Here is a 56665-nt window from a genome sequence, read left to right on the forward strand (position 1 = left end):
GGGGGGGACGGGTGGGGTCTCTGGCCATGGCGGTAAGGTTAACTTTAGTAATCGTGCCAACATAGAAACTAGTGGTGTAGAGGCGTATGGCGCCCTGTTGCAAAGTGTAGGCGGCGGCGGCGGTGCTGGAGGCAATGCCGTAGGGGTTGCCATGTCATTCATTCCTAAGTATTCAGCCAGTGCGGCTATTGCTGTGGGTGGCGCCGGCGGTACGGGGGACAGTGGCGGGGACATTGAAGCCAGCAACCTGTCGTCTATTAAAACCTTGGGTAACGGGGCCAAAGTGCTGCTGGCGCAGAGTGTTGGAGGCGGTGGTGGCACAGGCGGTTCAGCAGGTACCTTTAGCTTTTCAGCCAGTCTAGGTACATCGCTGTCGTTAGCCGTCAGTGTAGGGGGCAGTGGTGGTGCTGGTGGCGGTGGCGGTGCAGTACAGGTAAACAATGAAGGCGTACTAAGTAGTGTCGGACATCATGCAACAGGTATTCTGGCGCAGAGCGTGGGCGGCGGTGGAGGTGTGGGTGGTGGTGCTACAGCAAGGGCAGTAGCGTACGGTGCTAAGTCTTTTGCAGGGGCGTTATCCATTGGCGGTAAAGGTGGCTCGGGCGGTAATGGTGGCACGATTACTCTGACGCAAAAAGGCACAGTCATGACCACTGGCGATGCCGCCTTGGGTGTGGTGGCGCAAAGTGTAGGCGGAGGTGGTGGCAGTGGTGGTTTAACACACGGCGATACACGGGCCGATAGCGCGAACATTGCTATTGTGCTTGGCCGTCGTGGTGGCAGTGGTGGTGATGGCGGTCAAGTTACGTTTACGCAGAGCAAGCAGGCCACGATCACAACATCAGGGATTAACAGCGATGCTGTGGTGCTACAAAGTGTAGGTGGCGGCGGGGGCGTGGGTAGTGCGTTAGGCGATAGCAATATGCCGCCATGGCCAGAGCCTATTCCTATTCCGGGTGGCAACGGTCTCCCGCAACATCAAGGCTATAGCGGGAGCTTGACATTGGCCTTAGGAGGCCAAGGCGGCGCGGGCGGTAAAGCGGGCACAATCACGGCATCACAAAGCGGCATGATTACGACCATAGGTAGACAAAGTATAGGTTTATTGGCGCAAAGCGTGGGTGGCGGCGGTGGCCGTAGTGGCAGCAGTGCGTCTTCTGCGCCCGGCGGTGATTTATCGTTGGCACTGACTCTAGGTGGTAAAGGGGGGAGTGGTGGTGATGGCGGCAGCATTACGTTGACGCAGGATGGCACCATCAGCACACAGGGTTTGGATAGTGCGGCCGTAGTGGTGCAAAGCATAGGTGGTGGTGGCGGTAATGCGTCCAGCACCGAGGCGGGTCAATCTGCAGGGAAAATCGGTGTCAATGTGGCTTTAGGCGGTGGTGGAGCCAGTGCGGGGCACGGTGGCACAGTGTTGGTCACGCAGTCTGGCAAGCTATTAACCCAAACGGGTGATGGCTTGATTGCGCAAAGCATAGGCGGTGGTGGCGGTGTGGCCGGTACGGTGCATGCTGGCCTAGAGGTAGACGAACTGAATAACCTAATTGAAGGGAATGCACCCGGTAGAGGTGCTGCGTTTACCCTAGCGATTGGTGCCAACGGTGGCAAGGGTGGAAATGGCGCTAAGGTTACGGTAGAGCAACGAGGCACGATCGAAGTAGGGGGCGACACGCGTGCTGCAGCGACGCTGCAAAGCATAGGTGGTGGTGGCGGGATGGGGGCGATGGCATCTACCTATTTCAAAACCTCTACTATTGCGCCTGCTGGTGAAAAGATTCAGGTATCGATGGCGGTGGGGGGTAAAGGTGGTAGTGGTGGTGATGGTGGCGCTGTTATCTGGAAGCAAGATGGAACAGGGCTTGTGAAAGCTATTGGGAAACTGGGGGATGCTCTACGTTTGCAGAGCATCGGCGGTGGTGGCGGTGTGGCCGGTGGGGTAGCGGTAGGTGCGCAGACTTCGGACCACGGAACAAAGGTTCGTGTAGATAACGCACTGATTTCTATCAATGGTAAAGGCGGTGCTGGCGGTCATGGTGCTCTGGTCGACGTAGAAAATGCCAAAGGTTCTAGCTTGATCACGACTGGTGAGGGTGGTATTGCTATTGTTGCGCAAAGCATAGGTGGCGGCGGTGGATTGACACAAGCGGTCTATCAACAGGGTATCAATAAAACCAGTATTAACCTGGGTGGTGGAAAGGGCGATGGTGGGCAGGTGACACTGGCACAGCATGGCTTTATTAATAGCTTTGGTGATGCTGCACATGGCGTCTTAGCTCAAAGTATAGGTGGTGGCGGTGGCGCGGCTCGTGTCATCGGGGCAACCAGCATAACCACGGCCTTTAACGATACGGTAGCGGGTCAAGGTAATGGCGGTAAAGTCTCGGTGACGTTGGGTGAGCAAGCCGTTATTAGTACTCAGGGCAAAGGTGCTTATGGTGTGCTAGCGCAGAGCATCGGCGGTGGTGGTGGTTATGTCAACACAGGGACAGCCATGGGCCCTACAACGGGCACACTCGTGCAAACCCGGGCAGGTAATGGCAATGGTGGCGACGTATATGTAGCCATGAGCGGCAACGTACGTACTGTAGGCGAGAATGCGACGGCAGTCTTTGCGCAAAGCGTGGGCGGCGGTGGCGGTATGGTAGATGGCGTCGTGGGTAGGGCTGGTGAAGATGGCCAAGGAAGCGGTGGTAACGTCACTGTTCAGGTAGGCGGGGACGTCGGAGCATTGGGTAAAAATGCTTCGGCAATCGTAGCGCAAAGCGTGGGTAGTACCGCTGGTGTGTTGGCTGTTCAGGTACTGAAAGATGCCATGGTGTACGGCGGATCTGACGAGGCTGAAGCCATTAGATTGATGGATGGCGGAAGCAATAAGGTAGAGATTGCGAGCGGTGCAACGGTGAGCGCGTTATCCGGCGTAGCGATTCGCTCTGTGCGTGGTGACGGGACGCAGGTGACGAACCACGGCACCTTGCAAGGCTCTGCGATCTTCGCACAGAACACGACCAACAGCATCGACAACTATGGTTCGCTGTATGCAGGAGAACAACTGCAACTACATGGTGGTACGGTGAAGAACAGCGGTGTGCTGTACGTAGGGGCGACCGCAGGTACGATGAGAACCACCATGTTGGGGGGAAGCTATGTGCAACGTGAACAAGGTAGCTACGCCCCTACAGTGGACTTTTTGGGTAACACCGCGGGTCTGCTCCAGATAAGGAAAACGGCGGATTTAAGCGGTGCTATTGCTGTTCAAGGGGTGAATCATCTACCCGGCGAACACCAATTCACGGTGCTGCAAGCCACCGATGGTTTAACGGTAAACAAAGGCTTTTACTCTAAAGGAAATGCGGTATTTGATTATCCCGTGCAGCAAGTCGGGAATACGCTGACCGTAGGTTTGGTGGCGGACTTCAATAAACATAATGCGTTGATGTCCGAAGAGCAGGCCGAGTTGTCCCAATATTTGGGACGTAAATGGGAGGCGGCAGAAGCACAGATCGCGGCAAACAACGCGCAAAAATCGGCAGCACCACAACGTAGAATGGCGATGATGGCGGCTGCACCCGTAGCAACAGGGGCTGCGGAACAACCGGGGCAAGCGTATGTGCATGTGTTTGACACCCTGGCCTTGGCCGATAACACGCAAGCTTATGCGCAAGTGTTAGATCAAATTGCTAACGATGCGATACAGGCGCCTGTGGCCATTTTGCCGTTGGCAAATCGTATGTTCCTAAATAGAACCATGAGCTGCCCCTCTACCGATGTGGGTGAGCCGCAGTCGCAAGAGAAATCGTGCTTCTGGGGGGACATACAGGGTAATTGGCTAGACCGTAGTGCCCATCACGATGATTCGGGCTTTGACTACGACTCGGTACGCTACATTATTGGTGGGCAGCAACCGTTGGGCAATGGCTGGGTGGCAGGTGGTGGCGTGTCGTACGAGCGCGCGCATGGTAAAGCCAAAGATATCGCACTACGCACTCGCGGCGATAACTTTAGCAGTATGGCCTTTGTACGTAAAGTGAGTGGCCCTTGGTCTTATGCCGGGGCTTTAAGCGCTGGCTATGGTAATTACAATACCGATCGTACGGTTGTTACCGCGCAAGGTGTGATTACGCCATCGGCTGATTGGGATGCACACTTTGTGACCCTACGCTTACAAACGGCCTACACTCATCAGCTAGATGGTTTCTATATCAGACCTGCTGTGGATGTGGATGTCATTTACCAGCATGTACCGTCCTACTCTGAAAAAGGTGGTGGGGCCTTTAATTTGGCCTTTGATAGCACCAGTGATGTGCGCACGATGATTAGCCCCTCGGTAGAGCTGGGAGCACGCATAGATAAAGATAAATATGTGTTGCGCCCATATGTGGGGTTGGGTGTGAACTGGATGCCCAGCAACGATTGGGAAACCGATGCGCGTTTAAAACACGATAACAGTGGCGATAGATTCCATTTATCGCAAAGCCTACCTTCTGTTTTTGGTGAGTACAAAGTGGGTATGGATATTGATACAGGCAGTGATGTAGTGCTGCGTGCCGAATGGCGTCAACGCTTTGGGGATCGCTATAACGACAGGTCCGCTCAGTTGCAGTTAGGGGTGAAATTCTAACTGAAACACGCTACAAAAAAGCCCCGCAGTCAGTAGTTGCTGTGGGGCTTTTTTATTGTCGCAATATGTAGAGAGGGGCATGCACGTTATGCTTGTGGATCAACCTCTCTAAGCGCGGCCTCCATCCATTTTTGCATGGCGGGTAGGGCTAGAACCTGATCTATCCATGCTTGGCAGAGGTCGCTTACAGGCAGCTTGTAGTTGCGAACACGCAGAGCCACAGGCACAAAAAACGCATCCACCGTCGTGAATCGTCTGCCTGCTAAAAATGGCCCCGAGAAGCTTTGCAAACCGCTTTCCCATAGTTCCACAATGCGTGCCAAGTCTTTAGCCAGCGCCTCGTCTATATGCTGTATGGGGGTTTGTGGCCTACAGTTCATGGGGCATTGGCTGCGCAAGGCGTGAAAGCCCGGATGCATTTCGGCTGTTGCACTACGTGCCCACACCCGGGCGGATTTGTTTTGTGGCCATGCAGCAGGGTAGGCTTCGGCAATGTGCTCACAAATAGCTAGGGAATCCCACACCAATAGCTCGCCGTCTTGCAAACAAGGTACTAAGCCGGTGGGCGAGAATTTTTTGAACTTTTCATAACTATTGCCGCTCTTGCCGTAGGTAGTGAAAGTTTCTACCACTTCATGGAAAGGAGTGCCCAACATTTTTAGCAGAATCCAAGGGCGTAGCGACCAGGACGACAAGTTTTTATTAGCAATGTAGAGTGTGAGCATCGTTAACGTTGTTGAAAAAATGTAGGAAAAGTCAGGAAATAGTGAAGCACAAATAGATTACAGAATTCGCTCTAGTACCTCTCCGGGTAAGCCCATTTCTGTACTACGGTATTAGCGTGTGCCTTGGTGGGCTTTTAGCTGCTGTTCGCGTTCGTGAGCAGCTAGTTTCTGGTTGTCTGGGTTGCTGGCGTAGTCTAGCCATTCGATGATGATGGGGTGGTCATCTATGGCGCTAGCCTCACGTGCCAGTTGCAGAGCCTTGTCAACATTAATAGGCATGCAGATGCCACTGAAATAATGCTGAGATAGCATGACTTTTGGGTGGGCTAACTGCATATCGCTGCCGCGTCTTAACCAGTTTTGACCTGTCTGTACCACGCTGCAATTGGTGTAGTGATAGCCTATTTCGTAGTAGATCCTACCCAAGGCCATAATAGATTCTTCGTCGCCTTGTTCTGCTGCCTTAGCAACAGCCAACAACTTTTCTACGCTGATGGGCATATCAGGGTAAAAATTTTGCATTGCCGTTAAATAGCGTATGTCGGGATTACCACCGGTGATAGTAGTGCTTAATACCTGTTCGCCCGTAGGGCCGTTATAGTTCGCACCACATGAGCGTGGATAAGGCCCTTGGGGCTTTAAGCATTCGGCTTGCTCCGCAAAATGATCAGAGAGCGAGCAACCTGTTAAAACGCTTAGGCTCACAACGAGTAATAGCGTGATTTTTGAGAGTAAGGAGCTAAACACGTAGAAGAAAAATAAGAGCTATATAGGAGATAGTTACAAGTTTAAATATATAGCATTTTTATGCTTTGTTTATTTGGAAACTATACGCAACAAGTCTGCAGGATTTTCCAAATAGGCTAATTAAGCTATGTGTGCCGCTAATTTTATGTTTGATAGAGATATGGAAGCGGAATATAAAAAAGCCCCTGTGTAGGGGCTTTTTTAGTGTTGTCAGTCTAGCTTAAGCAACTGGTGTGCATTTGGCCTGCACTTCGCGTTGGCGTTGCTCAAACTCACGGCGTAGTTCGCGTCTGACTTGTGCGGCCAGAAAACGGCGTTTTTCATCATCAGTTTGTGGCTGTATCGTAGGCACAGCTATGGGCTTACCGTTTTCAACCGCCACCATGGTGAAGAAGCAGCTATTCACGTGGCGTACTACACCGCTGCGAATATCTTCGGCAATCACCTTAATACCGATTTCCATGGAAGAGGTGCCCGTGTGGTTAACGCTGGCTAAGAAAGTAACCAGTTCACCCACGTGAATGGGTTGCTTGAATGTTACCTGATCCACGCTTAACGTGACCACATAGCTCTTGGCGTAACGGCTGGCACAGGCGTAGGCCACTTGGTCCAGCAGTTTAAGAATGGTGCCACCATGCACGTTCCCGGAAAAGTTCGCTGTATCGGGAGTCATCAATACAGTCATGCTTAATTGGTGGGCGGGCAAATCCATTGTGTAAGGTCCTTGTTTGAATGCAAATAACGATGCCGAATCAGTGAAAGGGCATCGTTAACGAAGAAAATAACAGTAGGGCAAAGGCAGCTAACAGCTGCGCCATCGTTAGGCCCATTATAGGCCACAGCCCGCATAGGCAGGCTGGGCGCACGATGTTTTGCTAGGAAGTGATGTGAAAAATCCTCAAGCCTTAGTTCACCACGATCAGCACAGTGCTATCTACTGTATTGGCCTTAATGTCATCAACGGTGGTGCTAACGGCTTTGCAACCAAAGTTTTGGTATAAGGCTAATTGATCATCGTAATGTGGGCTTTTTGTGCCATTGCGATCAATGAAACCGCTTTGGCCGGGAGGCATGGCATCGCAAAACTCTACGGTGTCGCCTAGGAACACAATACGGTTGTTTTCAGTGCCACGGTTTTGATAGCCCGTGAAACTGAAGGTATTGCCCTCGGTTGTTTGTGGGGTGCCGGTAAAGTTTCTATCGCTAAACTTATGTACGGAGCTGCTTAGTTTCCAGTTAGATATATCCGCGCCATGTTCCGTGCTTAGGCGTTGGTAGGTATTTTCTAGGGCTTGTTGTATGACCTCGCTAGAGGGGTGTTGGGCAAAGAAGTTATAACGATTGGCGTCGGGGCTCTGTTCTAACGCCAACGCACGCAGCAACACTTTGGTGCCCATGCTGAGGTTAATAGAGCCTGGGTTGGGGCCGGTGGTAGTAGCGAAGCCAGTATTGGTGTAGCTGGCTTTATGGGCTTCGGGCAGAGCAGGTACTAAGACCAGTTTGTACATTTCCTCTAGCCAAGTTTTGAAAATCAAACGCTCTGGGCCGTTATTCATGCCTTGGCCATCATCGGTTTCTAAACCATCCCACGCCACTAATAAAGTTGTCATGTCGTGCGCAGGGCTAGTGGTTGGCTGCGCGGCAGCTGCGTTTTGTAGATGTGGCTGGAAATAGCGCCAGTTCACATCGTGATACGAGGCCTGGCGGTTGAAGTCCCAAATCTCTTGCACCGTAAAGGTGTCTTTTTCCGCAAACTGCACGTTCAATTCGTTAACCCTATCCCCATAGGTCCAGTAGTACGCATCGGTATTGGTTTTATCGGGGGCGGGGCGGTTATTCCAGTTGCTTAGGTAGCCTTGTTGCGGGTTGTAGGCTTTAGGGGTGGCGCTGGCTGCTGCATGGATACCGGTGTCTCAGCCGTAGTGTTGGGCACTGTTGTAGGGGAATGAGGATCATTCACCCATAACAATTCATTGAAAATACGCTGTGCTTGCTCTTTGCCGTGCTTGGCTTCTAGGTCGTTCAATAAGCTTAAGGACCCCATTTCCAAGTTCACATCGGAAAAACGGTTTGCCATGGAGCCCACCCAAATCATCGCTACATCGAAGGCCGATATAGGGGTAGGGCGGAAGTCAAAGTCTACGTATTCTTTGGGTAATAACGCAGGGTTTTTAAGCACCTTGGCTAAATAAGCGTTGTAGCCATCGGCGTAGCCTTGAAAGATGGCGGCATCGTCTGCTGATAACGCGGCTAGCTGTGTGTGGATGGATTCAGGGTTAAAGTTGCGACGCACGTTAATGTCGTAGTTTAGGTAGGCGTTGTTATCGCCCGCACCTAATACCTCAGCAGTAGTACCTACAAAGGAGCGGCGCGCCATATCCAGTTGGAATAGGCGGTCTTCTGCAACCGCATAGCCGTAGCCGTAAAACAGTCCATAGTTGTTGTCAGAAAAAACATGCGGCACGCCATAGGCATCCCTATTGATTTCTACGGTTACGGGCGCCGCATAAGCGGCACTTAACAGGGTACTAGCCAATAAACTCAAACCAAAAGCCGTTTTCTTCAAAGCAGAGGATCGCACTCGTTGTCTCCATGCGCTATAGGGGTATAGCGGTTAATACATTACTTATTTTTGATTAATTAGAGTAATTCTGTAATGTTTAAACGTGAAATAAGGGCTTGTACTAGTTGTTCTACTTTTGCATGCACTATGCGTTTCGTGTTTTCTATGGGCTTGTCAATAATTCAACAATAGTTGTATTATTGATTTATGAAAGAAGCTCAAGTACTCAAATCCTTATCCGCACTGGCTCATGAAGCGCGTTTGCGCGTGTTTAGGGCATTAGTGGTGGCCGGCCCCGATGGCCTTACGCCTAGCACACTCGCCGAGAAATTAGACATCGCACCAAATGCGTTGTCGTTTCATTTAAAAGAGCTGGCATACGCCGAATTAGTGACCCAAGAGCGTCAGGGGCGCAACGTACTGTATCGCGCAACGTTTTCTGCCATGAACGAATTGCTAGCGTATTTGCTGGAGAACTGCTGCCAAGGTGCTGCGTGTTTACCTGATGTGAGTATCTGTCAGGTGACACACGATCACAAAACCTCTGGCGATCAGGAGTAACTAACCTATGTTGATCGCCATTCTGATTTTTATTTTTACCTTGTCGTTGGTTATCCTACAGCCGCGTGGGTTGGGTATAGGGTGGGGAGCCTTGCTGGGCGCGGCGTTAGCACTGTCGTTTGGGGTGGTGCAGTGGGCCGATATTCCTGTCGTGTGGGGCATTGTGTGGAATGCGACCGCCACCTTTATTGCCGTCATTATCATCAGTCTGCTGTTAGATGATGCGGGCTTCTTTGAGTGGGCAGCGTTGCATGTGGCCCGTTGGGGGCGAGGCAGCGGTCTTAGGCTATTTGCGCTGATTGTTTTGCTGGGCGCGGCCGTGTCTGCCTTGTTTGCTAATGATGGGGCTGCGCTCATTTTGACACCCATTGTCATGGCGATGTTGGTGGCGATGGGGTTTTCAGCGGCGGCAACATTGGCGTTTGTGATGGCAGCAGGTTTTATTGCGGATACTGCCAGCTTGCCGTTGATTGTGTCTAACTTGGTCAACATCGTTTCGGCGGACTATTTCAACATAGGCTTCAATGACTATGCTTCGGTGATGGTGCCAGTCAATATGGCATCAGTAGTCGCAAGCCTTGGCGTGTTGCTTTTGTTTTTCAAGCGCGATATCCCTCAACACTACGATATGGCTCAGCTTAAATCTCCCTCGGCAGCCATCAAAGACCCCCTGACTTTTAAGGCCGGCTGGGCAGTGCTGCTCTTGTTGCTGGTGGGGTTTTTTGCATTAGAACCGGTAGGGGTTCCCGTGAGTGCGGTAGCGGCTGCTGGTGCAGCACTGCTACTGATTGTGGCGGCGCGTGGCAGCGTGATTAGCATCCAAAAAGTACTGCAGGGTGCGCCATGGCAAATTGTGGTGTTCTCGTTGGGTATGTATTTAGTGGTGTATGGCTTGCGCAATGCGGGCCTAACGGACCATATCGCCGTGTTGCTCAATAGGTTTGCAGAAGGTGGCGTATGGGGTGCCGCGATGGGTACCGGTGTCTTGTCAGCGCTCTTGTCTTCGGTCATGAATAATATGCCTACCGTGCTAACAGGGGCACTGTCTATAGAGGCGTCTACTGCAAGTGGCGTGATCAAAGAAGCCATGATTTACGCTAACGTCATTGGCAGCGATTTAGGCCCTAAATTTACCCCTATTGGCAGCTTGGCAACCTTGTTGTGGCTGCATGTATTAGCCAAAAAAGGTACCACCATTGGCTGGGGCTACTACTTCAAAGTAGGCGTGGTGCTTACGGTTCCAGTTCTGCTAATTACGTTGGCGGCACTCGCCGTGCGTTTAGGTGCTGGCTTGTAATGTTGCAAAGGAAATAACGTCATGACGAATATCACTATTTATCACAACCCAGCTTGTGGCACGTCCAGAAATACCTTAGCCATGATTAGGAATAGCGGTGTTGAACCCACAGTAATCGACTACTTGCAGACGCCTCCTACTAGGGAAACCTTGGTGGGCTTAATTGCGGCAATGGGTGTTCCTGTGCGTGACGTATTGCGCCAAAAAGGAACCCCATACGATGCCTTGCACTTGGATGATGCTGTATGGACCGATGAGCAACTTATAGATTTCATGGTGCAGCATCCTATTTTGATGAATAGGCCCATTGTGGTGACCCCTATAGGGACCAAGTTATGTCGACCTTCCGAGGTAGTGCTGGATATATTGCCGCAACCGCAACAGGGAGCATTTGTGAAAGAAGACGGTGAGGCCGTTATTGATGAAAAAGGACAGCGAATTGTTAAGCCCTGATGTACCCAACGTAGACGAACAGCTGTTTGCTGCACCTGATCTATCACGTTTGTTTCCTAGCGAACATGCGAAGCACGCCCCCCGCATACTGCTGTTGTATGGCTCTATACGCGAGCGTTCATACAGCCGATTGGTCACCGAAGAAGCTGCACGCTTATTGCAAAAAATGGGAGCCGAAACCCGTATTTTTGACCCACGCGGGTTGCCGCAGCCCGATGGGGCTACAGAGGATCACCCTAAAGTCAAAGAACTACGCGATCTTGCACAATGGGCAGAAGGAATGGTGTGGACGTCGCCCGAGCGGCATGGCGCCATGACCAGCATTTTGAAGGCACAGATTGATTGGATACCGCTGTCGGTAGGTGCAGTTAGGCCCACACAAGGTAAAACCTTGGCTGTGATGCAGGTGTCGGGCGGCTCGCAATCGTTTAATGCGGTGAATCAAATGCGTGTGCTTGGGCGTTGGATGCGCATGCTGACTATCCCTAACCAATCGTCGGTAGCAAAAGCGTACTTAGAATTTGATGAGGCAGGCAGAATGAAGCCATCGTCTTACTATGAGCGTATTGTGGATGTGATGGAAGAGCTGATGAAGTTCACCTTGCTGACTCGTGATTGCGCGGGCTATTTAGTAGATCGTTACAGTGAAAGACGGGAAAGCGCTGAACAGTTGTCGGCACGTGTTAACCAGCGCAGTATCTAACTTTTATGCTTTTACACCGTACGCATGTCACCATCATTTTAGGTATTGCGCAGACGCTGGCGTGGGCGTCTTCGTACTATTTGTTGGCGGTGTTGGCCACACCTATTAGTCAAAGCATAGACATCTCGTATTCGTTGGTGTTTGCGGCATTTTCTACTGCCTTGTTGGTGTCTGCCGCCATAGGACCTATTGCGGGACGGCTCATAGACCGTTTTGGTGGGCGGCCAGTATTAATGGCTAGTAATCTGGTGTTTGCTGCTGGGTTGTTACTGCTTAGCCAAGCCACGCAAACTATACATGTGTTTGTGGCATGGGCAATCATGGGTGTGGCCATGGGCAGCGGCTTGTATGAAGCCGCTTTTTCAGCGGTGGTACACCTGTATGGGCAAAAAGCGAGGGGGGTGATTACCGGTATCACCTTATTTGCGGGGTTTGCCAGTACGGTAGGCTGGCCGCTTTCTGGCTATTTAGAAGGTGTGTATGGGTGGCAAACGGTTTGCCTAGTCTGGGCGGCGTTGCATGTGCTGGTAGGGCTGCCGTTAAATGCGTGGTTATCGCAAGCCAGTCCAGAAAAAGTCGCTTCTACCCGCAGCGCAGACACTAGCTCTGAGGTTGAAGCCACCAGCAGCTTGGCGAATAAAAACCGCCGTAGAAATGCTTACTTGATGGCGTATGTATTTGCGGTGTCATGGTTTATTAGTACGGCGATGGCAGCGCACTTGCCGCAAGTATTACAAGCCAGTGGGGCCTTGTTGGTGGTAGCCATTGCCGCAGCGGCTTTAGTAGGGCCCGCACAAGTAGCAGGGCGTTTGCTGGAATACGGGTTTTTGAAGCATTCACATCCGTTGCTGTCGGCTCGTTTGGCCATTCTGGCCCACCCCGTGGCTGCATTATGTTTAGGGGTGTTTGGCGCGTCTGCCGTCTACGTGTTTACGATATTCCATGGTTTGGGTAATGGCATTTTGACCATTGCCATTGGCACCTTACCGCTAAAAGTGTTTGGCGAACACGGTTATGGGCAGCGACAAGGGTGGTTAATGGCACCCGCTCGCGTGGTGCAAGCAGGATCACCATTTTTGTTTGGGTTAGCGTTGGCAAGTTGGGGTAGCCAGGCCCTGTGGTTATCGGCGTTGTTAGCCTTAAGCGCGTTCATAGCATTATGGGCGATGCGCGTCGATACGCAGCCTAGTGAGTAGCGTTGTATGCCGCACAATGAGCAGTTTGAGGCTGTCAAAATGCAGTAAGCTCATAAGATCTCTTTTGCCTTGTAAAGCCCTAGCTATGAGCCATGTTTATTTTGCCAATATTCGCTGGCAGCGCCAGAGTGATGAAGTGTTTTCCGATAACCGGTACAGCCGTTTGCACCACTGGACTTTCGATGAAGGGGTAAGTATTCCCGCATCGTCCTCTGTGCATTCTGTGCCGTTGCCGTATTCCACATTAGCGGCAGTTGATCCAGAGGAAGCATTGGTGGCCGCGGTATCCAGTTGCCATATGCTGTGGTTCTTAGGGATCGCAGCAAAGAAGGGCTGGGTAGTAGATAGCTACGACGATACACCGCAAGGTAGCATGGGTAAAAATAGCCACGGCAAAATGGCGATTACTGCGATTGTGCTAAAACCCAAAATTGTGTTTTCTGGCAACTACGAGCCCACACCGGCAGAGATAGAAAAAACGCACCATCAAGCACACGAAAACTGCTATATCGCGCACTCTATTGTGGCTACCGTAACCGTGGAAAGTTGAAAGCGCGGTATAGTTTCACGCTATGTCTGAATCAGCGAAGTCCACTCGTCCCACCTGCGTGCGTTGCAAGCGCCCGTTGTCTCACTGTTTGTGCGCACACATCAGCGTTGTACCTAACCGTACGCGCGTGTTGGTGCTGCAGCATCCGGATGAACAAAAGCACCCATTAAACACAGCTCGTTTGGCTGTGTTGGGGTTGCAGCATGCCGAGCTATGGGTAGGGGAGCATTTCGCTCAGCTTGAAGAAACGCTGTCTACTGTGGATTCGGCGTGTTTGCTGTTTCCTGCACAAGAAGGTTGTGCTGTACAGCCCTTAGCGGCTATAGCGCCTGAGCAGTCATCGCTGTTGATTGTGCCGGATGGCACGTGGCGTAATGCACGCCAAATTATTAGGTCTAACCCCGTGTTACGTGGCTTACCGCACCTAAGCTTAGCCTTGGGGGAACCTTCTTTGTACCGTGTGCGTAAGGCAAGCGAGCCGGCTGCCGTAGCAACGATAGAAGCCATTGTGCGTACGCTAAGCGTGCTTGAGCCAGAGCAAGATTTCCAGCCCTTACTTGCGCCCTTTACCGTATTGGTTGAACAGCAGATTCAAGCGATGGGGCCAGAGGTTTATGCCCGTAATTATCAACGGGGTTAGTGGTAAATCATCATGACCCATTATGGGCCATGATGACGTAGTAGGGTTTAGGAAGTGTGCGGTTCTGTGTGCGATAGGCGTGTAATGTCTACGCGAGTAATACGGCGGTTAGCCATCGCCGTAATATCAAAACGCAGATCGTCCAGCGTCATACTGGCACCTACCTCAGGCAACGTACCAAACAAATCCAGCAGTAGCCCAGCAATAGAGGTAAAACCTTTGCTGTGCGCCAGTAGAGCATCGCTTTCTACAACTTGGGCCAGATAGTGCAAGTCAGTAGCGCCGTCTACTCGCCAGTGATTAGGCGCTATGGCTTCAATAGCAGGGTGTTCATCTTCATCGGGAAACTCGCCGGCAATGGCTTCCAAAATATCGATGGGGGTGAGCAAGCCCTGAATCATTCCATATTCATCTGTGACCAGCACTAGCTGCCCACGCGATGTCTTCAGTATCTCCATCGCATGCAGTACACCAGTGGCTTCATGCACAATGATGGGTTCGCGTAGGCAGGGTAGGTGATTAAAATCGCTACCATCCATCATATCGGCCATCAGGTCTTTGGCACGAGCAACGCCTAAGGTGTTGTCCAGTTGGCCGCGGCTTACAGGGAAGAAACTATGCGGAGTTTCACGTAGAAGCTGCTGTATGACGCTAGGGTCATCGTCTAGGTTTACCCACGATATTTCGGCGCGCGGAGTCATAATCGAGCGTATGGATCTCGCACCCAAGGTGAGTACGCCACTGACCATATTGCGTTCTTCAGGGCCAAAAGCCGCCTGACTATCATCTGCCGTATTGTGGTCGTCTGCATCGTGGTGTTCAGAGCGTTTTCTATCGCCCAGCAAACGTAATACCGCATCGGCGGTACGGTCGCGCAATGGCAAACGTGCTTCGTTTTTAAGCGAGCTGCGGCGGGCCAATTGATTGAAGAACTCAATCACAATAGAGAAACCAATGGCAGCGTATAAGTAGCCTTTAGGAATCTTAAAGCCCAAGCCTTCGGCGGTTAACGTTAAACCTATCATCAACAAGAAGCTTAAACACAGCACCACAACGGTTGGATGAGCGCTAACAAAGCGTGTTAGTGGCTTAGACGCCCACATCATCATGGCCATAGAAATCACTACCGCCGCCATCATGACCGGTAGCTCATCCACCATACCAATAGCGGTAATGACCGCGTCTAACGAGAATACCGCATCCAGCACAATAATCTGCGCTACCACTACCGCGAAACTGGCGTACGTTTTAGAGCTGCTTTGTTGATGGGGCGTACCTTCCAAACGTTCATGTAGTTCAGAGGTGGCTTTAAGCAAGAGGAACAGTCCGCCTAACAGCAAAATTAAATCGCGCCCTGAAAAGGAGAACGATGCGATAGAAAACAAAGGTGTGGTTAGCGTGACTAACCACGACACGATAGTAAGCAGACCTAAGCGCATCACTAAGGCGAGTGACAAGCCTATTAAGCGAGCTCTATCGCGTTGATGCGGTGGGAGCTTATCAGCCAAAATGGCGATAAAAATTAGATTATCTATACCTAAAACAATTTCCAGTACGACTAGAGTCAGCAGACCCACCCATATATTGGGGTCTAAAAGCCATTCCATATAATGCCTACAAAGTAAGTAAAACCAACAGGTGGTGCATCACTAGCAAAGGTGATGCCCAGAATCAATACGCACGTTGCGGTGCGTAAGCGGCGCTTAGGCGCGGGGTGGTCTTCGTAGTGGAGGGTAGGCTACAAGGTGGGCGCTACAACTATAGGCAACCCATTGCTCACACAAGAGTGGGTTAGCCACGTAGAACTCTGCACTTTTTACAGAATCACTAATGTCTGCGTGTACCGCTTGTTGTGAGTAGGGTTTATCCAGCGCAAACGTCGTGCTTTTGAGGATGTTTCTGTGGTCAGACGATGCGCTATCAGCAGCCCCGGTAGTAGAGGCTGAGTATGGCACTGTAGGTAAGTCGTTAAGCGACTCGGCCAAAACCTGAATAGGCAGAATGAATAGTAAGAAGATGACGATAAATCGTCGCATACTAGCAGAAGGAAGTTAGAACGCGTTCAGTATAACGTAAGCTTGGGTGATTTCACTAGGAAAACGCTAACCACAAGCCACCAAGTACAACGATGGCAACGGTTGCCCAGCCTAGGCGGTCTACGTAACGGTGCAATAAGCCTTCCATACGCGGGCCACCCCAAGCCAGTAAACCTGCCACCAAGAAAAAACGCATTCCTCGGCCTATCAGCGATGCTAGTATAAATGGCGCAAACGACATTGCCATGGCACCACCGGCGATGGTGAATACCTTAAAGGGTATAGGAGAAAAACCCGCTACAAAAATAGCCCAGAAACCATAGTCTTTAAACCAGGCGATGGCCGTTTGGTAGGCTTGCCAATAACTGCTGCTTTCTAGCCAGGTTTGTATGGAGCTAAAGGCGTAGTAGCCAATTAAATAACCCAGTATGCCGCCCACTACCGAGGCTAGTGTGGTCAGCAACGCAAACCACCAAGCACGCTTAGGTGTGGCCATGCACATAGGGGCGAGCATGACATCGGGTGGGACAGGGAAGAAAATAGACTCAAAGAAACTGAGGGTGCCAAGAAATAGGGGCGCTTTGGGGTCACGAGACCACGTCATGGCACGAGCATACAACGGTGAAAAAATCTTCATACAAGAAGGTAGGGACGCAGTCAGTAGGATAAAAAGTGAGTTAACTCACGCGGGCACATAGGTATGTCCGGATTCTGCTGTATAAGTTCCAATGACCACTCTACAAAACAACGTACGCGCTTCGATAAGTGCTTATTACTGGGGTACAGAATATGAATAGGCCTAGCGCTAAAGTGCCAGTTAGCGAGTACTGGTACTAACAGCCCAGCCTGTACAAAGCTTTTTACCGCAAAAGGTGATCCCGGGCAGATTCCGGCACCGGCTATGCACGAGGTCATGGCAATATCGGGATCATCAAACTGCATGCCGTCGTGATGCGGTACTTCAAACTCTTGTTTGCCCGAGTATAAATGCCAGGCCAAAGGTTGGCGTTGGCCTGCAAACCAAGAAAGACGGCTATGAATAGACAGTTCGCGTGGGTGCTGTGGTGTGCCAGCGCTGTGAAGGTAAGAGGGCGCTGCATACAGGCCAAATTGCACATCGGCCACGTGTCTGGCGATGTGGCTGGAATCCTCTAGCGGGCCGCCTCTAAACGCGCAATCTATACCGTCTTCTAGTAGATGGCTCACTCTATCGCTTGCACCCAGTTGTAGGGTGATGTCGGGGTAGCGTTGTTGAAACTCATGCAGATGCGGGGCCAAAATCCAGCGCGCTACCGAGATCAAGGCTTCTACACGCAATTTGCCTTTAGGCTCAGATGTAGCGCCTTTTAAAGTGCTTTCAAGCTCGTCTATATCATGCAGAATAGCTTGGCATTTAACGTAATACGCTTTGCCGTCTTCAGTCAGGGTGAGAGAGCGGGTGGTACGGTGCAGCAGCCTGACATCTAAATAGCGCTCTAAGTCAGAAACACGTTGCGATACGCGGGCTTTAGGCAGCGCGAGTAACTCGGCCGCTTTAGTAAAGCTGCCGGTTTCTACAACCTGAGCAAAAGCCTGCATGGCAGCTAGTTTATCCATAAAGCATTATTAACGAATAGTGAACAATAATGGTGTTTTCTGCATACTATACTTGTATTTTGCTCTTGGTGAATTAACCGGTAATAACTTGTAAGCGGTTGATTTCAATGCTCTACGCTAGATGGTTGATATTTAATTGTTCAGTATTCTTTAACAATGAAATCAATATTAGCCTCTTACTGCCTTAGGGCTGGATGTGTAGACTTCTACCTACTTACTGTGGAAGGAGGCTGCGCAAATGATGAATTGTGATCCAGTAACCGGTGCGTGCGTAGTGCCGGAACTAAACACCGCGACCAACACAACGCCAGAACGGTTGCGTCAGGATTTGGCCGTGCATTATGTGGGTGATCCCATGTGCTCGTGGTGTTGGGGCATCTCGCCTACGGTGAAACGTCTAGAGGCTTTTTGTGCCGATGAAGGCATCGCATTCTCGCTCACCATGGGGGGGCTACGTGCAGGCGGGAGCGACCCATGGAGCCCACAGTTTAAAGACTATCTGCGCAACGAATGGCAGCACATTGCTCACGTCACCGGTCAACCCTTTGGGTTTACATTGCTGGATGCGGCTGAGTTTAATTACGACACCGAGCCAGCATGTAGAGCAATCGCCACCGTCAAGTTGCTACAAGCCAAGCACGCCTTACCGAAGTCTGTGGTGCTTACGTTCTTCTCTGCCGTTCAGCAGAAGTTTTATGTAGCAGGGCAAGACACTACCGAGGTGGACTTCTATGCCGACATTTGTGCCGCAGTAGGTTTGAATGTGGCCGAGTTCACGGCTTTGTTTGATTCAGCAGAAGCGAAGCAGGCCGTGCATCAAGAGTTTGTGCGTTGCCGGCAGTGGGGGGTACGTTCTTTTCCTACTATTTTGTTGGAGCGTAACGGGGAAATCTCACCCTTGGCTGTAGGGATGGTCCACGCAGACCAGTTGCTTACCACACTCAAACATGAAATAGCCGCCTAAGGAGCAGCCAATGCATTACATCCTTCAAGTTGATTTTCCATATAGCGGTCCATGGGGTGCAGAGATGGTGCCTGCGATGCAAGGCTTGGCGCAGTCTATTGCTCAAGAGCAGGGTTTGATTTGGAAAATCTGGACAGAAAACGAAGCGACTAATGAAGCAGGAGGCATATACCTGTTTGCGGATCGTGCGAATGCAGAGCGCTATCTGGCGTTGCACTCAGAGCGTTTAAAACTGGCTGGTATCGCTCAGGTGAATGCCAAAATTTTTGCGGTGAATGAGGCACTGTCCAAAATTGATGGATGGAGCCTCTAAGCGCGTAGAGCAACGAATTATAAGGAGTACAGAATGCAGGACAATCATCAACGTTATGGTGTGGTTTCTAGGCTGTTGCACTGGGGGATGGCTGCCATCTTCTTATGGCAGTTCTTAGGCATGGTGCTACTGATTATTTTGGGTGAAACACCACTTACGTACTTTTTTCTAGGTACACACGGCCCATTGGGGGCGGTGTTGTTTGTCTTAATTGCTCTACGTTTAGGGTGGTATGGCCGTAACGCGAGTAATCGCCCAGAACAAGAAGCATCCTGTAGTGGCAAGTTAGCCGGGATGGGGCACAAACTGCTGTATGTGCTAATGATCATTGTGCCGCTGTTGGCGTTGCTGCGTAGTTATGGTTCTGGCCGTGCATTTGCACCGTTTGGGATTCCACTTTGGGGCGCGAGTGAACAGAAAATTGAGTGGATGATTGCAGTGGGCAATGCGGCGCATGGCATTTTAGCGTGGGCGTTGCTGGCAATGATTGCAGGCCACGTGGGCTTTGCGCTTTGGCACAAAATGGTGAAGCGTGATCAGGTTTGGAGCCGTATGGTGTAAGGGCTGAAAGGTTAAGGCAATAAAAAAGGGTGCGTTAGCACCCTTTTTGTTTGGTAGCAGGCCTTATTTCTGGTGCTTGCGTACCCAGTCGGCGTACTTGGTCATCCAGTTTTGCAGGAAGTCTTTACTGCCAGAACCTATATTGCCTTCAGCATCAAAGAAGCCTTCTTTGGCTTGCAGGAAAATCTCGGGCTGCTGCAGTGTAGGCACATCTAAAAAGGTCAGCACATTACGTAGGTGTTGTTGCGCCAGAGCAGTACCAATAGCACCAATAGAAATACCAATGACACCGGCCGGTAAACCTGTCCATGAGTTTTGACCATAAGGACGTGAGCCCTGGTCCAAAGCATTCTTTAATACACCAGGAATGGAGCGGTTGTACTCAGGCGTGACGAACAATAGGCCATTGGAGGATTTAATTTTTTCTTTAAATTCCAAGACAGGCTTAGAAGGGCCGGCATCATCATCTTGGTTATATAGAGGCAGGTTCCCAATTTCAACAAAGTCGAAAGCAAAATCACTGGGCGCTAAGCGAATAATGGCGTTCGCCAATTGACGGTTGAAAGACTCTTTACGCAGACTACCTACGATAACGGCAATACGGTACTGTTTCATAGTAAAAGCATCCTTATAAATGTTTACGAACATTGAGAAAGCTGATGGCTTTTCTGTACTAGCGGTGGTTCCTGCTGCATTCATCATACCAAGCTGCACGCTACTACTTACTAGAAAAATTATAGTCGTTGATCTAGCAACGTCTGATGACAGTGGTGTTAAAGAATGTAGCGCAAACGTTGTAGCAATAGTGCGTCGCGCAGTTGTACTGGTATAAAGTCAGCCGTGTTTGGTGATATTCTCAGACACATAAGACAGCACGTCTAACAATTCACTGGGTCTGATATGTCATGGCAATGGAACATCTACGCCAATTATTGATTGTTTACGCGGCCTATGTGATTGCTACCGCAAGCCCCGGACCTAGCAATATGGCCATTATGGGCATGGCAATGAGCAAAGGAAGAGCCTCTGCGCTGCTGCTGGCGTTAGGAGTGATTAGCGGCAGTTTATTCTGGGCGATTCTAGCAGCCACAGGCATTTCTGCTGTGTTGGCAACGTATGCCGAAGCTCTGTTTGTTATTAAGGTGCTGGGTGGCGTTTATTTGCTGTATCTGGCCTATAAAGCGGCAAAATCGGCATGGTCAGGGCGTAGGGCTATGTCGGATGCTGCTCGCGCTCCTACTAGTAAGTGGCAGCTTTATCGTGGAGGCCTTTTGCTGCACCTGACAAACCCTAAAGCGGTATTGGCTTGGATAGCGATTATGTCCCTAGGGCTTGGGCCGAACTCTTCCGTATCCACCTTAGTAGCGATAGTGCTGGGGTGTGCGGTGCTCAGTATCCTGGTTTTTGGTGGGTACGCCATTGTGTTTTCTACTCTGCCTATGATTCGTGCTTACCTGAAAGCGCGCCGGTGGATAGAAGGGATCTTAGCTGCGGCCTTTGGCTATGCCGGTATACGACTCTTGTTATTGCAGCTATAGGGCTATAGAAAAGCTCAAGTAGTAACAGAGGTTTTCTATATAATTGGCGGCATGTTTTCCCTTCCACGCTTCCCGCAAAACCTAAGTTGGCTCACACAACGCGTGTTGTTGTGGCTGCTGCTGTTGGCGATCGTGGCACGGGGATTAGTACCTGCCGGCTATATGCCCGATGCAGCGGCTGCACAAAATGGGCAGTTAGCGCTTACCTTTTGTACGTCTGATGGCACGGTAAGTACGCTGCGTTTCGCCCCTGAGTCTGGTCACGATGATTCGTCATCTTCGGCTGGCGGCGACATGGAATGTGTTTTTGGCGTGTTGTCGCTGCAGGCGACGATGATTCCGCCAGAGGGTCTAGTACAGCCACAGCCCGTACTGAAACAGTCGCCATTATTGGTGCGTGCCGAGCAGCATCAGGCTCCGCTGCTATTGGTTCAAGGGCCACCATTAGGGTCTAGAGCACCACCTGTTGTTAGTTAATTTCGCGCGTTTCTGCGCAGCCTACGTTTCACATTGAAAGCGTGGCTGTGTCTCTTACTTTTTATGGGATAGACACCACGGTGTGGTGTGCCCACGCGTTGGCGACAACATGCAAATACCTATACATCAGATTGGCGTGGCGGCGATGCTTGCCACTTGCCCATTCGCGGCTAGCCATGCCGCAGTGCCAGAAAACAGTCAAAGCAGTGATGAAAGCGTACAAACATCTACCTTGGCTCCTATACAAGTACGTGGCTTACAAACACGTATTGTGAATGGACCTATAGACTTCACGTCGACAACGACTACAGCGAGTCGCCTTGGCCTGCAAATTAATGAAACACCGGCATCGGTGACGGTGATTAACAGAGAAACCATCGAGCAACGGGCCGCAGAAAACACCCAAGAAATGCTGCGAGGTGTGCCTGGAATGAGTGCCTCATCACCGCCTGGTGCGGTGAATGTGAGCTATAGAGGTTTTACGTCTGGGCAAGTTGCTGTGTTGTACAACGGCATTAACCTCCAAGAAACCGGCCAAGCTACACGCCCGGTAGACAGCTGGATCTATGAACGCGTCGAGGCAATGGGTGGCCCTTCGGGCTTCTTGTCGGGGGCGGGTGCGGTGGGCGGTAGCATCAACTACATTAGCAAGTTAGCGCAACGTGATGAGTTTTATGATGTGCAACTGCGGGTGGGGTCTGATGATTTACGTAGTGCAGCAATAGGGTTGAACAGGCAGCTAATGGGGCAAGAGGGTGGCACTGCACATTATGTGCGCATAGATGCATCGCACCGTAGTGGAGATGGCTGGGTAGACCGCAATTCGTCGCGTGCTACTCAGGTAGCGGTGTCGGTATTGTCAGATCTAACGGCTCAGTTATCGCATACCTTGGCCTACGAGTACCAGCATGAAATAGAGCGCAGTCCTTACTTTGGTACGCCGGTATTGAACCCCAAAGAGGGCGAGCTAAAAATAGACTCTAAGACACGCACCAAAAACTACAACAGCCGCGATGCACGCTATGAGCAACGCGTGCAGTGGCTACGCTCTATGTTGGATTACAGCCTTTCTGATGCTTGGCAGTTTAGAAATACCGCCTATTGGTACGAGGCGAGGCGAGATTTTCGTAACGTAGAAAACTATAACTACACGGCGGACAACAGCGCTGTAATGCGTAGCGGGCCTTACCTGCAGCGCCATGAACACCAACTTTACGGCAATAGGCTAGAAACCATTTATAACGGCACTATCGTCTGTTTGAAAAGCGACTGGGCATTTGCCCTAGATGGCAGCATTAGCTATAGAACCAATTTCCCTAGCAGTGCAACATACCTAAGCGTGGTGGACCCTTATGATTTTGAGGTAGAGGATTTTTTCGACATACCTGGTATGTACGACAGCTTCCAAAAAGATAGGCGTACCCGATTACGTACGCTGGCTATATCTGCCGAGAATCGCACCGAGCTACTGAGCAACGTACAGTTAATTACGGCACTACGCTACGAGCGTTTAAAACTAGATCTGAATAATTATCGCAGCTCTAGCCCTACGAATCCGGCACATTTTGGGCGTAGTTATTCGGCCACCACAGGACGAGTAGGGCTGGTGTGGGACCCAGCGTCAGGCGTTAATCTGTATGCGCAGTATGCCACTTCAGCTGATGCACCGGCAGGCAGTTTAACTACTACCAGCTATGCCAATCTAAACGATAACGCTAAGCTAAGTACGGGCAATCAAGTGGAAGTGGGCGGGCGTTTTAGCTTTTGGGATGATCGCATTACCGTAGGGCTGGCGGCTTACGAGATTAAACGCAAAAACGTCGCTACCCCCGATCCACAGAACCCGCGCACAACGATTCAAGCGGGTAAGCAATCGTCACGCGGTGTGGAGTTCACGTTGGGCATGCAGCCTACTGCCGCACTTAGGTTGCAAGCTAACCTTGCCTTCGTGGATGCACAATACGATAACTTCAGGCAAAAAATAGGCAATGACGCTGTTTCTATGGCGGGTAACAGACCAGTCAATGTACCTAATAGGGTGGCAAACCTGTGGGTGGATTACGATTTCCACCCGCAATGGACAGCCAGTGCCGCAGTGCGCCATGTCTCTAAGGTATATGGCAACGTGGCGAATACGTACTACGTGCCAGCCTATACCTTATTGGATTTGGGCGTGTCGTATAAGTTGAGCTCTAACCTAAGCGTGGCAGCCCGCGTGCGTAATGTCACCAACGAGAAGTATGCCGTAGGGACCAACAGTATTTCGTACTACTACGCTGGTGCACCGCGTACCTACGAACTGACATTACGTGCTGCATTCTAGGCAGGGGGATAGTATGTGGCGACGTAATCCCAAGAGCTTTCTGTATTGGTTGCACCGTTGGAGTGGGGTGGCGGTAGCCATCGTGATGTTGCTTTGGTTTTTGAGTGGCATTGTGATGCTGTTTGTAGGCTACCCCAAGCTGTATCCGTGGGAGCATATGGCAAGGCTAGAACCGTTGCGGCAAGCGTCTTGCTGTGTGCCATTGCAAACCGCGTTAGCAGCGGTGCCGTCTGCTGATGGTGCAATCGGCAGTATCAACGTGGTGACAGTAGGGCAACAGCCACACTATCACATCACTAAGGGGGGGCAACGGTATGTCGTTGATGCGCAAACCGGCGTATTGCTCCCAGAAGCGACTGCCCAACAAGCCGTAGATACGGTAAAGCGTTATCTACCGGGCAGCTCACCCACGTACGAAGGCTTAGTGGAGTCTGACTTGTGGACGCGCTCCGGCGCTTTGCACTCACACCGTCCCCTACATAAAGTGCTAGCCCATGATGCGGCCGACACTCTTGTGTACGTGTCATCCAAAACGGGCGAGGTAGTGCAACTAGCAGATGCCCAGTCACGTGCTTGGAACTACGTAGGGGCGTGGTTGCATTGGCTGTATATGTTTAGGGGGCCTACCCCGGATCCTATTTGGCATTGGTTGGTGGTTGTGCTGTCGGCAATCGCAGTAGTGAGTACTATCGCCGGTACCGTAGTGGGAATATGGCGTTGGCGTTTTAGAAAACCCTATGCTTCAGGTGCGCGCACGCCTTATCCCTCCAGGGCAATGCGTTGGCATCATATTGCTGGGTTACTGTTTTGCGGGGTGACCTTAACGTGGATAGTCAGCGGCTTGCTGTCCATGAACCCTTTTAACGTGTTCTCGCCTGCTCAAACGCCAAATCGTGATGCTTACCAGGCTAAACCTTTGCAAGCGCAGTGGTTTGATCGGTCTGCGCAGGACTTACTTGCTGCTATGCCGCCAGATAGCCTACGAGAAATACAGTGGGTCATCGTTGGTGGAAGCAGCTATTTGTTAGGGCGTACGGCAGACAACCAAACGGTAGTCATGCCAGCAGAAGGTGAGGCTAGCACCATTGTTCAGCAGTTAGATCAAACACAGTTAGTCAATGCTGCTAAGCACTTGTTTAATGCTCCTATTGCCTCGGTACAGCGTTTAGAACAGTACGACAGTTATTACTACGCAAGAGCACCACAGGCCATGCGCGGAGCGCGCGAAAAGCCCTTACCCGTTTTGCGCATTGAGTTTGCTGATCCAGTGAGCAACTGGGTGCATATAGACCCACGTACTGGCGTCATTGAAAGTAGTATGGATAAGCACCAACGTGTAGGCCGATGGTGGTTTGAACTGCTACACAGTTGGGATTTACCCATGATGTTAAAGGCCGAGGTGCTGCGCAATAGTGTATTGGTGGTGCTTAGCGTAGGCGGTGTATTGATGAGTGCTACGGGGGTATTGATTGGGTACAGAAGGGTACGCAGCACAGTCATAACTCGTAGGCAGAAACGAGCTAGGCGTGCTTTGCTTTCTGCTAAAAACTAAGCGAATTCTTTCATTGATCCACGATCTTGGTTTATGATGATTTTTTGTAGGTATACCGATCTACCTACCTTTGGTTGTGGTAGTGGATTCAAAGAGAATGAAATCAGAAAATAAAGAGTATTTTCTTGGTATTACGGCTGTTTTAGTAGCGTGTTTTTTTGTGGGGAACAACGGGTGTCACAGCAACATTTGCTCCCGATGTAAGTGCTATAGCCATAGGGGCGATGGCCATGGGCATAGGAGGCATACTGCAAGCAGTCATTGCTGTAAGTTCAATCAAAAACCAGGCTTCTGCATTACGAAAGCAGTGGCGGTGGGTGTTATTGGGGGCATTGGCAGTAGCTGTGTACCCACTCGCCTTTTATGCTTCGATGCGCGTGGCAGGCGTCACTATAGGTACGGTGGTTTCTATAGGCTCTGCCCCCATTCTGTCGGTGATGATTGAACGTGTAATGGATAAAGCTCGTATCAGTGTGAAGTGGTTGATAGGAGCGGCATTAGGTTTGCTGGGGATGTTCTTGCTAAGTAACACCAGTAGTGGTGCAGACGATGGCGCATCAATGCTAGTAGGTGTGGCATTAGGCTTGGTAGCAGGGCTAATGTATGCGCTGTACTCATGGGTGGCGCGCCGTTTAATGCAAGGGGGCATTCCATCGCGGGCGGCGATGGGGGTTGTGTTTGGCTTAGGTGGGGTAGCTCTGCTTCCAGTGCTAGTGCTAATAGGTGGGCAATTTCTAGCGTCTTGGGGAAATGCGGCAGTAGGTGTGTATATGGCCTTGGGCCCCATGTTTCTGGGCTATGTGTGTTTTGGCTATGCCTTAGCACGCATCAAAGCCAGTGTAGCCATCACCATTACGTTGGTAGAACCTGTTATTGCGGCTGTTTTAGCTGCAATTATTGTAGGGGAAAGGCTTAGCAGTTTCGGCTGGGTGGGCGTAGGCCTTATTTTTGCCTGCTTGGTGTGCGTTACCTGGCCAACGGGAAAGCAAGGGGTGGGGCAGAGTTCGTAGCAGCAGATTAGCCTTCTTCAGGGTGATCGGGAGTGCTTAAGTTGAGTTGGTAAAACGCAGCGTCTAACCAGCGACCAAATTTGTACCCAACTTGGGGAAACGTACCAGAGTGCGTAAACCCTAAACTTTCATGCAACTTAATACTGCCTATATTAGCGGCATCAATACAGCCAACTAGAACATGCAACTGTGTTGCGTGTGCACGTTTAATTAGCTCTTGCAGCAACTGCTTTCCTAGCCCACGTCCACGTTGTTGGCTGTGTATGTAGATACTGTGTTCCACCGTATATTTGTATGCTGGGAAGGCTCGGAATGTGCCCCAGCTAGCGAAGCCCAGTAGTCGCCCAGATGTATCTATAGCACCTACAACGGGAAAGCCATTAGCGCGTTTGGTTGCAAACCAGCTTGTCATAGACTGCGCAGCGCGCGGCGTGTAGTCGTACAAGGCCGTAGAGTTGACGATGGCATCATTTAGAATCTCTAAAATAGCCGAAGCATGTTCAGCTTCATTGCAATCGATGAGGAAAACGGTGTTGTGCGCTGCAGAGTGGGTCATAGAAGGTCTTTGCGTTACGACGGTAAGAGACTAAGTGCTTATGCTTATAAACACTTGGTCACGCAGTAGTATGCACGAATTCTCTCAACAATAACGAACTTAGCGCTTACCGCAAGAGGTCAGCATAAGATGCAGCGGTTGGTCTGGTCTAAGGGTGACGTGCAGGGCGGGTTTTGGGGGCGTCATACCAGTAGGAACAGAGAGCGTCCAGCGCAGCAAAATCATTGCAGCAATGGTTTTTATTTCAGCACTGGCTAAGTGCTGTCCTAAACAAACACGAGGCCCTATTCCAAAAGGCGCATAGGCGCCACGTGGCGTGTTTTTGTGATCGCTACCAAAGCGTTCAGGGCAGAATTTCTGTGGGTTGCTATACCATTTAATACTCCCTTGAATCAGCTGCAAAGGCACCATAAAAAGCGTACGTTTAGGAAATTGCCAAGGCCCTAAGCTTATCGGGTTGATAGCCCTGCGTGTCATTAACACGGGCGCAGCTGGGTACAGGCGCATGGTTTCCTCTATGGTTTTAGTAAGGTAGGGAAGATCGGCCAGCTGGTCATACGTGGGTGTAGTGTCCTGCAATACACGGGCAATTTCTTCTTGTGCTTTCTGTTGGCATGTGGGGTTCGCGGCCATGCACCATGCCCACCACGTTAATGTAGCTGCGGTGGTTTCATGTCCGGCTAGAAACATAGTCATGCATTCATCACGAATAGCTTGGTGCGGCCATGCGTCTGGTTCGGCTTGCTGTAAATGTAGCAGGTGGGCCAGGAAATCGTCTGGCCAATTATCTGGGGTAGTCTGTAGCCGGTTTTCTATTTGATGATCAATCAACTGCGTTAATTGTTGTATGGCTTTTTTCTTCTTGCTGGGCAACCACCTAGGCCAACTGGCCATAGTAAAGAATTCTGCATTAGCAGCTTGGCTGGCGATTTGAACAGCGATTTCTGTTTTTTTGTTGTCATCACCTATACCTTGCGAAAACATGGTTTGCATGATGGCGTCCATGGTCAAAGAGGTAATGGCACTTTCAATGTTCCAGCCCGCAGTAGATTCAGGCCATGTGCTGAGTGCATGTTGGGCTACATCGGTAATGCGCTTGTTCGTGTTACGTATCGCTTTAGGGGTGAAGTAGGGCTGCAAGGCACGGCGTTTTTGTGCCCATTGCTCACCTTCTGAAATCAGCACACTGTTGCCATGAAGTTGCGCCAGAACACGAAGGCCGCGCTCCCAACGGGTGAGATGGCTGTGATGCGTGACCAGTAATTCACGGGCTAAAGTAGGGGCACTCACTATCACTATATGCTCAGGCCAAACACGCAGATGAACAAGGTCACCATACTGCTGTTGCCATTCAGAAAGTGTTGCTAACATATCTTTAGACATGTGCCTGAATAGACGCCAGCCCGTTAATCCAGTTTTGGGTCCAGGTGGCCAAGTTTTACAGGTAGAGTGATGTGGCAGCATAGAAGTATCCGTTTGAAGAAGAGGGGTCTACGCTGCTATTGCAACCCAGTAGTAAACACCTGTATTGAACCCAAACGACACACGGCTATGCATGACAACGAAAGCAGCGTCAAACGTCCGTCAGACTATATGGAGCGATCACCCAGAGCGTTTTCTAGTGAACAGCGTTCATTAGCCATGCTGTACTCAGAAAAAAGCCTAGGTTGTAACGCGATTGTGGCAGTGGTTTGCCGGAATACTCGTGGAGCTATGCTTAGCGATGCGCAGCGGCTTTCGCATTTTCCCGCTTCGCCTTTGGTATGCCTTTCTTGGCATGACAGTTCTGGCGTAGGGGCTATAGATAGACAGCAGAAACCTCCCTTGTGGAAGCCATTTGCCGAAAGTATTCTAATTTCAGGCAGTCAATCCATGCCAACGGTAAGTTGGTCACCGCAGGCTGGGCGTGTTGGGATGGTGTTCTTTACTGTTAGTGCAGCTCAGGAACTGTTCAATATTGATATAACCGCCATTCAAGATCGCAGTGTATGTGCAAGGCAGTTATTGGGTGCTACCTGATTTGTTATGTTTGAGCAGTTGCTTGCATCCACGGACGATGCAACTACTTTAGCCATCCTCAACCGCCATATTTCGTCTCGCTGGTTTAGTACACAATCTGCTTCTAATCCTGTTCAAGGCTTACGGTATGCTGGGCGTAGGTGGGTTGATGCGCTAGTGTCACAAGCCACCCTATGGCAACGTGGCCGCAGTCTTAGACAAGTAGAGCGTAAAGTAAAAGCCTTAAGCGGAAGATCGCTACGCGAGTGGCAAACATTAGTAAGCACAGAAACAGCCTTTTTTGAAACGGCTCAAGATGATCGTGATGTACTGAGCAGGGTAGATTGGGCGGCACTAGCATTAGATGCGGGTTTTTCTGACCAAGCTCATTTAAGTCGCGCTGTAAAACGTATCACTGGTTTTCCTCCTGCGGAGTTTGCTAGGCGATTCGTTGAAGACGAGTCGTTATGGATTTATAGGCTGTGGGTGTAAAGCAGGGTTAAAGCTTAGGGTTTGTACTATTTCGTTAAAAATGAATTCACGTAACTTATTGATTAATATAAAAATAAGTAATATCAATGTAGGTGATAACTAATATTAATTTTGGTTATGTTGAAAATTTAACTATATTTCCTCCCAATTACAGGAGGTATTTATGTCTGCTCAGCGACAAGTAGTCTATCAACCCAAACGTGCCTCTATGGCTGCGTTCGTGGGTACGATGATCGAATGGTATGACTTTTATATTTATGCAATGGCAGCTGCATTGATATTTGGTCAATTGTTTTTCCCGAACACCAGCGGCTTTTACGGCACACTGGCCTCGTTTGGTACATTTGCGGTGGGTTTCTTTGCTCGCCCATTAGGCGGCATTATTTTTGGCCACATTGGTGACAAAATTGGCCGTAAAAAATCCCTAGTGATTACCTTATTCATGATGGGCGGAGCCACTGTCTTTATTGGCTTATTGCCAACCTATACATCTATTGGTGTATGGGCCCCCGTTTTGTTAGTGGTGTTAAGGCTAATACAAGGTATTGCTGTAGGTGGTGAGTGGGGTGGTGCGGTATTGATGGCGGGTGAACACGCCGAAGATAAGAAGAACCGTACGTTTCTGGCGTCATTTGCCCAGCTTGGTAGCCCAGCAGGGTTAATCATGGCTACGTTGATGTTTAAGCTGGTAACCAGCTTAGATGATGCAGCATTCTTGGAATGGGGCTGGCGTGTACCTTTTCTATTCAGCTTTGTAATGTTGGTGATTGGCTTTTTCATTCGTATGAGTGTGAATGAGTCTCCCGAGTTTTTAAAAGCCCAAGAAGAGCGTCAGAAAACACAGAATGTACCAGCGCAGTTGCCATTGAAAGAAGTGTTGAGCAAGCACACCTTGCTGTTAACAGCAGCGATTGGTGCCAACGTGTTGGGTATTGCTGGTTTTTACTTCACTAATACGTTCATGCTGGCCTATACCACGCAATATCTGAAGATGGACAGAAGTCTGATCTTGAATGGCTTATTGATGGTATCGATTATGCAGTTCTTTATCACACCCATTTCAGCGCATATTGCGAAGAAGGTTGGTAATAGCCGGTTCTTAATTATTACTTCCTTGCTGTCCGTGTTTACGCCCTATGTCATGTTCTCTTTCGTGGATATGGGGACCTTAACGGCAGTAACGATTGGTGTGGGTATTGCTGTGCTGGGATTGGGGGCTTACTACGCTGTGATTGCAGGTTTTGTGAGTGAGTTCTTCCCAACTAACGTGCGTTATACCGGAATTTCTATGGGTTATCAGGTTTCAGGTGCAATTTTTGGTGGCCTGACACCTATTCTGGGCACGATCTTAGCTGAGCGTTTTCAAGGTGAGTGGTGGCCATTAGCCTTGCTATTCAGCGTGATCTCTTTGTTATCACTGGTGTCAGTGTTAACGCTTGCCTCCAGATATAAGCCAGTTGTTTAAGTAAGGAATTCGGTAATGAAAGCGTATTTTCATGACAATCAACTATTGCATTGTCCTCAGAGTTATTTTTCACGCGGCAAGATGCGTGTTCCGCAAGAGGTTCCCGCACGTTTAGTAGAACTGCGTAAAGCAGCTGAAAATGTAGGGTTAGAGGTATGTGCTCCGACGGATGCCGGAGCAGGTCCCATATCCGCTGTACATAATATGGATTACTTACGTTTCTTGCAGTCTGCACATGCAGAGTGGAAGCAGCTCCCAGAAGATTGGGGCGATGAGGTAATGTCCAATATTTTTGTACGTGAGCCCAACCCTTTGCGTGGTGTATTGGCGAAAGCCGCTAAGTATTTGGCGGATGGTAGTTGCCCAGTAGGAGAACATACCTGGCAGGCTGCGTACTGGTCCGCGCAGTGTGCGATTGCAGCAAGTCGTGATGTGTTAGCGGGTGAGCAGTTTGCGTATGCAGGTTGCCGTCCTCCGGGCCATCACGCCAGAGCAGACGCAGCGGGAGGCTTTTGTTATCTCAATAATGCGGCCATTGCAGCACAAGAGCTACGCCAACGTTTTAAACGTGTAGTTGTGCTTGATACCGACATGCACCATGGGCAAGGCATTCAAGAAATTTTCTATGACCGTGATGATGTGTACTACATCTCTATACATGGTTGTCCTGAGAACTTTTATCCTGTAGTCGCTGGCTTTGAAGAAGAGCGTGGGGAGGGTGCGGGCACGGGTTACAACCTTAATTTACCCATGCCACATGGCTCTGGTGAGGCGGTGTTTTTTGAGAAACTAACACAAGCTATGCAGGCTATTCATCTGTATCAAGCCGATGCGATTGTTTTGTCTTTGGGTTTTGATATTTACGAAAAAGACCCTCAAACTCAGGTAGCGGTTACTACAGAAGGCTTTAAGCGCTTGGGGGCGGCTATTCAATCCTTGAATTTACCTACAGTAGTGGTTCAAGAGGGGGGATACTTCATTGAAGACTTGGCAGAGAATGCTGTGAGTTTTTTCAACGGTGTGCTTAAACCATAAGTGATGGTTGTTCATGCGCGTAGAATAGGTCACAACATCATGGAATACACTACGGGCATGGACAGAGAGATCAAAGAAACTAAAGGGCGTAGGCATATTTCCGAGCGCATCGATTGGAACTTGTTACGCACTTTTGTCTTTATTGTGCAAATGCAGGGCATAGGGAAGGCGGCAGAGGCATTAAGCTTAAGTCAGCCTGCGGTGAGCCAAGCCCTAGGCCGATTAGAGCAGGCGCTGGATGGTGTGTTATTACATCGTCGTCAAGGCGACTTTCGCCTGACATCCTTGGGCGAAGAGGTATATGCAATCGGTAGAGATATGTTTTCTACCGCAGCACGCCTAGATAATGTCTCATCGTTAACGCAAAAGAGCTCTGTATTTGGCACCTTGCGCTTGCTGGTGATGAGCAAAGTAAAATCATCTTTGTACGATGAGTTTTTGGCTCAGTTTTACAGACGCTATCCCTCGGTTGAATTCCGAGTAGAGGTAATGCAAAGCTCTGCTATTTTGGAAGCATTAGAGCGCGGCGTACCGGCATTAGGGATTTGTATGGCTCGCAAATTTCCCGCTAAACTTCAACGTCTACTATTTTTGCGTCATCGCTACGCCATTGTCTGCGGTCGCCATCACCCCTTGTTCAAACAACAGCGTCCTGTAGAACTACAGGATTTGCTGCATCAAGGCTTTGTGGGGTTCGAGAGCGATCAAATTGGCGATACCTTATCCCCGCTGACAATCTTCCGTGACGAACAAGGCTTCGATGGCCGTATTATTGCCACCTCGCAGAACATTGAAGAAATTCACCGCATGATTGTTGCGGGGTTAGGGCTGGGTTTTTTACCAGAACATTTAATCGTTCAAGATGTACTTAATGGCGATTTGAAGCGTTTGCTACCGAGCAAGATAGTGGCAGAGCTGGATGTGTTTTTGGTGTGGCACCCAGAGCGGCGCATGTCGTTAGTAGAGCAAGTGTTTCTTGAGGAGATGCAAACCTTTTTACAAGGGGCACCCTTAGAGGCGCGTGCGCATTAACGGTGCATCTGCTTTCTCTGAAACGTCCTATAGCCAGTGCAGTGGCACGCTTCAGGCGTTGTTCGGTGTTGGTGCTAGCCAGTCATTTGGCAGTTGCTTGATATAACTGCTCGCTAGCACTCGGAGGCGGTGATCGTTGTATTCAAAAATATCATTATCGTTGACCACACGCGGTTCACCCAGTTCTTGTAGAGCGCGTCAGACAGATCTTTAGGTTTCTGCCCTCCACAGTTCAGGAGTCTGAACTATCTGGCTATAGAGATTTCAGATGCCCTCTGACGATGGAATGTCTCGTCCATAAATCTGTATATTCGAAACTCGCCTACACTTTAGTATTCACAAAGTCGCTACGTGCATGACACGGCAGAAGCGACATTACTACCCGAAATGCAGTATTCATTAGCACTTCTTTTGCTGTGAATTGGGTGCGTATAGTTGGGCAGGCCTGTGCCCGCCTTTTAAGCGTAGGCAAAGAGCAGTAGATGTACTTGAGGCAGATTACACAGAGTTTTGCTTGATTACATAAGCAGGTGGTGTGAGACATTGCATCACGTGGCAGCTGGGCATAATGCTAGAAATCACGCGAAAGTCACGTACAGCAAGCACAAAAGGAAAAGGGTTTACAGTCCGGTAAACTGTAAACCCTTGATTTTCCTGAGGTATTCTTGGTCGGAACGGAAGGATTTGAACCTTCGACCCCTTGCACCCCATGCAAGTGCGCTACCAGGCTGCGCTACGCCCCGAGAGAATTAAACTATAGCCTATGTAACAGACTTTTGTCAACTAATTCGGGTGTGCTATACGCAGTTTGTTAGAGACTATTTTAGTGCGATGCCTCAATGGTGAGATCTTTAATTAGTACCGCAAAACGGTCAGAGGCGGGCAGGTTACAGCTGCCTATACGCACATTGACAGTTTCGCCGTACAACTCAGAGAGTGCGCGGGCGATAGTTTGTTCGGTTTCGGCGATGGATTTAGATTTGAATAGTTTTCCTACTGCTGGCAGTTCAACCAACTGATCTAAGATGCTTTGATTGGGTCTGTTTTCATACATAATTGTCTCCTGATAGCACAATAGGTTATGTAGCCTCATGGTAGGGGCTTATGTAGTGCGGTGATTTGTGTCACATCAACAAATGCGTATATTTCACGGACAATCTGTAGGGTTTTATAAAAAAACGCTAGAGTAGGCAGCAGATCGCTACTGTGAAAGGGGTTCGCACAGTAGAATAGCGATAGAGCTATTACAGGAGGTAAGTTGTTATGCGTTTGCTGATTGCGCTGTTATTGCCGTGGTTGGTGTTTTTTACCATCAAGCGTCCTGTTTCTGGCATTATTTGCCTGATTTTACAGATCACGATTATTGGTTGGATTCCGGCTGCCATTTGGGCTGTGTATGCGCTTAGCCAATACAATACGGATAAGAAAATCGCAGAGGCGTTTGGACGTAAGTTTTGAGTACTAAGGTTATGACAGAAGTGAAGTGGAATATTGGTGACGTGGTGCAGCTTAAAAGTGGCGGACCGCGCATGACAGTGACCCAACTGGGCTTAACTCACGGCAGGGTAGAGTGTTCATGGTTTGTGGCAGAAACAGAGTTGCGCTCTGCCTTCATTCACTCGTTGGCGATTGGCCGTGTAAGCGATGTACAGAAGTAAAGAAAATAGCCCGCATTAAGCGGGCTATTTTTTTGTTTAAAAGGTGGCTTGTACGGCCATTTTTACGTACGGGTCTAGACTGTCTTGGCGCAGTAGCCAAGCTTTGTAGTCAGGCGGTAGATCTGCAATAGGCATACCACGGTGTTTACCAAAGGGCATAATGCTAGGCACACGAGCTTGTTCAGAATAGCGCCACAGTTCTTCCCATGTGCTGATAGGGGTAGTCATGGCGTGTAGCAAGGCGCGCAGCACGTCTAAGCAGTTGCGTACATCCGCTAATGCAGAGTGAGCATTTTTTAGGCGTTCGCGTGCGTTGGCCCTGTCAATGTAGTACACCAACGCTGATTGGCTGTGGCTATCGACTTGTGGGAATAGCTGTTTGCTTAGCGCCAAGGTGCAGATGCGTTTGACGTCGGGTTTGCCGGCAACTTCCCAGTCGTAGTCTACGTTGTGACCAATAATGTATTGGGTATCCGCAGGAAGTTGGAAGGTGGTGTGTGCTGGGCAACTAGCCAACTCTTCATCATAAATGTGGTGTACAGCCAGTGCGCCCAGAGTAATGGCTTCGCTGGGTTTATAACGCTGTTCAAACTCTTCAAGTACGGTGAGGTTGGCAGGGGTGTCCAGCTTAAGCCAGGCGGCTTCAATGACTTGCGGGGCGCGGGTGCCCGTGGTTTCTGTATCAAATAATAGCGCACTCATCAGCCTTTTCCTGTGTAGGGTTCACTCTTCTACGTACCGCCCCGCAAAGGGGCGGCCTGATCAGGAATTGTAGACCGCTTGTAGGTGCTTTTGCTAGGGTGCGGTTTAACCCACTTGGAAGGGGGTTTCAGGGTAACGTATACGGCTGCGTGTACGGCGCGCAATAGTGTAGACCAAGGTAAGAGGCCCTAAACGCCCCACAAACATCAACACCGCCAACATGGCTTGGCTAGGGCGAGTAAGTTCGGGGGTAATGCCATGGCCCATACCGGTAGTGGTAATGGCGGACATTACTTCGAATAGCACGCTACGAAAGGGTTGGTGGCCATCAAAAATCGTCACAAACATCACCCCAAATACAAACCATACGCTGGTGATAAAGGCCAAGGCTAAGGCTTTTTGGGTGATAGCTGGTGAAATTGTCCGTCCACCAATAACCACTTCTTCGCGGTGCCGTATATAGGAAAGCACGGCGGCTACCAGCACAATGAAAGTACCGAGTTTGATACCGCTGGCGGTACTTAATGAGCCGCCGCCAATAAACATGTACATCATCATTAGCATGGTAGAGCTGTCGTGCATATCGACGACGCTCATGGTGCTAAAGCCAGCGGTACGGGTAGCAATGGCTTGGAACCAAGCAGCAGTGGCTTGTTGGCCAAGGGGTAGGGGTTCTAGCGTGGCGGGGTTGTTGGCTTCAAACGCCCAAATCGCCAAGAAGCCCACGATGTTCAAGGCCAAGGTGCCCAGCAAGATTAAACGTGTATAGAGCTGCAGTTTGGTCCAGCGGCGTTTCTGGATGATGTCCATCAACACAGGAAAGCCTAAGCCGCCCAAGATGATCATGAACGATAGGGTCATGATGCTAAAGGTGTCGGGCACCATGCTGCGCAGGCTTTGGTCGTAGAGCGAGATCCCCGCGTTATTAAACGCCATACTGACGTGGAAATAGGCCTGATAAAACGCTTCTTTCCAGGGATCGTGGCGCGACCACCATAGACCTAGTATCACAATCGTGATGATCTGTATGGCAGCCGAAATTTTAATTACCGCCAACGCTGTCTGATGGATTTTTCCTACGTTGGTTTGGTTAAAGGCTTCTAGCGCTAAGGCTTGTTGATTGAGGCTGATGCGTTTTTGAATGCTTTGCGCGGCTAACACCGCAAAGGTAATGATCCCTAAACCACCTAGCTGCACCAAGATGGTCAAGATGACTTGGCCTGTGGTGGTAAAGGTGGTGGCAGGTTCAACCACAGCCAAGCCGCTGACTGTTACGGCGGACGTCGCCATAAACAAAGCATCAAACCAGCCTATAGGGCGTTGGGTAGATACGGGTAGTGATAACAGTACTGAACCCAGTACGATCAGCAAGAAAAATCCCAGAGCCAGTACAGCGGGTGGACTGGCATTCAGGGTGGTACGACGATCTACCTGAAAGGGAAATCGGTCGTGAGTGCGACGTGTCTTCATCAGATCAGTTTAGGCGCAATAGTACGTAAAGCCGTGAGCGGGCCAAACAATACAATCACATCTTTAGCCTGTAACAAGAAGTCGTGGTCGGGGCGTATGGTGACTTGGCCGCGCCGTTTAATCAGCAACACCTCAACATTTGGCTTGTTTTGTAGGATAGACTGTATGGCGAGATCCTCCAGATTATCACTGGCAATAATCTCAACGATGAATTCTCCATTTCCCAGAGAGATATAATCGTTTACCATTGGGTAGCTGAGCATTTGTGCTACGCGTATACCCATCTCTTCTTCGGGGTGAACAATACGTTGTACACCTAGCTTGCCCAAGATAAGGTGCTGGGCGTGTGATACAGCTTTCACCCAGATGTTTTGCAGCCCCATGGATTTTAAGTGCACAACGCACACCAGACAGGCTTGCACATCATCACCAATAGCAATGAGTACGGCATCGTAGTTTTCTAAGCCTAGCTCTTCTAATGCTGCTTTGTCGGTTACATCTACGATGACAGCGCGGGAGATGTCGTCGGCATAGCGTTCTACAAGTTTGGGGTCATTATCAACGCCAAGTACGGCGTGTCCCATTTTTGTCAGCTCCAGCGATGCGGCGGAGCCGAAACGTCCCAGGCCGATGACGGCGAACTGTGCCATTTTTTGTCCTGATTGTTGCGGTTCTAGAAAAGTTTGGAATAAGAGATTGGTAGTCTACTCCAATTTCTGGTAAAAAAACCTTATTCGGGAAACTACGGATATCATGTCTGCAGCTGATATTTTTACTCTGTAAATGGCAATGTTGTAATGGTAAGTTTGTTTGATGCTTGTAAAGCAGGGGATCTGACGATGGCAAATCGCATCGTCATGGCTCCCATGACGCGTACGCGTGCAACCGATGCACGCGTGCCTAGCGATCTAATGCGCAATTATTATTGCCAACGCTCCAGTGCGGGTTTGATCATTTCGGAAGCCACTTCGGTGTCACCGCAAGGCGTGGGCTATTTGCGCACGCCTGGTATCTGGAGCTCGGCCCAAGTTGACGCATGGAAAAATATTGTTCAAGCGGTGCACGCGCGTGACGGCAAGATTTTCTTGCAGTTGTGGCATGTGGGGCGTGTGTCAGACCCTGAGCTGCTGAATGGCCAAATGCCTGTCGCACCGAGTGCTATCGCTTGTCAGGGCAATGTGAGTTTGTTGCGACCACCACGTGAATACGTTGTGCCTCGCGCCCTTAGCACGGAAGAAATTGCTGGTATCGTTAAGGACTTCAAAAATGCAGCGCAAAACGCCATGGTGGCAGGTTTTGATGGTGTAGAAATACACGCTGCAAATGGTTATCTGATTGACCAATTCCTTAACGATAGCAGTAATCACAGACAAGACGACTATGGTGGCAGCATTGCAAACCGTAGTCGTTTTCTTTTTGAGGTAGTAGATGCATGTGCGGAAGTATGGGGGCATGGGCGTGTAGGCGTGCATTTGTCGCCACGCGGTACCGTGCATTCTATGCATGACTCTGCACCAGCCAGCTTATATACCCACGTAGCCGCCGAGCTAGAGCGTCGTAAAGTTGCTTTTGTATTCTGCCGTGAAGCCAATGGTAGCCAAGACATTACTGCTGTTGTGCGCCAAGCTTATAGCGGAATGCTAATTGTGAATGAAAGCTACGACTTAGAGCGTGCGGAACGCACCGTTAGCTCGGGGCGTGCCGATGCAGTAGCTTTTGGGCGGTTGTTTATTTCTAACCCTGACCTGGTAGAGCGTTTCCGTCAACGCAGTCAATTATCGGACGCGGATAGCAGCTCATTTTATGCGGATGGGCCACGGGGTTATACCGACTACTCCAGTCTAGAGCAGTAAGGCGTGTGTCGCAGCCCTGTAGTAGGGCTGCGTGCTTTACACACGGGTATTGCGATCTCGTTTACGCACCACTTTAAAGCTGGCTGAGGCCGTAGCAACAAGACGTTGCTTGCTGTCTCGGGCTTCGGCGGTGCAGTACGCAATTTCATCAATGATTTGCAGGCATTGTGCCGTGAAATCTATATCGCCTTTGGCTGGGCTCAGAAATTGCGTAGACATCTCAATTGTGGCCATCCCAGATTCGGGGATATGCGCACGCGCTGCCGCACTTAAGGTGTAATCCAGTGCACTCATTAACGCACCACCGTGCACATCACCTCTGCTGTTGGTGTTGTCCTCGCGCCAAGGTAGGCGTGTGGTGGCGGCTTGCGGGTCTGAGTGTACAGAGAGTAAGCCAATGGCCTCCATAAAGGGAATATGCAGGCCAAAGTGCTCACCCGTGAGCGGTGGTGAAGCGACTTCGCTCATGCGGCATTCAGGGTTTGTTTAACCTGTGCGGCTACTGCAGCCATATCAGCGCGACCCGCCAGTTTTGTACGTACACCTGTCATGACAGCGCCCATCAGTGCAGGGCCTTGAATGCCTTTAGCTGTAGCTTCGTCAATAACCGCCTTAATGGTGGCGAGTATTTCTTGCTCGTCGGCTTGAGCGGGCAGGTATTCTTGCAGAACCAGCAATTCAGCTTGTTCTTTTTCAGCGAGTTCAGTGCGGCCAGCTTGTTCAAAGGCGACAATGGATTCGCGGCGCTGTTTCACTTGCTTTTCGATGATGCTTTGCACATCGCTGTCATTTAGTTCGCTTTGACTATCAATTTCACGACTTTTGATCGCCGCTTGCAAAAAGCGCAGCGTGCCTAGGCGCACTTGTTCGCGGGCGCGCATAGCAGTTTTGATGTCATCGTTGATTCGAGTTTTAAGCGTTTGGCTCATGATAGTTTTACTATAGAGGTGTGAAATCGGGATGGCGTTAAGGCTTAGCCGACCAGTTCAGATCAAGTGCTGTGTTCTTATTGTCTTGGATCGTAATTTGACGGGTTTGGGTAACGCCTTCATAGGTGCTATGCAGGGTGTATGAGCCTGCGGGCAATTGAATCAGGCAGAAAGGACCATCGCTGGTAATGTTCAGCACAGTATTGCTATCGCTTTGGTCGCGAATAACAACTTGCACGTCGCTGACAAATGCCGCGCGGCCTTCAGCGGTGCTAGCAGAAAAATTCAGGCTTAATGAGTACTTAGAACGTACGCGTCGGAATGCGGCGGTTTCATCGCTACCAATGCCGCCAGTGACATAGACTATAGAGCCATGGTATTGCGGTGGGGGCAGGGCGGTAGGCGCTTCTTGAGCGTGCAGCGCTGCGCTAGACAACGTAGCTGAGAATAACCAAGCAAATAATAAGAAGAATTTTTTCATGGTCGCAAGAAAACAGGAATACAGGCAGGGGATCTGCCTGTGATGCGACTATTGTAGCGTTATCTTAGAGCATCGCCAGTTGTGAACTGCCTTCAACCAGATTACGTAGTCGTACGGCATCACCAATACGTGAGTAACGGCCTTGTGCATTTAACAAAACAATGGCTACGTCACGCCCATCTATCTTTGTTAGCATGACTAAGCACTCGCCGGCTTCATTAATAAAGCCGGTTTTAGAGATTTGTATATCCCATTTCTCGTTTTGTACCAGTCTATTGGTGTTGTTGAACTGTAGTTCACGCCCACGGCTAGGCTGTACCGAGTAATGTTCACTCGTGGTGTAGCGATGAATAATGGGGTGCTGTGCCGTAGCTTGCAGCAGTTTTACTAAGTCTTGTGGGCTAGAGACGTTTTGGCTGTTTAAACCAGTAGGCTCAACAAAATGCGTTTGACGCATACCCAAGGCACGCGCTTTGTCATTCATGGCGCGTGTGAAAGCTGGCAACCCACCAGGGTAGTGACGGCCCAGTGAGTTAGCAGCACGGTTTTCAGACGACATCAGCGCTAGGTGCAGCATGTCGGTGCGGCTAAGTTTGCTGCCAATCGCCAAGCGCGAGCTAGAGTTTTTAAGCGTGTCCACGTCTTCACGGGAAATTTCCAGCAGCTCATCCATGTCTTGACCAGACTCGGCGACTACCAATGCTGTCATCAGTTTAGTGATAGAGGCGATAGGGCGTATTTCTTCGCTGTTTTTCTCGTACAGCACCGTAGAGCTTTCTAAGTCTTGCACCAAGGCGATTTCAGAATGCAGGGCTGCAGATTTGCTTTGGCTCAGCGGTAAAATAGTGGGGCGCTCAGCAGGAGCAAAACCTACAGGGCGTAAATTCTGCTGAAAACTTAAGTATGGCTGGTTGTAAACCGGGCTGGTGGCAGGGCTCATGGCTGTTTCTGCTAAGACCGCAACAGAGCTTAGGCTTAAACCAATGCAGGTCACCAGCGAGGCTGGAAATTTGTAGAGTAAGCGGGCAGATGTTTTTAGTGTCATGGCCAGTCTGTGCAGAGAGCGTGTGGTGCAGCAATAATAGCAGAGTTTTTTGATTTAAATTAGGGGCTTACGAGCTAAACTTGAAAAAAACTTCAAGTAGAGTAACAAGGTGTTTTATATAATGAAAAAAGCTGATTTTTCATACAGTGGTTTTGTGGCGGCGCGTACGGTTTTGATGAAAATCGGGGTGATTAGTACGGTTGCGATGCTGTGGCTGCCCACCGCCAGCATGGCTAAAGATGCTCGTGCGTATTCTGCCGTGAGCCCTGGTATAGAGCGCCTAAAGAGCGAGATGTCCTACCCCATAGCGAACACAGGGCAGCAAGATACGCTAGATAAAGTCTATATAGCAGTGAGTTATGCGGGTAATGCGACGGTTCACTCGGAGCTTTGTCATGGCAGTGGCAGCCCTTGCATTCAAGTGGGGCGACAAGGCAGGCAAAGTGATGCCTTTAAGGGCTTAGCGGCGTCGCCGGGGTTTATCCTGACGCATACGGTGCAACAGTGGGGTACTAGCCCACGGCCATTATTTATACAAAGCGATCTGTCTTTATGGACGCAGTAACTGTCTGATTTGTATGGATTCATTGATACGCATCAAGTATCACACCTAAACTAAAGCCAATTCATGCCGATACCAGAGGGTTGTCTTGTTGCCTAGACATTCTGTTTGGGCTGCTTTGGTGAGTATTATGAATCCCTCCACACTAATTGGAATCGTGGCCAGCGTATTGCTGCTGGCCGTTGTGTTGTTCTTCTCGGCAGAAGATGCATCACTGTTTCTGGATTGGCCCAGCTTGGGCATTGTGCTCATAGGCACACTGGCGGCTACGTTTATTAGTTATCCGCTGAGTGAAGTGGTACGAATATTCGGGTTAATAGGCACCGTTTTGCGTAACGAGAAGCTCTATACCCAGCACGATATTGATGAGCTAGTGAATATCTCTAGGCTTTGGATCGCGGGCGACATACGTGCCGTTGAAAATGCGCTCGATAACGTCTCTAACCCTTTTCTCAAAACGGGGGTGCAGTTAGTGATTGATATGACCCCAGAAGAGGAGATTATTGAGCTACTGCAATGGCGTATTTCACGTATGCGTGCACGTGAGCATGCTGAGGCTCAGTTGTTTCGCGTGATGGCAAGTTATGCGCCAGCCTTTGGGATGGTGGGGACACTAATTGGTTTAGTTAACCTGATGTTCTTGCTGGGTGATGGCGATATGACAGCGATTGGGCAGCAAATGGCCTTGGCGTTGATGACCACCTTCTATGGCGTGCTATTTGCGAACTTGTTGTTCAAGCCCGTGGCAGTAAAGCTAGAACGTCGTACCGAGCAGCGTGTGGTGCTGATGAATATGGTGCTGCAAGGTATTTCCTTAATGAGTCAAAAGCGTGGTCCTGCAGTGATGCGTGAAACGCTGAGCTCGTTTATGGCGCAGTACCAAGATGAGATTAACGACTCTGACATCCGCCATGAGTACGCGGAATAACCTCGTGCATTGCACTATTTATTCAGGAGCAATCACATGAGTCAACAAGGTGATGCGTTAGCTGTTAGTCAATTGACGGCGCGAGCGAAGGCCTTAGAGGCAGAGTTGCAGCAAGCGAGGCGCTTACAAGGGCGTAGCAAAGGGCCTCGTAGCACCAAAGATTGGTTGAACGAAACCGCCAACCCCATCAAAGAAGATGAGGATGCGTGGTTTGTGACCTATTTGGATATGATGACCTTGTTATTGGTGCTGATGCTGGTGATGTTAGCGTTTGCTGGCAATTACAACGGCTCAGATGGCAATGGAACGGGTAAGGGCGGTGGTGGCTCAACCGTGAATGTAGCAGGTACAGCGTCTGGTGCCGGTGGCGTTGGTGGTACGGGGGCAGCCGGAAGCGTAGGCGCATTAACCGGAGACGGCGAGCACAGTGGCAAGCCAGGGCGCAGTCTGTCAGACCTAGGTTTAGATGGCTTGGGTGACGATATTGATGTCTTGCTCAATGACCAATCGGTGAGTTTCCGTATTAATAGCGAAATCTTATTTCCATCGGGGCAGGCTGATCTGAGTTTGGCAGGGATGAACGTGCTACGTAAGCTTAGCCATGTGCTGAATCAGACGCTTTACCCCATAGCAGTAGAAGGGCATACGGACTCTATTCCTATGCGCGGCTCCCGTTATCCTTCTAACTGGGAGTTATCAGGGGCAAGGGCGGGTAGCGTTGTGCGTTATTTTGAAGCCAATGGTGTGGCGAAGGATAGATTGCGTGCTGTGGGATACGCCGATACGCGGCCTATTGCAGACAATGCCAGTGCTACAGGCAGAGCCAGCAATAGGCGTGTGGAGTTGGTGATGGATATACCTGCGGCAGAACAGCCGTAGTTGTAGAGGGAAAAAAAGACGTAGGGCGATTGAGCCCTACGTCTAAAAAGGTGGTGTACTAAAATTCGCATTCGCGCTCTTGAGCAACCACCTTGCCACAACTGGTCAGGTGCAAATCATTATGTTAGATCCGCACTGCGATCAATACCTCTGATTTTAAACTTTAAACTGTCTAGATCAAATTGATGGTTGCTACTTATAGACTTTAGTATAAGCCACGTTACCCCAACGGGGACCATGGCAGCAAGCAAAAATGATTCCAGCAAGTAGTCCATTGGAGCACCGGGAGCCGGGAAAACAGCTAAGCCAGCAACCAGTCCGCACAGCGTACTGATGGTTGCCGTCTTACCGGATATTTTTCGGCTGTAAAGCCCGTAAAACACCGGAAAAGCAGCAGCAGAGCATAGCAGATCAGCCAAAAGGAATAGGTATAAAACACTGTAACCTTGCGCTGACGCAATAAAAACTGGGATCATCAACACGATCACTAACCAACGTGATAGTTGTCTCAAAGTTTGTGCTGGCGTACGCGGACGTAAACGTTGCAAATCTACAGCAATAATGCTGGCGATGGCACTAATTGCGGTATCAGCGCTGCTCATAACCAACGATAAACCCAGTGGTATAAGCACAATCACAAACCATGTTGGCAGTACTGGGGTGATGACATTAAAGAGAGCAACGGAGCTATCGCCTCCGGGTGTAAAGGCCATAAACGCTAAGCCAAACAAGCCCATAACGAAAATAAAGGGCGCAACCAGCAAGCCACCTAACAGAAAGCCACGGCGCATAGAGCGGGTGTCTTTGGCTGAATAAACACGTTGCCAGTTACCTTGGTGAAAGAGCCCGGTCAGCAAAATAGCCACAAAAAAGGTTAAACCGGCTTTAATGCCCATCGGGTCGGTGAATGACAGCAATTGTGGTGCGCTTTGTTGCAAAGCGTTGACGGTAGGCGTGATGCCGCCAATAGCCTTCCAACCAAAGGCCACCAAAATAACCAGGGCCGGAACAATGATTAGCATCTGTACTTTGTCGGTAAAAATGCTGGCACGTAAGCCGCCGTACGAGGTGTAGATCAAGGTAGAGATCAACACAATCCCAGCGGTTACCCAAAGCGGGATAGGCGCAATTAATTGCACCAGCTTCGCCATGGCAGTGAGTTCCGCTGTGAGGGCGATAAAAATATAGAACAGCATGATCAACAGCGTTAAGGCATACATAGGTTTGCCATAACGGCTGAGTACGAATTCGCTGAGGGTGTGTCCTTCAGGGATCAGCTCACGCATACGCTGACCCAAAGGAATCATGGCCAAACGCGGTGACATAGAGCCAATGGCGTAGCCGGTGACGGCGGCTAGTCCACCCCACGTGGCGGCTTGCGCCGGGGAAAATAGAATCCATGCCCCTAGGGACGAGGCGAGCAAGGTAAGGATGGTAGCCGTAGAGCTTTGGCTATTTCTGGCAACCACGAAATCCTCTAGGCTCTCTCGAGCGTGGCGGGCATAGAGCACGCCAGCTAATGCAAAGACCGCTGCAAAAGCGATCAGCCACCACAAGGTGGCAGTAGATGGTAACAACACGAACACAGCTTCCTGTAACAGTGACTCCACAACACGGAGGGACCGGCAGGCAAGCGAATAGGAGAGGGCACAGAGAGAGTGCGAGATGGTTATCCTTCCCTTCGCCGGCATTACCCGGATCAGGTTCAAAGGGTTACGGTAGGAACCGAATCTCAGCCTGACTAATCAGGCCCCCCTAGGAACAAAAGCTAGCTTAGTAGATGGTGCTTTATTCGTCAAATAACGCTGGTGTGTATTGTGAAAATACTAGTTTGTGCTACTCTTTTAAGTCTTGACGCGGGGTGCTTCGCCAACAGCGACGCTGAGATCATACCCGTATAACCTGAACCAGATAATGCTGGCGTAGGGATGTCTCTAGCTTTAGCCATAAAGCCATAGCCTCCTCGCGCCGTTGTGGAGGCTTTTTTCATGTCTGCAGTTGTTTCTCTTCCCTTGAATCAGCAAGTCGTGCTGGTGACTGGCGGTGCACGTGGTTTGGGCGCGCAGTTGTCTAGAGTCTTCCTAGAACAAGGTGCCAAAGTGGTGGTGAACTACTTTCAAAGTGCCGAAGCAGCACGCGCCTTGGTAAGCGAGTTTCCTGAGACGGCCTTAGCATGGCAAGCAGACGTGTGTGATCTTAAACAAGTGAAGTCCATGGTGGCCGCCGCTGCTTTGCATTTTGGGCAACCTGTCACAACGGTGATTAATAACGCTTTGCCGCAGTTTTCCTTTAATGGGGATGCACGCCCCCATGCCGATACCATTAGTTGGGCGCAGATGCAGCAGCAATTAGAGGGCGTGGTGGCGGGCGCGTTACATAGCATACAAGCGTGTTTGCCTGGCATGGAAAAACTGAAGTTTGGCCGTGTGGTAAACATTGGTACGAATTTGTTCCAAAACCCCGTCGTTCCTTACCATGATTACACCGCAGCCAAAGCTGCCTTGTTGTCGCTCACGCGTACCTTAGCAAATGATTTAGGGCCTAAAGGCGTGACCGTGAATATGATTTCAGGTGGTTTATTGCGTACGACTGATGCGTCTGCTGCTACCCCAGAAGCTGTGTTTGATTTAATCGCGGCCAACACACCGTTGCGTCGCGTGACCACACCGCGCGAGTTTGCCGAAACAGCATTGTTCTTTGCGTCACCATGGTCTAGTGCGGTAAGCGGGCAGAATCTGATTGTTGATGGCGGGATGGTGAAGAACTAATGAAGCGTCAACTGCATTTAAATCTGTTTATCTATGGCTGCGGTCACCATAGGGCGGCATGGCGTCACCCTAATTCTAGTGTCGATCAGTTAGGGGATATCAGCTATTACCAGTCGTTAGCGCAATTGGCCGAGCGCGGTAAGTTTGATGCGATTTTCTTTGCGGATGGGCAATATACCGATAGCGTGTCAGATGGCCCGCGTTGGTTTGTTGAGCCGCTCACTACCTTGTCGGCCTTAGCGGTGGCAACGGAACGTGTAGGGCTGATTACGACGGTTTCTAGCACCTTTTACACGCCATTTCATGCGGCTCGTATGTTGTCGTCCTTAGACCATGTTTCTAAGGGGCGTATAGGTTGGAACGTGGTGACGTCCATGTACGACGCCGAGGCCAGAAATCATGGCCACGAGTCTATGCCCGATCACGCGTGGCGCTATGCTCGCGCGGCAGAGTTCATTGAGGTCACCAAACGGTTATGGGATTCCTGGCACGATGCCGCATTGAAGATAGATAAGCAGGGCGTGTATGCCGATGAAAGCTTAGTACATCAAATTAAGCATCAGGGTGATCATTTTTTGGTGGATGGTCCCTTAACGTTGCCTCGTTCGCCCCAAGGCCACCCTGTGTTGTTCCAAGCAGGGGCCTCAGAACAAGGTCGAAATTTAGCGGCTTTAGAGGCCGAAGCCATTTATGCTGTGGCGTACGATCTACCGGCTTCGCAAGCGTACTATAGAGACATCAAAAAACGCGTGAAAGCGGCAGGTAGAACGGTGGATGTGCCCATTATGCCCGGCTTGGTCACGTACGTGGCTTCAACGCAGGCCGAAGTGCTCGCGAAGCAGCGTGAGCTGGATGTGCTACTACCGGCAGATGCGTCCTTGCGCCAATTAAGTATGTTTGTAGGGCAGGATTGCATGCAGTGGGAGCTAGACGCCCCCGTGCCTGATCTACCAGCGCTAGAAAGCTTTACTGGTCCTAAAGGGCGTTACGGCACGATTCTGCGCATTATCGAGAAAGAGCAGCCTACCGTTCGCCAGCTATTGGGACGCTTGGCGGCTGGGGGCGGGCACTGCACGATGGTGGGTACCCCCGATGTGATTGCGGATCAAATGGAACAATGGTTCTTAAATGAAGGGGCTGATGGTTTTAACCTAATGCCGCCTGCGCTGCCTAGCAGTATTGAGGACTTCATTGAGCATGTGGTGCCGATCTTGCAGAAACGTTGCCTTTTCCGAAAAGACTACAGCGGTTTCACATTGCGGGATCATTTAGGGTTAAACAGACCGGCAGCCTAGTAGGTTACCAAGTCTAGGGAAAACCCCTAGTTGGTCCATGGTCATACAGTCCAACCGTATTGAATACTCTTTTTATTCAATAGGTTGGACTGTTTTTTATGGGGGTATAAAAGGTGGAAAATAGCCGATGTATAGCGCTATAGAAAGGGTGTCGACGTTGATTTGAGCCGCAAACGCGGCAATAATTTACCCTTGCAAAATACTAGCACCGCTTTTGCGCAAGCTGCTGCTTACTATTTTTGCTCAGGGTGTGGGTCACTTTACGCGTGCCTCCCCACCTATTTTGTACGTTTGGCTTACACAGATTGGCGTCTGTGAGGCCTAAACCTTTCTCGTGATGAGTGCTGCGTGAAGTACCTACTTCACGCGTAAATAACGACCGTGATTACTTGGGCGTAATCGGGTCGTGAGGATATGTTATGCAGTCTACAAATGTAGCAACTGCTGCCGAGTCGTCGGCGGTAGGGGCAGCTCCTACACGTAAATCCCTGACCTTTTTAGAAGGGGTGGCAATGATTGTAGGTACCAACATTGGTGCCGGCGTTTTGTCTATCGCGTATGCATCGCGTAAAGCAGGCTTTATGCCCTTGCTGTTCTGGCTGATTTTGGCCGGGTGTTTAACCACCATCACCATGTTGTATGTGGCGGAAACCACCTTGCGCACTAAAGCGCATTTGCAGTTAAGTGGTTTGGCGAAACGCTATGTAGGTAATTTTGGTTCGTGGCTGATTTTTGCCTCCGTGTGTGTGAACTCGGTAGGTGCGTTGATTGCCTACATGGACGGTAGCGGCAAGTTGTTGGCATCGTTGTTGGGCATTTCCCCTATGTTGGGTAGTGTGCTGTTCTTCGTGCCTGCAGCCGGTGTGCTGTATCTGGGCTTGAAAGCCATTGGTAGGGGCGAGAAATACATCAGTATCGGTATGGTGACCATGCTGACCGTACTGATTATCGCTACGGCTTTGCACGAGTACACCGATATTGCACGTGCGATGCACGGCGAGTGGAAATACATGATCCCCGTGTTTAACGTGGCGGTGTTTTGCTTCTCGGCACAGTATATTGTTCCAGAAATGGCGCGTGGCTTTACCGATAAACCCGAAAAACTGCCTAAGGCCGTGATGACAGGTATGTTGATTACCTTCATCTTGCTGTCCTTGGTACCGTTTTCTGTGATCACACTCAATGGCTTGGATAACATCTCGGATGTGGCCACCATTAACTGGGGTCAAGCTTTGGGTGAGTGGGCATTTTTCTCGGCGAACATCTTTGCACTGTGCGCAATGCTGACGTCTTACTGGGGCCTGGGTGGTAGTTTCTTCACCAATATTTTTGACAAGTTCAACTTGGGCGAAGAAGACAAAGCACCCGCTAAACGACGCTTTGTTGTGTTGATGGTGGTAACACTGCCGCCTTTCATCATGGCGTATAGCGGCTTGGTATCGTTTGTGAATGCCTTGTATATCGCCGGTACCTTTAGTGGTGTGGTGTTGTCTATTATGCCTATTTTGATGTTGCGCGGTGCCCGTAAAAAAGGTGATATTACCCCCGCGTGGCAATGTGGTTGGATTACCCATCCTGCGTTACAAATCAGTATCGTCGTGCTGTACTTGTGTAGTGCTGCATACGCTATTGCATCGTTGTTTGGTTACTTACCAGCAGGTTGGTAAGTAGACAGCTTGCGCAGAAGCAAAAACCGCCCTTAGGGGCGGTTTTTTTATAGCGAGTAGGTTTGCTTACGTTGGGCTGTAAATGTGGCTAATACCTTGGTAGGCTTCTAGCCCCCAAGGGCCTAGTTCTCGGCCTATGCCACTGCGACCATAGCCGCCCCAGGAGCCGGCTGCGGGCACAAATTGATGGCTATTTATCCATGTCACACCACTGACCAGTTGCTGAGCAATGCTATGGGCTTGTTGCGCGTTGCCTGAAATCACGGTTGCCGCCAAACCAAATTGCTGCTGATTGGCTAGGGTGATGGCGTCTGCCGTGTCACTAAACTCTTGCACACATAACACCGGGCCAAAGATCTCTTTTTGCCATAGATCGTGGTCACTAGGTACATTCAAAAAGATACTGGGACGCACAAAGTAACCGCTAGCTGGCAATGTAATCGGCACGGACTCTAATAGGTCTACCAAACCGTCTTGTTTAGCGTGCTGTTGAAAGGCCTGCACGGTTTTTTGCTGTGTGGCACTAATCAGTGGCGCAAGGCTAGTGCGAGCTTCGGCTGGGTCACCGGCGATGAACTCTTTGGCGCGTAGCTTCAGTGCGGCATACAACGCAGGTGCGATGCGTTGATGTACTAGCAACCTAGAGGTGGCCGAGCACATCTGTCCGCTATTGGTGAAAATACCGCTCCAGACCCAATCGCAGGCGTTGTCTATGTCGCTGTCTTCCATCACGATAATGGGCGATTTACCGCCCAGTTCTAACGACACAGGACGCGTACCTTGTGCCGCAGCACGCATTACCTGTTCACCTACAGCATTGCTACCAGTGAACGATATTTTGTTGACCAAAGGGTGTGCGCAAAGCGGAGCGCCTACGTTAATGCCATCACCGTGAACCATATTCAGTACCCCGTTTGGTAAACCAGCGGCTATAGCGCAGGCGGCAAGATACTGTTCAGGTAAGGGAGTAAGCTCAGAGGGTTTCCATACTATCGTGCAGCCAGCGGCCAAGGCGGGAGCAATCTTCCAAGCGGCTGTGACTAAAGGGAAATTCCACGGTGTAATCATGGCTACCACGCCTAAGGGACGACGGTAGCAACGCGCTTCAAAGCCGGGGGATTGTATGTCGCGCACTTGGCCTTGCTGGGCATCCAAGGTGTTGGCGAGTTCGGCGTAATACCTAAAGCAAGCAATGGCGTCTTCCACGTCTAGCTGGGCTTCACTGATTAGCTTGCCAGAAAAACGTACACTGTCGGCGATTAGGATTTCTGCACGCGAGGCGAGCTCAGTAGCGATAGCGTCTAAATACTGGCCGCGTTGTGCTGCGCTTAGGGCGCTCCATACCGGAAAAGCGGCGGCTGCAGCGTGAACAGCGTGGTCTACATCCGCAACACTACCACGCGTAAGTTCCGCTTGTAGTGCCCCGGTTACGGGTGAATACAGGCTTTGCGTATGCGGCGACTGGCTTGGTACCCACTGGTTGTCAATAAGATGTTGTGTCAGTGTCAGCATAATCAGTTATAGGCTTTGTGCCCAAGCATGTGCGTCAATTTCAATAATTAATGGTGCCGTTTGCGTCCAGCCTTGCAGTTGCTGGCTAAGCTCATCGGGGTTGTTTACCCGTTGGTAGGCCGCACGTACGCTTTGGCTTAAGGCAGCGAAATCAGGTGGTGGAACGTTCACGCCAATTCGAGCTACCGAGGCTTTATCCATGGCGCGTCGGATCTCGTCGTAACCGGTGTTATTCCAAATTAGCACCACAATATTCAGTTGTTCATCCACCATGGTGGATAGCTCTGCCACGGTGAACATAATGCCGCCATCGCCCATCAAGGCCACTACAGGGCTGTTAGGGCGTCCTAACTTGGCGCCTAATGCCGCCGGTAAGGCGTAACCCAAGGTGCCATAGCCGGTAGAGGCATTAAAGTAATGGCGTGCTTTAGGTAGGCTGACAATATGGTTGCCGGCATAAACGGTAGCGGTAGAGTCTCCTACTAGCGTGGCATGAGGTAGATGCGTTTCTATAGCCCTATAGAGCGGGTAGAAGGGGCTAAAAGCTGGGTCAGTTTCTAGCGCGAGTTCAGCACGTAGTTGTGCCGCTGTGTGAGCGCCGTTATGAGGTAGGGTGTGAGGAAAGTGCACGAGTAAGGCGCGAGCAAACTCACCCGCATCAGACACCAGAGCGAGGTGAGGGCGTTGATTGCCCACTAACTGAGCTGCATCAATGTCTACACGTAGTAGCTTGCCTTGCAGTCTGAAGCCATCGTCAAACACCACGTCGTAGTCGGTTTCACCTAGTTCGGTGCCCAAGGCCAATATGACATCGGCGTGTGCGGCGTACTGGCGTACTGCCGTAAAGGCAGCATTTGCACCAATATCCAGTGGATGGGGCTGCTCCACACTACCGGGCAAAATGCCTTTGGCATTAATGGTGGTGATGACGGGGGCGTTGAGCGTTTCGGCTAAACGTAACACCGCATCCGCGTTAGCAGCACAACCGCCACCCACTAAGAGCAGTGGACGTTTGGCTTTTAACAGCAATGTGGCGCATTCGGCGACGGCTTGCGGATGTGCTCCAGCAGGGTAAAAATTAGGCCGTGGCAGCAGCGGCGTATCTATAGGGGCGGTAAGTAAATCTATAGGGATTTCTATGTGCACGGGGCCAGGGCGGCCCGAGCTAAAAATCGCCATAGCACGTTCTAGCGCCTGGGGCAGTTGCTGTGGATCCAGTATGGTCTGGCTAAAACGTGCCACTTGGCTAACCAGAGCCTGTTGCGAGTGCAGTTCATGCAAACGCCCTTGCTGGCTCCCCAAGGTGTCACGCCTCCCCACGCTGGAAATCACCAACATGGGGATGGAGTCGGCCAAGGCTTGCCCCATGGCCGTAAGGATGTTGCTCATGCCCGGGCCAGTGATGATAAAGCACACTCCCGGTTTGCCTGTGGTGCGAGCGTAGCCATCAGCCATAAAACCAGCACCTTGTTCATGTCTAGGGGTAATGTGCCGTATACGACTTTGCTCTAGCCCTCGGTACAGTTCAATGGTGTGCACGCCAGGTATACCAAATACCTGTTCTACACCCCAGTGCTCTAGTTGTTGAATAAGGTATGCGCTACAGCTATACATGGGTATTACTCTCCGGATACAGGGCTAGGAATAGAGGTGTTACGTGAGCGGGGGTTAGGGTCGCTCAAGCTAAACACAATAAAGGTTAGTAGCCCAATGGCCAAACTGAAATAAATAGGCGTGTTAGCCAGTAGGCCGTCTTTAATCATGAAAATGGATGCAGTGATTGCCCCGGTGGCCATGCTAACAATAGCGCCACGTGTAGAGGCACGTTTCCAGAAAATGCCGCCAATCAGTGGGATTAACATGCCACCTACCAACAGGTTGTAGGCCATGGTCAGCGCACTAATTACGTCGCCAATGGTGGGGGCAATGGCTAACATCAGTAAACCGAATAATAGTGTAAACACACGGTTTAAGGTAACGGAGTCGCTTTCACGGTATTTTTTGCCGCGCACTAAAGGCCAGAGGTCTTGGGCGACGGTGGTAGAAGCAGCTAACAAGCCTGCACTAGCTGTAGACATTAATGCAGCCAAGCTGGCGGCAATCACCAAGCCACGTAAGCCCACGGGCAATACCTCGTTGATCATGGTAGCAAAAGCGGTGTCGGGTGCCTCTAACTCTGGCAGTACCAGTTTGGCGGCCATGCCAATCATCGCCATCGCTACGCCGTAAAGAATGCAGTACAAACCGCTTAGTACGCCGGCACGTTTAGCGACTTTTTCACCTTTGGCAGTAAACACACGCTGCCAGATATCCTGACCAATAAACACGCCTAAGAAGTAAATCAGGAAGTAGGTAAGAATGGTGTCGTAACCAATATTACTGAACGAGAAGAAAGCGTCAGGCAACTGTTGGGTCATGGTTTCCCAGCCCCCCGCGTTATACACGGAGGCGGGTAGCAAAATGAACACTAAGCCTATGGTCATGATGATGAACTGAATCATGTCTGTTAAGGTGAGTGACCACATGCCGCCTATGGTGGCGTATACCACGACTAGACCACCGCCCAAGATAATGCCGGTGATAAAAGGCAGATCAAAAATCACGGCCAAGATCGTGCCGGTTGCAATGGTGGACGTCACGCCAATCATCAAGGCGTAGATCAACATGATCACAGCACTAGCATTACGGGTTGCAGGGCTGTAGTAGCGTTCTAGTACTTGGGTAACGGTGTAAACGCGCAAGCGCAGCAAGGGTTTAGCCAGCACCAAGCTTAATCCCATAATACCCAGGCCTAGCGTGGCACAGAGCCATAGCCCTGAAATGCCATACAAATAGCCTAGGCGTACCGAGCCTATGGTGGCGGCTCCTCCTAATACTGTAGCCGCCATGGTGCCGGTGTAAAACACCGGTCCTAAGTTTCTACCTGCCACCAGGAAGTCATCTTTGTTTTGAATGCGGCGCATTCCTATCCAACCAAAAGACAGGATAACGAGCGCATAAAGTATGACTACACCTAAATCAATACTGATCTCCATGTTTGTCTCCTTGTTATAGCTTTAGTGATAGAGCAGTGAGCGTTACTTGGTGGCGTAGCGCACACCGGGGAAGACGCACAACATTTCGTAGGCGATATTGGCGCCTAGCAAGGCTGTGGTGCCGCTTTGGTCATAAGGGGGGCTCACCTCTACAACGTCGGCACCAATGATGTTGACGCCACGCATACCGCGTACGATTTCTAATGCTTGAGGTACGGTTAAACCGCCAATTTCAGGGGTGCCTGTGCCGGGGGCGTAAGCGGGGTCAATACCGTCAATATCAAACGAGAAATAGACTGGGCCATCACCTAAGCGCTCGCGCACTTCGGCCATGATGGGTTCTAGGCTACGGTGCCAGCACTCGTGGGCTTGGTAAATGGTGAAGCCTTGTTGGGTACACCAGTCAAAGTCTTCGGCAGCATAGCCAGTACCACGCAAGCCAATTTGTACAACGCGGTCGCAATCCAATAGGTCTTCTTCGGCGGCGCGTCTAAATGGGGTACCATGAGCGATTTTTTCACCATTCATGGTGTCGTTAACGTCGGCATGGGCATCAATGTGTACCAAGCCTACTTTGCCGTATTTCTTCTTAATGGCGCGCAAGATGGGCAAGGTCATGGTGTGATCGCCGCCTAAGGCGATTAGCTTACAGCCCGAAGCAATCAGGTTACCGTAGCCTTCTTCAATTAACCGTACAGAGTCTTTCAGGTCGTAAGGGTTGATGGCAATATCGCCCACATCGGCCACTTGCAGGCTGTCGAAGGGTGCGGCGCGAGTCGCCATGTTATAGGGGCGCAGCAACGAGGACTCAAAACGAATGGCCTTCGCACCAAAGCGTGTACCCGAGCGGTTGGAGGTGCCAATGTCTAAGGGAATGCCGGTGAATGCGACATCCAAACCAGCGGTATTTTGCACATAAGGTAAGCGCATCATGGTGGCAATGCCGCCCGCGCGTGGCATGTCGTTACCGCTCAGAGGTTGATTAAAAGTTGTCATGGTAGCTCTCAAAATAAAACAAAGGGGATGGTTATGAGAGTAAATCGTCCTTGGGGGGACTACCATGAGCAGCTGTGAATTGATACATTGATAGATATCAATGTAATGAATATCATATTAGGGTTTCTACTATGTTAGTCAATGTAAGGGATTTGGATTTACGACTGATACGCGTGTTTTTAGCGATTGTGGATGCCAATGGCATCTCAGCGGCGCAAGAGCGTTTAGGCGTCAGCCAATCTACCATCAGCACGCAATTGGCCACCTTAGAGGTACGCCTAGGTTTTAAGTTGTGTGAGCGTGGTCGCACAGGGTTTAGGTTAACGGCCAAGGGTGAGCGCTTTGTGAATTTGGCGCGCCGGTTGTTGTCTAATTTAAGTGAGTTTGCGTTTGAAACGCAGCACTTAGAAAAGAAGTTGATTGGGCAGTTGAATGTGGGGTTAATTGGGCATTTATCGCGTAGCGATAGCTGGCGGTTAAGCCAAGTGGTGGCGCGCTTTAGAAAACGCGACGAGGCAGTACGTTTAAACTTCTACATCCACTCGCCCGACCAGCAAGAAGAGATGCTGCTCTACGGTAGACTACATCTGGCTATAGGCTATTTTCTACGACGTACCCAAAACTTGCGTTACACCACATTATTAACCGAGAAACAGGTGGCGTATTGTGGGCATGGGCATCCCTTGTTTGAGCAAGCGGGCAGGGTAGATGTAGAAGACGCCATTAACTACTCATGGGTAAGTCGTGGCTATACGCCGCCTAAAGCACACTTGCAGGTACCGCAACAAAACATCAGGGCGACAGCTAACAATATGGAGGCTGTGGCCATACTGGTGATGTCTGGTGAGCATTTAGGCTATTTGCCCCAAGAGGTAGGGGAGGAATACGTGCAGCAGGGGCTAATGCGTGCCTTAAACCCTTCTAAGATGCATTATGACGTTACCTTGCATACGGTGGTTAATAGAGTGACCGAGCACGATGACGAAGCGCTGCAAGCGTTTCAGCAGGATTTAAAAGCGGTATTTAGTCAGCGCCACGAGGAACCTGCTTTTTTATGATGCTAATGAAGGCACTGCGTCACCAACGTCACGCAGTGCCGGTGGTGATTAGTAGGTTTTGTAGGGCAAGAACTTACCGCTCATGGTGATCTTCACACGGTCACCATTGGGGTCGGGTTGGCGGGATAGGTCCATATTGAAGTCGATGGCGCTCATGATACCGTCGCCAAACTCTTCATGTATCAGCTCTTTAAAGGTAGTGCCGTATACGTTGATGAGCTCGTAAAAACGGTAAATCAACGGGTCTGTGGGCACCGAGGTAGGCAGTGAGCCTTTGTAAGGTACTACTTGCAGCAGTTCTACGGCCTCATCGGGTAGCTCTAGCGCTGCAACCACGGCCTGAGCTTGCTTTTTCGTTAAGGTCATTTGCCCCAATAAAGCGGCAGTAGACCATTCTTTGCTATGACCGATAATCTCTGCAAGCTGCTGCCAACTGAGTTTGTGGCGACGTTTAGCGAGCAGGATTTCTTGGGTTAGCTCTTGGCGATTCATGGTGAAGCTCCTCTAGTAAAAGCAGTTCAGACTGTACGGTTGAGTATAGGCAAAAAGCCCTAGAGAAAGAAGCCGCCATCCTAACTAGCTAAAAGGAACTAGGATGGCACAGTACCTAGGGGATTATCGTGTAATTGCTTGGCAACCCGGGCCTACTAGACGGCTGCGCCCTCCCGACTGCGGCACCACCTGAATTTGCGTGCTAATGCGTTCTTTGAGCACAGAAACGTGGGAAATAATGCCTATAAGCTTGCCATGTTGCTGTAGTTCAGCCAGCGTTTCCAATGCTACATCCAGAGCCTCTTCATCCAAGGTACCAAAACCTTCGTCT

At 50.3% G+C, this 56665-nt stretch carries 57 protein-coding genes, 1 tRNA gene and 2 riboswitches (1 of these 60 cut by a window edge); of the genes, 31 read left to right on the forward strand and 27 right to left on the reverse strand.

Translation table 11 applies throughout. From position 1 onward, the window contains the following. Positions 1–151: 151 nt before the first annotated feature. Positions 152–4621, forward strand: coding sequence for an autotransporter outer membrane beta-barrel domain-containing protein (locus tag GY634_RS16205; RefSeq protein WP_207625632.1), 4470 nt, complete (start codon positions 152–154; stop codon positions 4619–4621). A gap of 86 nt (positions 4622–4707) precedes the next feature. On the opposite strand, the gene GY634_RS16210 is transcribed toward GY634_RS16205, so the two are convergent. The 5 genes from GY634_RS16210 to GY634_RS17285 form a co-directional block, all read right to left on the reverse strand. Beyond that, the gene (locus GY634_RS16210; RefSeq protein WP_166409769.1) at positions 4708–5346 is read right to left on the reverse strand and encodes a glutathione S-transferase family protein; all 639 of its coding nucleotides are present in this window, start codon (positions 5344–5346) and stop codon (positions 4708–4710) included. A 111-nt stretch (positions 5347–5457) separates the two neighbouring features. Beyond that, positions 5458–6051: an SEL1-like repeat protein gene (locus GY634_RS16215; RefSeq protein ID WP_166409770.1), complete on the reverse strand. Its 594-nt coding sequence runs from the start codon at positions 6049–6051 to the stop codon at positions 5458–5460. A gap of 262 nt (positions 6052–6313) precedes the next feature. Next, positions 6314–6805, reverse strand: coding sequence for an acyl-CoA thioesterase (locus GY634_RS16220; RefSeq protein WP_166409771.1), 492 nt, complete (start codon positions 6803–6805; stop codon positions 6314–6316). Between the two features lie 193 nt (positions 6806–6998). Next, the gene (locus tag GY634_RS17280) at positions 6999–7997 is read right to left on the reverse strand and encodes a penicillin acylase family protein (protein ID WP_242683744.1); all 999 of its coding nucleotides are present in this window, start codon (positions 7995–7997) and stop codon (positions 6999–7001) included. Continuing rightward, complete coding sequence (locus tag GY634_RS17285; protein WP_242683738.1) at positions 7940–8674, reverse strand: penicillin acylase family protein; 735 nt, start codon at positions 8672–8674, stop codon at positions 7940–7942. The genes GY634_RS17280 and GY634_RS17285 overlap by 58 nt, the downstream gene beginning before the upstream one ends. 189 nt (positions 8675–8863) lie before the next feature. Here GY634_RS17285 and GY634_RS16230 point away from each other — a divergent pair, with 189 nt between their 5' ends. The 7 genes from GY634_RS16230 to GY634_RS16260 all read left to right on the forward strand — a co-directional run bounded on the left by GY634_RS16230 (position 8864) and on the right by GY634_RS16260 (position 14056). Continuing rightward, on the forward strand, positions 8864–9217 hold the full coding sequence (locus GY634_RS16230; protein WP_166409772.1) for an ArsR/SmtB family transcription factor: 354 nt from the start codon (positions 8864–8866) through the stop codon (positions 9215–9217). A gap of 7 nt (positions 9218–9224) precedes the next feature. Further along, the gene (locus tag GY634_RS16235; protein ID WP_166409773.1) at positions 9225–10514 is read left to right on the forward strand and encodes an arsenic transporter; all 1290 of its coding nucleotides are present in this window, start codon (positions 9225–9227) and stop codon (positions 10512–10514) included. Positions 10515–10535: 21 nt separating this feature from the next. Beyond that, complete coding sequence (gene arsC / locus GY634_RS16240) at positions 10536–10967, forward strand: arsenate reductase (glutaredoxin) (protein WP_166409774.1); 432 nt, start codon at positions 10536–10538, stop codon at positions 10965–10967. Next, positions 10936–11670, forward strand: coding sequence for an arsenical resistance protein ArsH (gene arsH, locus GY634_RS16245; RefSeq protein WP_166409775.1), 735 nt, complete (start codon positions 10936–10938; stop codon positions 11668–11670). Before arsC ends, arsH begins: the two co-directional genes overlap by 32 nt. Positions 11671–11675: 5 nt before the next feature. Beyond that, on the forward strand, positions 11676–12866 hold the full coding sequence (locus GY634_RS16250) for an MFS transporter (RefSeq protein WP_166409776.1): 1191 nt from the start codon (positions 11676–11678) through the stop codon (positions 12864–12866). 85 nt (positions 12867–12951) lie between these two features. Further along, positions 12952–13416 (forward strand): OsmC family protein, encoded by a 465-nt coding sequence (locus GY634_RS16255; RefSeq protein WP_166409777.1) that lies wholly within the window; start codon positions 12952–12954, stop codon positions 13414–13416. 22 nt (positions 13417–13438) lie between these two features. Further along, positions 13439–14056: a tRNA-uridine aminocarboxypropyltransferase gene (locus tag GY634_RS16260; protein ID WP_166409778.1), complete on the forward strand. Its 618-nt coding sequence runs from the start codon at positions 13439–13441 to the stop codon at positions 14054–14056. Between the two features lie 47 nt (positions 14057–14103). Here GY634_RS16260 and GY634_RS16265 read toward each other — a convergent pair whose 3' ends face one another. The 3 genes from GY634_RS16265 to GY634_RS16275 form a co-directional block, all read right to left on the reverse strand. After that, positions 14104–15663 (reverse strand): TerC family protein, encoded by a 1560-nt coding sequence (locus tag GY634_RS16265; RefSeq protein WP_166409779.1) that lies wholly within the window; start codon positions 15661–15663, stop codon positions 14104–14106. A 484-nt stretch (positions 15664–16147) separates the two neighbouring features. Continuing rightward, complete coding sequence (locus tag GY634_RS16270) at positions 16148–16696, reverse strand: YqaA family protein (RefSeq protein WP_207625633.1); 549 nt, start codon at positions 16694–16696, stop codon at positions 16148–16150. Between the two features lie 53 nt (positions 16697–16749). Beyond that, positions 16750–17688, reverse strand: coding sequence for a LysR family transcriptional regulator (locus GY634_RS16275; protein ID WP_166409781.1), 939 nt, complete (start codon positions 17686–17688; stop codon positions 16750–16752). Positions 17689–17926: 238 nt separating this feature from the next. Here GY634_RS16275 and GY634_RS16280 point away from each other — a divergent pair, with 238 nt between their 5' ends. Genes GY634_RS16280 through GY634_RS16290 form a run of 3 tightly spaced genes read left to right on the forward strand, consistent with a single transcriptional unit; the run spans position 17927 to position 19526 of the window. Beyond that, complete coding sequence (locus tag GY634_RS16280) at positions 17927–18652, forward strand: DsbA family protein (protein WP_166409782.1); 726 nt, start codon at positions 17927–17929, stop codon at positions 18650–18652. A gap of 10 nt (positions 18653–18662) precedes the next feature. Beyond that, entirely contained in the window at positions 18663–18965 is a 303-nt protein-coding gene (locus tag GY634_RS16285; RefSeq protein ID WP_166409783.1) for a monooxygenase, read from the forward strand. A 33-nt stretch (positions 18966–18998) separates the two neighbouring features. Continuing rightward, entirely contained in the window at positions 18999–19526 is a 528-nt protein-coding gene (locus GY634_RS16290) for a cytochrome b (RefSeq protein ID WP_166409784.1), read from the forward strand. A gap of 63 nt (positions 19527–19589) precedes the next feature. On the opposite strand, the gene GY634_RS16295 is transcribed toward GY634_RS16290, so the two are convergent. Next, positions 19590–20141 (reverse strand): NADPH-dependent FMN reductase, encoded by a 552-nt coding sequence (locus GY634_RS16295; RefSeq protein WP_166409785.1) that lies wholly within the window; start codon positions 20139–20141, stop codon positions 19590–19592. Positions 20142–20431: 290 nt separating this feature from the next. Here GY634_RS16295 and GY634_RS16300 point away from each other — a divergent pair, with 290 nt between their 5' ends. The 5 genes from GY634_RS16300 (at position 20432) to GY634_RS16320 (ending at position 26426) form a co-directional block, all read left to right on the forward strand. Beyond that, positions 20432–21064, forward strand: a complete 633-nt coding sequence (locus tag GY634_RS16300) for a LysE family translocator (protein ID WP_166409786.1) — start codon at positions 20432–20434, stop codon at positions 21062–21064. 51 nt (positions 21065–21115) lie between these two features. Next, a complete protein-coding gene (locus tag GY634_RS16305) occupies positions 21116–21541 on the forward strand; it encodes a DUF2946 family protein (RefSeq protein ID WP_166409787.1) in 426 nt (141 codons plus the stop codon). A 109-nt stretch (positions 21542–21650) separates the two neighbouring features. Continuing rightward, positions 21651–23864, forward strand: a complete 2214-nt coding sequence (locus GY634_RS16310) for a TonB-dependent receptor (protein ID WP_242683739.1) — start codon at positions 21651–21653, stop codon at positions 23862–23864. A gap of 13 nt (positions 23865–23877) precedes the next feature. Further along, positions 23878–25416, forward strand: coding sequence for a PepSY domain-containing protein (locus GY634_RS16315; protein ID WP_166409788.1), 1539 nt, complete (start codon positions 23878–23880; stop codon positions 25414–25416). Between the two features lie 158 nt (positions 25417–25574). Then, positions 25575–26426 (forward strand): DMT family transporter, encoded by an 852-nt coding sequence (locus GY634_RS16320; protein WP_207625634.1) that lies wholly within the window; start codon positions 25575–25577, stop codon positions 26424–26426. Positions 26427–26433: 7 nt separating this feature from the next. Here GY634_RS16320 and GY634_RS16325 read toward each other — a convergent pair whose 3' ends face one another. Both GY634_RS16325 and GY634_RS16330 read right to left on the reverse strand, forming a co-directional pair. Beyond that, positions 26434–26982, reverse strand: coding sequence for a GNAT family N-acetyltransferase (locus GY634_RS16325; protein ID WP_166409789.1), 549 nt, complete (start codon positions 26980–26982; stop codon positions 26434–26436). A 99-nt stretch (positions 26983–27081) separates the two neighbouring features. Next, positions 27082–28446, reverse strand: coding sequence for a cytochrome P450 (locus GY634_RS16330; protein WP_166409790.1), 1365 nt, complete (start codon positions 28444–28446; stop codon positions 27082–27084). Positions 28447–28533: 87 nt separating this feature from the next. Here GY634_RS16330 and GY634_RS17290 point away from each other — a divergent pair, with 87 nt between their 5' ends. The 5 genes from GY634_RS17290 to GY634_RS16350 all read left to right on the forward strand — a co-directional run bounded on the left by GY634_RS17290 (position 28534) and on the right by GY634_RS16350 (position 33004). Continuing rightward, positions 28534–29001, forward strand: coding sequence for a hypothetical protein (locus GY634_RS17290; protein ID WP_242683741.1), 468 nt, complete (start codon positions 28534–28536; stop codon positions 28999–29001). Between the two features lie 6 nt (positions 29002–29007). Next, positions 29008–29472 carry a helix-turn-helix domain-containing protein gene (locus tag GY634_RS17295; protein WP_242683742.1) on the forward strand — a complete coding sequence of 155 codons (465 nt, stop codon included), beginning with the start codon at positions 29008–29010 and terminating at the stop codon, positions 29470–29472. Between the two features lie 163 nt (positions 29473–29635). Beyond that, positions 29636–30937, forward strand: a complete 1302-nt coding sequence (locus GY634_RS16340; protein WP_166409791.1) for an MFS transporter — start codon at positions 29636–29638, stop codon at positions 30935–30937. Positions 30938–30952: 15 nt separating this feature from the next. Further along, positions 30953–31972 carry a histone deacetylase family protein gene (locus GY634_RS16345; RefSeq protein WP_166409792.1) on the forward strand — a complete coding sequence of 340 codons (1020 nt, stop codon included), beginning with the start codon at positions 30953–30955 and terminating at the stop codon, positions 31970–31972. A gap of 57 nt (positions 31973–32029) precedes the next feature. Next, on the forward strand, positions 32030–33004 hold the full coding sequence (locus GY634_RS16350) for a LysR family transcriptional regulator (RefSeq protein WP_166409820.1): 975 nt from the start codon (positions 32030–32032) through the stop codon (positions 33002–33004). A gap of 666 nt (positions 33005–33670) precedes the next feature. Here the strand turns inward: GY634_RS16350 and GY634_RS16355 are convergent. Then, positions 33671–33747, reverse strand: a tRNA-Pro gene (locus GY634_RS16355). Between the two features lie 80 nt (positions 33748–33827). Further along, complete coding sequence (locus GY634_RS16360) at positions 33828–34058, reverse strand: hypothetical protein (RefSeq protein WP_166409793.1); 231 nt, start codon at positions 34056–34058, stop codon at positions 33828–33830. A gap of 209 nt (positions 34059–34267) precedes the next feature. Between GY634_RS16360 and GY634_RS16365 the strand changes: the two genes are divergently transcribed. Continuing rightward, positions 34268–34462: a YqaE/Pmp3 family membrane protein gene (locus tag GY634_RS16365; protein ID WP_166409794.1), complete on the forward strand. Its 195-nt coding sequence runs from the start codon at positions 34268–34270 to the stop codon at positions 34460–34462. An 11-nt stretch (positions 34463–34473) separates the two neighbouring features. Continuing rightward, positions 34474–34662 (forward strand): YodC family protein, encoded by a 189-nt coding sequence (locus GY634_RS16370; RefSeq protein ID WP_166409795.1) that lies wholly within the window; start codon positions 34474–34476, stop codon positions 34660–34662. Positions 34663–34698: 36 nt separating this feature from the next. Here GY634_RS16370 and GY634_RS16375 read toward each other — a convergent pair whose 3' ends face one another. The 3 genes from GY634_RS16375 to GY634_RS16385 all read right to left on the reverse strand — a co-directional run bounded on the left by GY634_RS16375 (position 34699) and on the right by GY634_RS16385 (position 37484). After that, positions 34699–35364 carry a putative quorum-sensing-regulated virulence factor gene (locus tag GY634_RS16375; protein ID WP_166409796.1) on the reverse strand — a complete coding sequence of 222 codons (666 nt, stop codon included), beginning with the start codon at positions 35362–35364 and terminating at the stop codon, positions 34699–34701. Positions 35365–35469: 105 nt separating this feature from the next. Beyond that, positions 35470–36834, reverse strand: a complete 1365-nt coding sequence (locus GY634_RS16380; RefSeq protein WP_166409797.1) for a TrkH family potassium uptake protein — start codon at positions 36832–36834, stop codon at positions 35470–35472. Next, positions 36834–37484, reverse strand: coding sequence for a potassium channel family protein (locus GY634_RS16385; RefSeq protein ID WP_166409798.1), 651 nt, complete (start codon positions 37482–37484; stop codon positions 36834–36836). The genes GY634_RS16380 and GY634_RS16385 overlap by 1 nt, the downstream gene beginning before the upstream one ends. Before the next feature lie 147 nt (positions 37485–37631). Between GY634_RS16385 and GY634_RS16390 the strand changes: the two genes are divergently transcribed. Beyond that, on the forward strand, positions 37632–38687 hold the full coding sequence (locus GY634_RS16390; protein WP_166409799.1) for an alkene reductase: 1056 nt from the start codon (positions 37632–37634) through the stop codon (positions 38685–38687). A gap of 36 nt (positions 38688–38723) precedes the next feature. Here the strand turns inward: GY634_RS16390 and GY634_RS16395 are convergent, their stop codons facing one another. The 4 genes from GY634_RS16395 to pbpG form a co-directional block, all read right to left on the reverse strand. Continuing rightward, the gene (locus GY634_RS16395) at positions 38724–39155 is read right to left on the reverse strand and encodes a PaaI family thioesterase (RefSeq protein WP_166409800.1); all 432 of its coding nucleotides are present in this window, start codon (positions 39153–39155) and stop codon (positions 38724–38726) included. Continuing rightward, positions 39152–39616: a GatB/YqeY domain-containing protein gene (locus tag GY634_RS16400; RefSeq protein ID WP_166409801.1), complete on the reverse strand. Its 465-nt coding sequence runs from the start codon at positions 39614–39616 to the stop codon at positions 39152–39154. The genes GY634_RS16395 and GY634_RS16400 overlap by 4 nt, the downstream gene beginning before the upstream one ends. Positions 39617–39653: 37 nt before the next feature. Further along, positions 39654–40097, reverse strand: a complete 444-nt coding sequence (locus GY634_RS16405; protein WP_166409802.1) for a carboxypeptidase-like regulatory domain-containing protein — start codon at positions 40095–40097, stop codon at positions 39654–39656. Positions 40098–40161: 64 nt separating this feature from the next. After that, on the reverse strand, positions 40162–41142 hold the full coding sequence (pbpG, locus tag GY634_RS16410; protein ID WP_166409803.1) for a D-alanyl-D-alanine endopeptidase: 981 nt from the start codon (positions 41140–41142) through the stop codon (positions 40162–40164). 121 nt (positions 41143–41263) lie between these two features. Here pbpG and GY634_RS16415 point away from each other — a divergent pair, with 121 nt between their 5' ends. The 3 genes from GY634_RS16415 (at position 41264) to GY634_RS16425 (ending at position 43511) form a co-directional block, all read left to right on the forward strand. Further along, complete coding sequence (locus tag GY634_RS16415; RefSeq protein ID WP_166409804.1) at positions 41264–41707, forward strand: hypothetical protein; 444 nt, start codon at positions 41264–41266, stop codon at positions 41705–41707. 127 nt (positions 41708–41834) lie between these two features. Beyond that, positions 41835–42632 (forward strand): motility protein A, encoded by a 798-nt coding sequence (locus GY634_RS16420; protein WP_166409805.1) that lies wholly within the window; start codon positions 41835–41837, stop codon positions 42630–42632. A gap of 36 nt (positions 42633–42668) precedes the next feature. After that, positions 42669–43511, forward strand: a complete 843-nt coding sequence (locus GY634_RS16425; RefSeq protein WP_166409806.1) for an OmpA/MotB family protein — start codon at positions 42669–42671, stop codon at positions 43509–43511. Positions 43512–43630: 119 nt separating this feature from the next. On the opposite strand, the gene GY634_RS16430 is transcribed toward GY634_RS16425, so the two are convergent. Beyond that, the gene (locus tag GY634_RS16430) at positions 43631–45088 is read right to left on the reverse strand and encodes a sodium:solute symporter family transporter (protein WP_166409821.1); all 1458 of its coding nucleotides are present in this window, start codon (positions 45086–45088) and stop codon (positions 43631–43633) included. Between the two features lie 82 nt (positions 45089–45170). Further along, positions 45171–45278, reverse strand: a riboswitch (TPP riboswitch). A gap of 80 nt (positions 45279–45358) precedes the next feature. After that, positions 45359–45457, forward strand: a riboswitch (TPP riboswitch). A gap of 42 nt (positions 45458–45499) precedes the next feature. On the opposite strand from GY634_RS16430, the gene GY634_RS16435 reads away from it, so the two are divergent. The 3 genes from GY634_RS16435 (at position 45500) to GY634_RS16445 (ending at position 49241) form a co-directional block, all read left to right on the forward strand. Then, positions 45500–46279, forward strand: coding sequence for a 3-oxoacyl-ACP reductase (locus GY634_RS16435; RefSeq protein ID WP_166409807.1), 780 nt, complete (start codon positions 45500–45502; stop codon positions 46277–46279). Next, the gene (locus GY634_RS16440; RefSeq protein WP_166409808.1) at positions 46279–47574 is read left to right on the forward strand and encodes an LLM class flavin-dependent oxidoreductase; all 1296 of its coding nucleotides are present in this window, start codon (positions 46279–46281) and stop codon (positions 47572–47574) included. Before GY634_RS16435 ends, GY634_RS16440 begins: the two co-directional genes overlap by 1 nt. A gap of 419 nt (positions 47575–47993) precedes the next feature. Then, positions 47994–49241, forward strand: coding sequence for an aromatic amino acid transport family protein (locus tag GY634_RS16445; RefSeq protein WP_166409809.1), 1248 nt, complete (start codon positions 47994–47996; stop codon positions 49239–49241). 66 nt (positions 49242–49307) lie between these two features. Here the strand turns inward: GY634_RS16445 and GY634_RS16450 are convergent, their stop codons facing one another. Genes GY634_RS16450 through speB form a run of 4 tightly spaced genes read right to left on the reverse strand, consistent with a single transcriptional unit; the run spans position 49308 to position 54784 of the window. Continuing rightward, positions 49308–50753, reverse strand: a complete 1446-nt coding sequence (locus tag GY634_RS16450) for an aldehyde dehydrogenase family protein (RefSeq protein ID WP_166409810.1) — start codon at positions 50751–50753, stop codon at positions 49308–49310. Positions 50754–50759: 6 nt separating this feature from the next. Continuing rightward, a complete protein-coding gene (locus tag GY634_RS16455) occupies positions 50760–52367 on the reverse strand; it encodes a 5-guanidino-2-oxopentanoate decarboxylase (RefSeq protein ID WP_166409811.1) in 1608 nt (535 codons plus the stop codon). Between the two features lie 5 nt (positions 52368–52372). Further along, the gene (locus GY634_RS16460; RefSeq protein ID WP_242683743.1) at positions 52373–53788 is read right to left on the reverse strand and encodes a sodium:solute symporter family protein; all 1416 of its coding nucleotides are present in this window, start codon (positions 53786–53788) and stop codon (positions 52373–52375) included. A 42-nt stretch (positions 53789–53830) separates the two neighbouring features. After that, a complete protein-coding gene (speB, locus tag GY634_RS16465) occupies positions 53831–54784 on the reverse strand; it encodes an agmatinase (RefSeq protein WP_166409812.1) in 954 nt (317 codons plus the stop codon). 131 nt (positions 54785–54915) lie between these two features. Here speB and GY634_RS16470 point away from each other — a divergent pair, with 131 nt between their 5' ends. Continuing rightward, on the forward strand, positions 54916–55842 hold the full coding sequence (locus tag GY634_RS16470; protein WP_166409813.1) for a LysR family transcriptional regulator: 927 nt from the start codon (positions 54916–54918) through the stop codon (positions 55840–55842). A gap of 48 nt (positions 55843–55890) precedes the next feature. Here GY634_RS16470 and cynS read toward each other — a convergent pair whose 3' ends face one another. Further along, the gene (cynS, locus tag GY634_RS16475) at positions 55891–56334 is read right to left on the reverse strand and encodes a cyanase (RefSeq protein ID WP_166409814.1); all 444 of its coding nucleotides are present in this window, start codon (positions 56332–56334) and stop codon (positions 55891–55893) included. Positions 56335–56457: 123 nt separating this feature from the next. Next, a protein-coding gene (locus GY634_RS16480; RefSeq protein WP_166409815.1) for an AAA family ATPase crosses the window boundary here: on the reverse strand, positions 56458–56665 show its end. 3476 nt of this gene lie beyond the right edge of the window; only the last 208 of its 3684 coding nucleotides appear in the window; its start codon lies off the right edge, out of view; the stop codon is at positions 56458–56460.

This window comes from Paenalcaligenes suwonensis, from assembly GCF_011290505.1.
GTDB classification, from domain to species: Bacteria; Pseudomonadota; Gammaproteobacteria; order Burkholderiales; family Burkholderiaceae_B; genus Paenalcaligenes; species Paenalcaligenes suwonensis.

What these genes read in the sequence shown, in the direction of transcription:
- GY634_RS16260 (WP_166409778.1), top strand. Translation starts at nt 13,439, where the DNA reads ATGTCTGAATCAGCGAAGTCCACTCGTCCCACCTGCGTGCGTTGCAAG.
- cynS (WP_166409814.1), bottom strand. Translation starts at nt 56,334, where the DNA reads ATGAATCGCCAAGAGCTAACCCAAGAAATCCTGCTCGCTAAACGTCGC.
- GY634_RS16310 (WP_242683739.1), top strand. Translation starts at nt 21,651, where the DNA reads ATGCAAATACCTATACATCAGATTGGCGTGGCGGCGATGCTTGCCACT.
- GY634_RS16395 (WP_166409800.1), bottom strand. Translation starts at nt 39,155, where the DNA reads ATGAGCGAAGTCGCTTCACCACCGCTCACGGGTGAGCACTTTGGCCTG.
- GY634_RS16420 (WP_166409805.1), top strand. Translation starts at nt 41,835, where the DNA reads ATGAATCCCTCCACACTAATTGGAATCGTGGCCAGCGTATTGCTGCTG.
- GY634_RS16285 (WP_166409783.1), top strand. Translation starts at nt 18,663, where the DNA reads ATGCATTACATCCTTCAAGTTGATTTTCCATATAGCGGTCCATGGGGT.
- arsC (WP_166409774.1), top strand. Translation starts at nt 10,536, where the DNA reads ATGACGAATATCACTATTTATCACAACCCAGCTTGTGGCACGTCCAGA.
- GY634_RS16460 (WP_242683743.1), bottom strand. Translation starts at nt 53,788, where the DNA reads ATGGAGATCAGTATTGATTTAGGTGTAGTCATACTTTATGCGCTCGTT.
- GY634_RS16365 (WP_166409794.1), top strand. Translation starts at nt 34,268, where the DNA reads ATGCGTTTGCTGATTGCGCTGTTATTGCCGTGGTTGGTGTTTTTTACC.
- GY634_RS16360 (WP_166409793.1), bottom strand. Translation starts at nt 34,058, where the DNA reads ATGTATGAAAACAGACCCAATCAAAGCATCTTAGATCAGTTGGTTGAA.
- GY634_RS16300 (WP_166409786.1), top strand. Translation starts at nt 20,432, where the DNA reads ATGGCAATGGAACATCTACGCCAATTATTGATTGTTTACGCGGCCTAT.
- GY634_RS16435 (WP_166409807.1), top strand. Translation starts at nt 45,500, where the DNA reads ATGTCTGCAGTTGTTTCTCTTCCCTTGAATCAGCAAGTCGTGCTGGTG.
- arsH (WP_166409775.1), top strand. Translation starts at nt 10,936, where the DNA reads ATGAAAAAGGACAGCGAATTGTTAAGCCCTGATGTACCCAACGTAGAC.
- GY634_RS16340 (WP_166409791.1), top strand. Translation starts at nt 29,636, where the DNA reads ATGTCTGCTCAGCGACAAGTAGTCTATCAACCCAAACGTGCCTCTATG.
- GY634_RS16470 (WP_166409813.1), top strand. Translation starts at nt 54,916, where the DNA reads ATGTTAGTCAATGTAAGGGATTTGGATTTACGACTGATACGCGTGTTT.
- GY634_RS17290 (WP_242683741.1), top strand. Translation starts at nt 28,534, where the DNA reads ATGCATGACAACGAAAGCAGCGTCAAACGTCCGTCAGACTATATGGAG.
- GY634_RS17295 (WP_242683742.1), top strand. Translation starts at nt 29,008, where the DNA reads ATGTTTGAGCAGTTGCTTGCATCCACGGACGATGCAACTACTTTAGCC.
- GY634_RS16390 (WP_166409799.1), top strand. Translation starts at nt 37,632, where the DNA reads ATGGTAAGTTTGTTTGATGCTTGTAAAGCAGGGGATCTGACGATGGCA.
- GY634_RS16250 (WP_166409776.1), top strand. Translation starts at nt 11,676, where the DNA reads ATGCTTTTACACCGTACGCATGTCACCATCATTTTAGGTATTGCGCAG.
- GY634_RS16220 (WP_166409771.1), bottom strand. Translation starts at nt 6,805, where the DNA reads ATGGATTTGCCCGCCCACCAATTAAGCATGACTGTATTGATGACTCCC.
- pbpG (WP_166409803.1), bottom strand. Translation starts at nt 41,142, where the DNA reads ATGACACTAAAAACATCTGCCCGCTTACTCTACAAATTTCCAGCCTCG.
- speB (WP_166409812.1), bottom strand. Translation starts at nt 54,784, where the DNA reads ATGACAACTTTTAATCAACCTCTGAGCGGTAACGACATGCCACGCGCG.
- GY634_RS16440 (WP_166409808.1), top strand. Translation starts at nt 46,279, where the DNA reads ATGAAGCGTCAACTGCATTTAAATCTGTTTATCTATGGCTGCGGTCAC.
- GY634_RS16350 (WP_166409820.1), top strand. Translation starts at nt 32,030, where the DNA reads ATGGACAGAGAGATCAAAGAAACTAAAGGGCGTAGGCATATTTCCGAG.
- GY634_RS16385 (WP_166409798.1), bottom strand. Translation starts at nt 37,484, where the DNA reads ATGGCACAGTTCGCCGTCATCGGCCTGGGACGTTTCGGCTCCGCCGCA.
- GY634_RS16400 (WP_166409801.1), bottom strand. Translation starts at nt 39,616, where the DNA reads ATGAGCCAAACGCTTAAAACTCGAATCAACGATGACATCAAAACTGCT.
- GY634_RS16235 (WP_166409773.1), top strand. Translation starts at nt 9,225, where the DNA reads ATGTTGATCGCCATTCTGATTTTTATTTTTACCTTGTCGTTGGTTATC.
- GY634_RS16405 (WP_166409802.1), bottom strand. Translation starts at nt 40,097, where the DNA reads ATGAAAAAATTCTTCTTATTATTTGCTTGGTTATTCTCAGCTACGTTG.
- GY634_RS16255 (WP_166409777.1), top strand. Translation starts at nt 12,952, where the DNA reads ATGAGCCATGTTTATTTTGCCAATATTCGCTGGCAGCGCCAGAGTGAT.
- GY634_RS16415 (WP_166409804.1), top strand. Translation starts at nt 41,264, where the DNA reads ATGAAAAAAGCTGATTTTTCATACAGTGGTTTTGTGGCGGCGCGTACG.
- GY634_RS16205 (WP_207625632.1), top strand. Translation starts at nt 152, where the DNA reads ATGTCATTCATTCCTAAGTATTCAGCCAGTGCGGCTATTGCTGTGGGT.
- GY634_RS16270 (WP_207625633.1), bottom strand. Translation starts at nt 16,696, where the DNA reads ATGACGTGGTCTCGTGACCCCAAAGCGCCCCTATTTCTTGGCACCCTC.
- GY634_RS16370 (WP_166409795.1), top strand. Translation starts at nt 34,474, where the DNA reads ATGACAGAAGTGAAGTGGAATATTGGTGACGTGGTGCAGCTTAAAAGT.
- GY634_RS16325 (WP_166409789.1), bottom strand. Translation starts at nt 26,982, where the DNA reads ATGACCCACTCTGCAGCGCACAACACCGTTTTCCTCATCGATTGCAAT.
- GY634_RS16380 (WP_166409797.1), bottom strand. Translation starts at nt 36,834, where the DNA reads ATGAAGACACGTCGCACTCACGACCGATTTCCCTTTCAGGTAGATCGT.
- GY634_RS16450 (WP_166409810.1), bottom strand. Translation starts at nt 50,753, where the DNA reads ATGCTGACACTGACACAACATCTTATTGACAACCAGTGGGTACCAAGC.
- GY634_RS16455 (WP_166409811.1), bottom strand. Translation starts at nt 52,367, where the DNA reads ATGTATAGCTGTAGCGCATACCTTATTCAACAACTAGAGCACTGGGGT.
- GY634_RS16315 (WP_166409788.1), top strand. Translation starts at nt 23,878, where the DNA reads ATGTGGCGACGTAATCCCAAGAGCTTTCTGTATTGGTTGCACCGTTGG.
- GY634_RS16290 (WP_166409784.1), top strand. Translation starts at nt 18,999, where the DNA reads ATGCAGGACAATCATCAACGTTATGGTGTGGTTTCTAGGCTGTTGCAC.
- GY634_RS16275 (WP_166409781.1), bottom strand. Translation starts at nt 17,688, where the DNA reads ATGGATAAACTAGCTGCCATGCAGGCTTTTGCTCAGGTTGTAGAAACC.
- GY634_RS16280 (WP_166409782.1), top strand. Translation starts at nt 17,927, where the DNA reads ATGATGAATTGTGATCCAGTAACCGGTGCGTGCGTAGTGCCGGAACTA.
- GY634_RS16330 (WP_166409790.1), bottom strand. Translation starts at nt 28,446, where the DNA reads ATGCTGCCACATCACTCTACCTGTAAAACTTGGCCACCTGGACCCAAA.
- GY634_RS16305 (WP_166409787.1), top strand. Translation starts at nt 21,116, where the DNA reads ATGTTTTCCCTTCCACGCTTCCCGCAAAACCTAAGTTGGCTCACACAA.
- GY634_RS16265 (WP_166409779.1), bottom strand. Translation starts at nt 15,663, where the DNA reads ATGGAATGGCTTTTAGACCCCAATATATGGGTGGGTCTGCTGACTCTA.
- GY634_RS16345 (WP_166409792.1), top strand. Translation starts at nt 30,953, where the DNA reads ATGAAAGCGTATTTTCATGACAATCAACTATTGCATTGTCCTCAGAGT.
- GY634_RS16425 (WP_166409806.1), top strand. Translation starts at nt 42,669, where the DNA reads ATGAGTCAACAAGGTGATGCGTTAGCTGTTAGTCAATTGACGGCGCGA.
- GY634_RS16375 (WP_166409796.1), bottom strand. Translation starts at nt 35,364, where the DNA reads ATGAGTGCGCTATTATTTGATACAGAAACCACGGGCACCCGCGCCCCG.
- GY634_RS16230 (WP_166409772.1), top strand. Translation starts at nt 8,864, where the DNA reads ATGAAAGAAGCTCAAGTACTCAAATCCTTATCCGCACTGGCTCATGAA.
- GY634_RS16445 (WP_166409809.1), top strand. Translation starts at nt 47,994, where the DNA reads ATGCAGTCTACAAATGTAGCAACTGCTGCCGAGTCGTCGGCGGTAGGG.
- GY634_RS16210 (WP_166409769.1), bottom strand. Translation starts at nt 5,346, where the DNA reads ATGCTCACACTCTACATTGCTAATAAAAACTTGTCGTCCTGGTCGCTA.
- GY634_RS16295 (WP_166409785.1), bottom strand. Translation starts at nt 20,141, where the DNA reads ATGAAACAGTACCGTATTGCCGTTATCGTAGGTAGTCTGCGTAAAGAG.